At 62.7% G+C, this 55,610-nt stretch carries 54 protein-coding genes, 1 tRNA gene and 1 pseudogene (1 of these 56 running past the window's edge); 24 read left to right on the top strand and 32 right to left on the bottom strand.

Translation table 11 applies throughout. The features are described 5' to 3' along the window. The 5 genes from QZ564_RS07275 to QZ564_RS07255 all read right to left on the bottom strand — a co-directional run. Positions 1 to 927 carry the 5' portion of an FAD:protein FMN transferase gene (locus tag QZ564_RS07275; protein WP_297107043.1) on the bottom strand. The gene continues 54 nt to the left of window position 1, outside the view, so the window shows 927 of its 981 coding nt (coding positions 1–927); its start codon is at positions 925 to 927; the stop codon falls past the left edge of the window. Continuing rightward, positions 908 to 3,115: a PepSY domain-containing protein gene (locus tag QZ564_RS07270; RefSeq protein WP_297107040.1), complete on the bottom strand. Its 2,208-nt coding sequence runs from the start codon at positions 3,113 to 3,115 to the stop codon at positions 908 to 910. The genes QZ564_RS07275 and QZ564_RS07270 overlap by 20 nt, the downstream gene beginning before the upstream one ends. Before the next feature lie 10 nt (positions 3,116 to 3,125). Continuing rightward, positions 3,126 to 3,593 carry a DUF2271 domain-containing protein gene (locus tag QZ564_RS07265; protein ID WP_297107037.1) on the bottom strand — a complete coding sequence of 156 codons (468 nt, stop codon included), beginning with the start codon at positions 3,591 to 3,593 and terminating at the stop codon, positions 3,126 to 3,128. 37 nt (positions 3,594 to 3,630) lie between these two features. Then, positions 3,631 to 4,005, bottom strand: coding sequence for a hypothetical protein (locus QZ564_RS07260; protein ID WP_297107034.1), 375 nt, complete (start codon positions 4,003 to 4,005; stop codon positions 3,631 to 3,633). 272 nt (positions 4,006 to 4,277) lie between these two features. Continuing rightward, a complete protein-coding gene (locus QZ564_RS07255; RefSeq protein ID WP_297107031.1) occupies positions 4,278 to 4,592 on the bottom strand; it encodes a PepSY domain-containing protein in 315 nt (104 codons plus the stop codon). A 144-nt stretch (positions 4,593 to 4,736) separates the two neighbouring features. On the opposite strand from QZ564_RS07255, the gene QZ564_RS07250 reads away from it, so the two are divergent. Both QZ564_RS07250 and QZ564_RS07245 read left to right on the top strand, forming a co-directional pair. Next, the gene (locus QZ564_RS07250) at positions 4,737 to 5,396 is read left to right on the top strand and encodes a response regulator transcription factor (protein ID WP_297107028.1); all 660 of its coding nucleotides are present in this window, start codon (positions 4,737 to 4,739) and stop codon (positions 5,394 to 5,396) included. After that, a complete protein-coding gene (locus QZ564_RS07245; protein ID WP_297107026.1) occupies positions 5,393 to 6,733 on the top strand; it encodes an ATP-binding protein in 1,341 nt (446 codons plus the stop codon). The genes QZ564_RS07250 and QZ564_RS07245 overlap by 4 nt, the downstream gene beginning before the upstream one ends. A gap of 222 nt (positions 6,734 to 6,955) precedes the next feature. Here QZ564_RS07245 and QZ564_RS07240 read toward each other — a convergent pair whose 3' ends face one another. From QZ564_RS07240 to QZ564_RS07230, 3 genes are all read right to left on the bottom strand, one after another. Further along, a complete protein-coding gene (locus QZ564_RS07240) occupies positions 6,956 to 8,380 on the bottom strand; it encodes an amidohydrolase family protein (protein ID WP_297107022.1) in 1,425 nt (474 codons plus the stop codon). Between the two features lie 65 nt (positions 8,381 to 8,445). Next, positions 8,446 to 9,510, bottom strand: coding sequence for a LysR family transcriptional regulator (locus QZ564_RS07235; protein ID WP_297107019.1), 1,065 nt, complete (start codon positions 9,508 to 9,510; stop codon positions 8,446 to 8,448). A 235-nt stretch (positions 9,511 to 9,745) separates the two neighbouring features. Then, a complete protein-coding gene (locus QZ564_RS07230) occupies positions 9,746 to 10,696 on the bottom strand; it encodes a LysR family transcriptional regulator (RefSeq protein ID WP_297107016.1) in 951 nt (316 codons plus the stop codon). A 93-nt stretch (positions 10,697 to 10,789) separates the two neighbouring features. On the opposite strand from QZ564_RS07230, the gene QZ564_RS07225 reads away from it, so the two are divergent. Genes QZ564_RS07225 through QZ564_RS07190 form a run of 8 tightly spaced genes read left to right on the top strand, consistent with a single transcriptional unit; the run spans position 10,790 to position 19,272 of the window. After that, positions 10,790 to 11,863: a maleylacetate reductase gene (locus QZ564_RS07225; protein WP_297107014.1), complete on the top strand. Its 1,074-nt coding sequence runs from the start codon at positions 10,790 to 10,792 to the stop codon at positions 11,861 to 11,863. A gap of 42 nt (positions 11,864 to 11,905) precedes the next feature. Then, on the top strand, positions 11,906 to 13,180 hold the full coding sequence (locus tag QZ564_RS07220; RefSeq protein ID WP_297107011.1) for an ABC transporter substrate-binding protein: 1,275 nt from the start codon (positions 11,906 to 11,908) through the stop codon (positions 13,178 to 13,180). A 53-nt stretch (positions 13,181 to 13,233) separates the two neighbouring features. Next, positions 13,234 to 13,953 (top strand): ABC transporter ATP-binding protein, encoded by a 720-nt coding sequence (locus QZ564_RS07215; RefSeq protein WP_297107008.1) that lies wholly within the window; start codon positions 13,234 to 13,236, stop codon positions 13,951 to 13,953. Continuing rightward, positions 13,953 to 14,660, top strand: a complete 708-nt coding sequence (locus QZ564_RS07210; protein WP_297107005.1) for an ABC transporter ATP-binding protein — start codon at positions 13,953 to 13,955, stop codon at positions 14,658 to 14,660. The genes QZ564_RS07215 and QZ564_RS07210 overlap by 1 nt, the downstream gene beginning before the upstream one ends. Beyond that, the gene (locus tag QZ564_RS07205; protein ID WP_297107003.1) at positions 14,657 to 15,520 is read left to right on the top strand and encodes a branched-chain amino acid ABC transporter permease; all 864 of its coding nucleotides are present in this window, start codon (positions 14,657 to 14,659) and stop codon (positions 15,518 to 15,520) included. The genes QZ564_RS07210 and QZ564_RS07205 overlap by 4 nt, the downstream gene beginning before the upstream one ends. Before the next feature lie 8 nt (positions 15,521 to 15,528). Then, the gene (locus tag QZ564_RS07200) at positions 15,529 to 16,617 is read left to right on the top strand and encodes a branched-chain amino acid ABC transporter permease (RefSeq protein WP_297107001.1); all 1,089 of its coding nucleotides are present in this window, start codon (positions 15,529 to 15,531) and stop codon (positions 16,615 to 16,617) included. A 2-nt stretch (positions 16,618 to 16,619) separates the two neighbouring features. Beyond that, entirely contained in the window at positions 16,620 to 18,404 is a 1,785-nt protein-coding gene (locus tag QZ564_RS07195) for an FAD-dependent monooxygenase (RefSeq protein WP_297106999.1), read from the top strand. Positions 18,405 to 18,414: 10 nt separating this feature from the next. Continuing rightward, on the top strand, positions 18,415 to 19,272 hold the full coding sequence (locus QZ564_RS07190; RefSeq protein WP_297106996.1) for an intradiol ring-cleavage dioxygenase: 858 nt from the start codon (positions 18,415 to 18,417) through the stop codon (positions 19,270 to 19,272). A 145-nt stretch (positions 19,273 to 19,417) separates the two neighbouring features. On the opposite strand, the gene QZ564_RS07185 is transcribed toward QZ564_RS07190, so the two are convergent. Continuing rightward, a tRNA-Ile gene (locus QZ564_RS07185) sits at positions 19,418 to 19,493 on the bottom strand. A 281-nt stretch (positions 19,494 to 19,774) separates the two neighbouring features. Here QZ564_RS07185 and QZ564_RS07180 point away from each other — a divergent pair. Continuing rightward, positions 19,775 to 20,296 (top strand): DUF2087 domain-containing protein, encoded by a 522-nt coding sequence (locus QZ564_RS07180; protein ID WP_297106993.1) that lies wholly within the window; start codon positions 19,775 to 19,777, stop codon positions 20,294 to 20,296. A 63-nt stretch (positions 20,297 to 20,359) separates the two neighbouring features. Here QZ564_RS07180 and QZ564_RS07175 read toward each other — a convergent pair whose 3' ends face one another. Both QZ564_RS07175 and QZ564_RS07170 read right to left on the bottom strand, forming a co-directional pair. Then, entirely contained in the window at positions 20,360 to 20,581 is a 222-nt protein-coding gene (locus QZ564_RS07175; RefSeq protein WP_297106991.1) for a hypothetical protein, read from the bottom strand. A 77-nt stretch (positions 20,582 to 20,658) separates the two neighbouring features. Next, complete coding sequence (locus QZ564_RS07170) at positions 20,659 to 21,270, bottom strand: LysE family translocator (protein ID WP_297106988.1); 612 nt, start codon at positions 21,268 to 21,270, stop codon at positions 20,659 to 20,661. 169 nt (positions 21,271 to 21,439) lie between these two features. Between QZ564_RS07170 and QZ564_RS07165 the strand changes: the two genes are divergently transcribed. Further along, entirely contained in the window at positions 21,440 to 23,017 is a 1,578-nt protein-coding gene (locus tag QZ564_RS07165; protein ID WP_297106984.1) for an ABC-F family ATP-binding cassette domain-containing protein, read from the top strand. Positions 23,018 to 23,129: 112 nt separating this feature from the next. Here QZ564_RS07165 and QZ564_RS07160 read toward each other — a convergent pair whose 3' ends face one another. Beyond that, positions 23,130 to 24,059, bottom strand: a complete 930-nt coding sequence (locus tag QZ564_RS07160; protein WP_297106981.1) for a LysR family transcriptional regulator — start codon at positions 24,057 to 24,059, stop codon at positions 23,130 to 23,132. 84 nt (positions 24,060 to 24,143) lie between these two features. On the opposite strand from QZ564_RS07160, the gene QZ564_RS07155 reads away from it, so the two are divergent. From QZ564_RS07155 to QZ564_RS07145, 3 genes are read left to right on the top strand one after another with little or no spacing between them, the layout of a single operon-like run. Then, positions 24,144 to 24,986, top strand: a complete 843-nt coding sequence (locus QZ564_RS07155; RefSeq protein WP_297107094.1) for an MBL fold metallo-hydrolase — start codon at positions 24,144 to 24,146, stop codon at positions 24,984 to 24,986. A gap of 1 nt (position 24,987) precedes the next feature. Further along, the gene (locus tag QZ564_RS07150; protein ID WP_297106978.1) at positions 24,988 to 25,377 is read left to right on the top strand and encodes a nuclear transport factor 2 family protein; all 390 of its coding nucleotides are present in this window, start codon (positions 24,988 to 24,990) and stop codon (positions 25,375 to 25,377) included. A gap of 26 nt (positions 25,378 to 25,403) precedes the next feature. Continuing rightward, positions 25,404 to 25,898: a nuclear transport factor 2 family protein gene (locus QZ564_RS07145; RefSeq protein WP_297106975.1), complete on the top strand. Its 495-nt coding sequence runs from the start codon at positions 25,404 to 25,406 to the stop codon at positions 25,896 to 25,898. Between the two features lie 231 nt (positions 25,899 to 26,129). On the opposite strand, the gene QZ564_RS07140 is transcribed toward QZ564_RS07145, so the two are convergent. Beyond that, the gene (locus QZ564_RS07140; RefSeq protein WP_297106973.1) at positions 26,130 to 26,681 is read right to left on the bottom strand and encodes a fasciclin domain-containing protein; all 552 of its coding nucleotides are present in this window, start codon (positions 26,679 to 26,681) and stop codon (positions 26,130 to 26,132) included. A 159-nt stretch (positions 26,682 to 26,840) separates the two neighbouring features. Then, on the bottom strand, positions 26,841 to 27,782 hold the full coding sequence (locus QZ564_RS07135) for a nucleoside hydrolase (protein WP_297106970.1): 942 nt from the start codon (positions 27,780 to 27,782) through the stop codon (positions 26,841 to 26,843). Positions 27,783 to 27,920: 138 nt separating this feature from the next. Between QZ564_RS07135 and QZ564_RS07130 the strand changes: the two genes are divergently transcribed. From QZ564_RS07130 to glgX, 8 genes are all read left to right on the top strand, one after another. Further along, a complete protein-coding gene (locus QZ564_RS07130) occupies positions 27,921 to 29,171 on the top strand; it encodes an AI-2E family transporter (RefSeq protein ID WP_297106967.1) in 1,251 nt (416 codons plus the stop codon). Between the two features lie 79 nt (positions 29,172 to 29,250). Further along, complete coding sequence (locus tag QZ564_RS07125) at positions 29,251 to 31,113, top strand: monovalent cation:proton antiporter-2 (CPA2) family protein (RefSeq protein ID WP_297106964.1); 1,863 nt, start codon at positions 29,251 to 29,253, stop codon at positions 31,111 to 31,113. A 91-nt stretch (positions 31,114 to 31,204) separates the two neighbouring features. After that, the gene (locus QZ564_RS07120; RefSeq protein ID WP_297106960.1) at positions 31,205 to 33,676 is read left to right on the top strand and encodes a glycogen/starch/alpha-glucan phosphorylase; all 2,472 of its coding nucleotides are present in this window, start codon (positions 31,205 to 31,207) and stop codon (positions 33,674 to 33,676) included. A 108-nt stretch (positions 33,677 to 33,784) separates the two neighbouring features. After that, positions 33,785 to 35,974 (top strand): 1,4-alpha-glucan branching protein GlgB, encoded by a 2,190-nt coding sequence (glgB, locus tag QZ564_RS07115; protein WP_297106957.1) that lies wholly within the window; start codon positions 33,785 to 33,787, stop codon positions 35,972 to 35,974. Positions 35,975 to 36,030: 56 nt separating this feature from the next. Then, the gene (glgC, locus tag QZ564_RS07110; protein ID WP_297106955.1) at positions 36,031 to 37,302 is read left to right on the top strand and encodes a glucose-1-phosphate adenylyltransferase; all 1,272 of its coding nucleotides are present in this window, start codon (positions 36,031 to 36,033) and stop codon (positions 37,300 to 37,302) included. Next, a complete protein-coding gene (glgA, locus tag QZ564_RS07105; RefSeq protein WP_297107090.1) occupies positions 37,302 to 38,762 on the top strand; it encodes a glycogen synthase GlgA in 1,461 nt (486 codons plus the stop codon). Before glgC ends, glgA begins: the two co-directional genes overlap by 1 nt. Next, a complete protein-coding gene (locus tag QZ564_RS07100) occupies positions 38,743 to 40,377 on the top strand; it encodes an alpha-D-glucose phosphate-specific phosphoglucomutase (RefSeq protein ID WP_297106952.1) in 1,635 nt (544 codons plus the stop codon). The genes glgA and QZ564_RS07100 overlap by 20 nt, the downstream gene beginning before the upstream one ends. Positions 40,378 to 40,390: 13 nt before the next feature. Further along, the gene (gene glgX / locus QZ564_RS07095; protein ID WP_297106949.1) at positions 40,391 to 42,391 is read left to right on the top strand and encodes a glycogen debranching protein GlgX; all 2,001 of its coding nucleotides are present in this window, start codon (positions 40,391 to 40,393) and stop codon (positions 42,389 to 42,391) included. On the opposite strand, the gene QZ564_RS07090 is transcribed toward glgX, so the two are convergent. The 13 genes from QZ564_RS07090 to QZ564_RS07030 all read right to left on the bottom strand — a co-directional run bounded on the left by QZ564_RS07090 (position 42,388) and on the right by QZ564_RS07030 (position 50,532). Beyond that, entirely contained in the window at positions 42,388 to 42,852 is a 465-nt protein-coding gene (locus QZ564_RS07090) for a GNAT family N-acetyltransferase (RefSeq protein WP_297106946.1), read from the bottom strand. The genes glgX and QZ564_RS07090 overlap by 4 nt on opposite strands. 1 nt (position 42,853) lies before the next feature. Then, on the bottom strand, positions 42,854 to 43,486 hold the full coding sequence (ureG, locus tag QZ564_RS07085) for an urease accessory protein UreG (RefSeq protein WP_297106943.1): 633 nt from the start codon (positions 43,484 to 43,486) through the stop codon (positions 42,854 to 42,856). A 16-nt stretch (positions 43,487 to 43,502) separates the two neighbouring features. Then, the gene (locus tag QZ564_RS07080; RefSeq protein WP_297106940.1) at positions 43,503 to 43,934 is read right to left on the bottom strand and encodes a DUF3995 domain-containing protein; all 432 of its coding nucleotides are present in this window, start codon (positions 43,932 to 43,934) and stop codon (positions 43,503 to 43,505) included. Beyond that, positions 43,931 to 44,587: an urease accessory protein UreF gene (locus QZ564_RS07075; protein ID WP_297106937.1), complete on the bottom strand. Its 657-nt coding sequence runs from the start codon at positions 44,585 to 44,587 to the stop codon at positions 43,931 to 43,933. The genes QZ564_RS07080 and QZ564_RS07075 overlap by 4 nt, the downstream gene beginning before the upstream one ends. Beyond that, positions 44,584 to 45,054: an urease accessory protein UreE gene (locus tag QZ564_RS07070; RefSeq protein WP_297106934.1), complete on the bottom strand. Its 471-nt coding sequence runs from the start codon at positions 45,052 to 45,054 to the stop codon at positions 44,584 to 44,586. Before QZ564_RS07070 ends, QZ564_RS07075 begins: the two co-directional genes overlap by 4 nt. Positions 45,055 to 45,059: 5 nt before the next feature. Continuing rightward, on the bottom strand, positions 45,060 to 45,647 hold the full coding sequence (locus QZ564_RS07065) for a hypothetical protein (protein WP_297106931.1): 588 nt from the start codon (positions 45,645 to 45,647) through the stop codon (positions 45,060 to 45,062). Further along, the gene (locus tag QZ564_RS07060; RefSeq protein ID WP_297106928.1) at positions 45,647 to 46,066 is read right to left on the bottom strand and encodes an MliC family protein; all 420 of its coding nucleotides are present in this window, start codon (positions 46,064 to 46,066) and stop codon (positions 45,647 to 45,649) included. The genes QZ564_RS07065 and QZ564_RS07060 overlap by 1 nt, the downstream gene beginning before the upstream one ends. 84 nt (positions 46,067 to 46,150) lie before the next feature. Next, on the bottom strand, positions 46,151 to 47,860 hold the full coding sequence (gene ureC / locus QZ564_RS07055; protein ID WP_297106925.1) for an urease subunit alpha: 1,710 nt from the start codon (positions 47,858 to 47,860) through the stop codon (positions 46,151 to 46,153). A gap of 118 nt (positions 47,861 to 47,978) precedes the next feature. Beyond that, positions 47,979 to 48,380: a hypothetical protein gene (locus tag QZ564_RS07050; RefSeq protein ID WP_297106916.1), complete on the bottom strand. Its 402-nt coding sequence runs from the start codon at positions 48,378 to 48,380 to the stop codon at positions 47,979 to 47,981. A gap of 93 nt (positions 48,381 to 48,473) precedes the next feature. Next, a complete protein-coding gene (locus QZ564_RS07045) occupies positions 48,474 to 48,779 on the bottom strand; it encodes an urease subunit beta (protein ID WP_297106912.1) in 306 nt (101 codons plus the stop codon). 9 nt (positions 48,780 to 48,788) lie between these two features. Beyond that, complete coding sequence (locus QZ564_RS07040; RefSeq protein WP_297106909.1) at positions 48,789 to 49,367, bottom strand: HupE/UreJ family protein; 579 nt, start codon at positions 49,365 to 49,367, stop codon at positions 48,789 to 48,791. Between the two features lie 10 nt (positions 49,368 to 49,377). Further along, on the bottom strand, positions 49,378 to 49,680 hold the full coding sequence (locus QZ564_RS07035) for an urease subunit gamma (protein WP_183310401.1): 303 nt from the start codon (positions 49,678 to 49,680) through the stop codon (positions 49,378 to 49,380). Positions 49,681 to 49,689: 9 nt separating this feature from the next. Continuing rightward, positions 49,690 to 50,532, bottom strand: a complete 843-nt coding sequence (locus QZ564_RS07030; RefSeq protein ID WP_297106902.1) for an urease accessory protein UreD — start codon at positions 50,530 to 50,532, stop codon at positions 49,690 to 49,692. 79 nt (positions 50,533 to 50,611) lie between these two features. Here QZ564_RS07030 and QZ564_RS07025 point away from each other — a divergent pair, with 79 nt between their 5' ends. Continuing rightward, positions 50,612 to 50,947, top strand: coding sequence for a hypothetical protein (locus QZ564_RS07025; RefSeq protein WP_297106898.1), 336 nt, complete (start codon positions 50,612 to 50,614; stop codon positions 50,945 to 50,947). A 65-nt stretch (positions 50,948 to 51,012) separates the two neighbouring features. Here the strand turns inward: QZ564_RS07025 and urtE are convergent, their stop codons facing one another. The 5 genes and pseudogenes from urtE to QZ564_RS07000 form a co-directional block, all read right to left on the bottom strand. Continuing rightward, entirely contained in the window at positions 51,013 to 51,717 is a 705-nt protein-coding gene (urtE, locus tag QZ564_RS07020) for an urea ABC transporter ATP-binding subunit UrtE (protein WP_297106895.1), read from the bottom strand. Positions 51,718 to 51,719: 2 nt separating this feature from the next. After that, the gene (gene urtD, locus QZ564_RS07015; protein WP_297106893.1) at positions 51,720 to 52,469 is read right to left on the bottom strand and encodes an urea ABC transporter ATP-binding protein UrtD; all 750 of its coding nucleotides are present in this window, start codon (positions 52,467 to 52,469) and stop codon (positions 51,720 to 51,722) included. Between the two features lie 3 nt (positions 52,470 to 52,472). After that, on the bottom strand, positions 52,473 to 53,681 hold the full coding sequence (urtC, locus tag QZ564_RS07010; protein WP_297106890.1) for an urea ABC transporter permease subunit UrtC: 1,209 nt from the start codon (positions 53,679 to 53,681) through the stop codon (positions 52,473 to 52,475). 40 nt (positions 53,682 to 53,721) lie between these two features. Continuing rightward, entirely contained in the window at positions 53,722 to 55,341 is a 1,620-nt protein-coding gene (urtB, locus tag QZ564_RS07005) for an urea ABC transporter permease subunit UrtB (protein ID WP_297106887.1), read from the bottom strand. 77 nt (positions 55,342 to 55,418) lie between these two features. Next, positions 55,419 to 55,610: pseudogene (locus QZ564_RS07000) on the bottom strand (transporter substrate-binding protein); the annotation flags it as partial.

The following is a 55,610-nucleotide window of genomic DNA, read 5'->3' as shown; positions in this document are numbered from 1 at the left end:
GACACCCTCATCTCTGATATTTCCATCACTATCGCGCAGGAGAAACAGGGCGTCGAGCCTACTTTGGCGGGCCATTTCTGCGCCCCTGACGGGACCGAGCACCATGAGCGCCGTGGCCCAGGCGTCGGCCTCGGCACAGGTGCGCGCGATGACTGTGACAGAGGCCGGCGATGCGGTCAGCGGCGCGCCGCGCCTTGGGTCCATCGTGTGCGACAGACGTTGCCCCTGCACCTCCACCCAGTGGCGGTAGTCGCCCGAAGTGGCCACGGCTGCATCCTCAAGCGTGAGAATCGATTGAGGCACCCGACGCTTGGGGTCCGGCGCCTCGACCGCGATGATCCAGGCGTCGCCGTCCAGCCGGAGGCCCATGGCGCGCATTTCCCCATCAATTCCGACGAGCCCGTCAGCGATCCCATGGTCGCGCAGTGTCTCGGCCAGCCGATCAACGCCATGGCCCTTGGCGATGCCGTTGAGGTCGAGTGCCAGGGCTGCGGATTTGCGGACATGGTCGCCGTGGATCTCGAGGATTTCATGCGCCGGACGACGCACGGCGGACATCGCGGTACGGATGCGTTCGGGCGCAGCGCCCTCCGGCCCGAAGCCCCAGGCCGTCACCGCATCGCCCATACCGACGTCGAAGGCCCCGCCCGAGGCCCTGCCGATATCGAGACCGAGTTGCAAGAGCGCGGCCAGCTGCCGGGGAACTGCCAGCCATTCGCCCACTGGCGCTGCGTTGAGCCGCATCAGATCGCTGGCGGGCTTCCAAGTGGACATCTGAGCATCCACGTCGTCCACTGCTGCTTGCAGAGCCGCGCGGATCGGCTGGGAGTCGAGACCCGGTTCTGCAAAGAATAAAGCGGACCAGCGCGTACCCATCGTGGGGCCGTTGAGGGCGACCCGGACGTTCTCAGTAGACATCTTCGACATATCGTCCCTCCGCTTTCAGAGCTGCTGGCGTGAACCCGGCCGGCGCAAGAATTTCGGCAAGGGCCTCGGCCACGCCTGCGGCCATGTCCCGTCCGCCGCAAACCATGATGCGTGCCCCGTTGCGGACGAGTTCGGCGACCTGAACCGCCTCTCCTCGCAGCGCGTCCTGCACGTAGTGGGGACGCGCCCCGCGCGAGACGGCCGTGACCAGTCGGGTCAGGCGTCCCTCACCCTGCCAACCGGGCATCTCCTCCCCGTAGAAATAGTCACTGTCTGGATGGCGCATGCCGAAGAACAGGTGGAGCGGCCTGCGGCGCGCATTGCCGCGCACGAAGCCCGCGAGCGGCCCGATGCCCGTCCCTGCGCCGATCAGGATGAGTGGTGCCCGGCGCCGGCCCGGACGGAAGCTGGGGTTGCGGCGGAGGAAGGCAGACACTTTGTCGCCCGGCTCAAGCGCCGTCAGTTGCCCCGAGCAGAGACCGCCGGGATGCCTCTTGACCACGATCTCGATGAAGCCGTCACGGCGCCCGGAGGCGAGGGAGTAGAGCCGCGGGACGGCGGTGCCCTCGGGCAGGATGCCGATCAGGTCACCGGCCTGGAACCGGGCGAACCCGACCCCTCGCAGCCTTTGCCAAAGCGAAGTATGTGGAAGCGCGAAGCGCAGGATTGCGGTCGGGGCCTGCACCTCGGAGCCGTAATCGCGGCGCGAGACGAGGGTCAACCTGTCGATGGCTGGCAGGACCGGCTGGTGCGACAGGTCCAGCGCGATGCCGAGCACCTCTCCTAGCGCTCGGCCCCAGCGCGCGAAATCCTGTGGTGATTGGCGGTTGATGGTGTCGAGCGGCAGGAGTTCGGGCCAACCTTTCCTCCGCGCCGTCTGTGCGACTGTCCTGGCGAAGGCGCAATAAGCCGGAAAACTGCGGTCCCCGAATCCGAGCACGGCCAGGCCAATGTCCGGCACTGGGTCGGACGTGTTCAGCCGGTCGACAAAGCGTTTCGCCGAAGCCGGCGCCGCCCCGTCGCCATAGGTCGCGGCAAGCAGGAGGATGCGGCGGGCCTGAGTGTAGCGTTCGGGAGCGAAGCTCGACATCGGGCCGACATGGACGCTCTGTCCGGCCTCGGTGAGGGCGGCGTGAAGCGTCGCGGCGAAGCCCCAGGTGCTGCCGCCCTCACTGCCGACGAGCAGGATCGTCTCGGCGCGCCCCGCGGGCTGATTGCCCCGGATGCGCGGCCGACCCCGCCGCCCGCCCAGCCAAACCAGAAGGCCCGTCGCACCCATTGCCGGCATACCGAGCGCCGTGATCCCAAGCACGACCCCGAGCGTCGCCGCGCCCTGTCCAGTGTGCAACATGTAGATGGTCTCCGAGGCACGCTCCCATCCCGTCAGCTCGGCCCAGGCCAGCAGGGCCCCGTCGCCCTGATCGAGATATCCACTACCCTGATCGGTCTTCAGCGTGAAAACGTCCGTCGCGTCACCGGGATAGGGAAAACTCAGCTCACGCAGTTCGGTGACAGGCAGCTGTTGCAGCGTGGGCATCTGGTCGAGCGAGAACCCCGTCTCACCGCTCACGATGGTGGGGACGGCGGGTTGGGTACCTCCGTCTGGCAAAAGATCGAAAGTGGAGGCCGTCATCCACAAGGCAGTCGTGGAGGACAGAACCAGGCCGACGACGGCGATGCGGGCGATCTCGACATGCACCCGGCTCGCGAGCGGTCCGCGCAGGGGCTTGAACCATTGCCGCCAGCCGCCTGTCCGCCGCGCGACCAGCGCTGCGCCGGAGAGCGAAAGGACCAGCATCGCAGCAGCACCCATGGCCATGGCGATGCGCCCGCCATCCCCGAGGAACAGCGAACGGTGCAAGTTGGTGAGCCAGCGTTCGACCTGGTTCGGATCGGCCGAGCCGATGCCCTGACCCGTTGCAGGATCGATCACGGCGGCGCCCGGCGCCCCCTGGTCGAACCAATAGGCCGTGATCCGTCCTGAAGGCGAGCGGCGGATCTGCTCGAGGCCGGGATAGACGGCCTGGATCCGGTTAGCCAGAGCGGCGACGGTCAGTTCGGCTTCCGCCTGCGGCGTTGCGATGCGCTCAGCCGCAGGAAAAACCGACAGCGCTGCGCCGCTCAAGCTCAGGACGGTGACGAGCGCGAGGGCAAGAAGACCCGGCCAGCGATGGAGTGCGCGGATCATGGCCATTCCCTCAGTTGTAGGTGAAACTGGCAATATAGCGGCGCCCAGCGACCGGCGAGCCTGTCCCCCCGTTCGTCAGGGGCACGGCCACCTCGTTCGGGCTGTCGCGCATATCTTCGGCCGCGGCATCGATGTGGAGCGTGTAGCCTGCATCGAAGAGCGCATCGGCCAGGTCGAGCGTGATCTCGAGCGTGCGCCCCGCGCCGACACTGGCGCCGGTGATGCCGTTCACCTGGCCGGCATCTCCGCCTGTGGCGCGGTACCAGTCGCTCAGGTGCTCGTAATATTTGGACTTGCCGCCGGCCATCCAGAGACTGCCGACATAGGCGCCCGAGGCGTCGGTGACGTAAAGCGCAAGATAGGCGCCGTCGCCGCCATAGCTGTTGAGAGTGGTGGTGAGCGTCACCGGCCGCGCCATGGCGAGGCCGGGAAACGTCAGCGCTGTCGTCAGCGCGAGCGTTGCGAGGAGCGATTTCATTGGATGATCCCTTGTTGTGAGAGTGCCGCCGAGCGGGTCAGTTCACCTGAACTTGTGGAGGAGCGCCGTTCCCGAAAAGACCGTTCTGCGGCGGGGCGACAGTGCCGGCGGGTTTGGGATTGCGGGTCCCATTGCGACAATCGTCGTCATCGTCATCGTCATCATCGTCTTCAAAGTTGCCGCAGTCGTCATCGTCGTCGTGGCCGCGCGACGTCCTTTCTTGCCAGTGATTGTCGTCATCACCATCGTCGCCTGCCTGAGCGAGCGACATGGTTTGCGCGCTGTCGTCGAAGAGTGCCGCGACGGACCGGAGGACGCCGTCGGTCGGGGCATGCATCGCGCTCCAGGCAGGGACGCCGATGGCGACTGTCAGCGCCGTGGATGCGACCAGGAGGGTCAGGATCTTTTTCATGGCAGGGTCTCCTTTTGTCTGCTGGGGACAATCTGGAGAGCCGACCTGAGGACATCCTGACGCCTTGGCTGCTTCCGCTTCAGCTTGCCGTCAGGAACATTTTCGGTTGCTGCAGGACCAGTCCCGTCAGGGTGTGGAAGATGGGGACTAAGGATCGGGGCTGGAGATCGACGCAAGTGGACATTCGCGCCGGATCTTGCGCAAACATGGTGCGGGTTAGGGGCGCGCAGCGCGAAGATATGACAGACCGAATTCACCCTCGGGTGTGCGGGTCAGCCAGCAACACCGTCTTTCTGTTCCTGGAGTAGACGATCGTCGTCGTCCTCATACTCAACCTCGATGACCTGCAGCGTTGCCGGGTGGACGGTCACTTCGATCCGGCGCCCTTCGGCATCCCGGCCATCGATCTCGTAGCAGCCGTCATCGATCTTGATGCGGCGTACAGTCCAGCCGTTCTCCTCAGCCAGTCGGGCGACGGCGTCGCGCGGCTGCCAGTCGGTCATCGGCACGAAACAATCGTCGTCCGCCAGCGCTGCGCTGGCCGGGAAGACCGCAAGAAAGCCGAGAATTGTCAATGTCTTCTTCATGCGCCAAACTCCGCGCTGCGGTCATATTGATACAATTCATGCAGGGCAAAGCTGACAACAGCCTGAACGGGCCCAGCCCACCACTTCAGCTTCCTGTCAGCCGGGCGGATCATGGAGGGTTATCGGAAAAGGACGGGGACGAGGATGCGCATCCTGCTAATCGAGGACGACACGGTTCTGGGGGCTGCAGTGCGCGACCAGATCGCGGCCGATGGCCAGTCGGTGGATTGGCTGACGCGGCTCGACGCTGCCGGCAGCGCGGTGAAGTCCACGCCCTACGATCTGATCCTCCTCGACCTGATGCTGCCCGATGGGCGCGGCATTGGGTTTCTCAAGGGATTGCGTGCACGGGGCGACGTGACGCCCGTCATTATCCTCACCGCACTCGACCAAGTGTCGGATCGGATTGAGGGGCTGAACGCTGGCGCCGACGACTACCTGGTCAAGCCCTTCGATCTCGCAGAGCTGTCGGCCCGGATCGGTTCGGTGGCCCGCCGCTATAGCGGCAATCCGAACCCCATCGTGACTCATGGACCGCTGGAGATCGATCTTGCCGTGCGCAGCGTTCACTGTGACGGCAGGCCGGTGCAACTGACAGCCCGTGAGTGGGCGCTGTTGGAAGCCTTTCTCGCGCGCCCGGGGCAACTTCTGTCCAAGGCTCAACTGGAAGAAAAGCTCTATGCATTCGACGCCGAGGTGGAGAGCAACACCATCGAAGTCCATGTCAGCCGGCTGCGCAAGAAGCTCGGCGCAGCCGTCATCGACACCGAGCGCGGCTTGGGCTACCGGCTGGGCAAGGCATGAAGTGGCCGGCAAGCCTTCGTGGTCGACTGAGCCTCTCGCTTGGTTTTGCGCTGACGGTGCTGTGGCTACTGGCTGCGACGGTGACGTCCGTGATTGTCCGCGACGAGATGGACGAGGTGTTCGACAGCGCCCTGCGCGAAACAGCGGAACGGATCCTGCCGCTGGCGGTGACCGATATCGTGGGTCGGGAAGAGCAGGGGATCACACAGCGACTTGCTCCGATCCGGGGGCACGACGAGTTCTTCACCTACCTCGTCCGGGATGCCGAGGGGCGCATCCTTCTGCAGTCGCACGCGGCAGATCCTGCGCTGTTTCCGCCCTGGGACGGGCCAGGCTTTCGGCAGACGGCAACCCACCGATTCTATAGCGACGCAGCACTTCAGGAGACTATCCGCATCACCGTTGCCGAACCGCTGGCCCATCGAGCGTCGGTCGCACGGGAAATCCAGATGGGCCTTGGGTTGCCGCTTCTGATCATGCTCCCTGTCGCGCTGGCGGCCATCGTACTGGCGGTCCGTTTCAGCCTCGATCCTCTGCGCCGGTTTCGTTCGCGGCTTGAGGTGCGCAGCGCCCGTGACCTGTCGGAAGTTCCTGCGCACGATCTGCCCACGGAGATCGGCCCCTTGGCCGAAACGCTCAACAGCCTCCTGGTCAAGCTCCGCGAAGCGTTCGAGGCCGAACGCAGCTTCGCCGCCAACGCCGCTCACGAGTTGCGGACTCCCCTTGCGGGGGCCATCGCTCAGGCGCAACGACTTCGATCTGAAACCGAAGACAAGGCTGCCATACAGCGTGCGGTCGACATCGAGGAGACGTTGAAACGCCTGACGCGGCGGACGGAGCGCCTGATGCAACTGGCTCGTGCCGAGGGCGGACGTCTCCAGTCCGACACGCCATACGATTTAAGGACGGCCGTACGGCTGGTCATTGACGACATGACTCGTAGCCCGCAGTCGCCGCCGATTGCGCTCGACCTGCCCCGGACCCCGGTCTTTTCGACAATCGACCCCGACGCATTGGGAATCGTCTGCCGGAACCTAGTGGAGAACGCGCTCCGTCACGGCTCTGGCAATGACGAGGTTCAGCTAACCATCACGCCAGGCGGCGATCTGGTCGTCGCAAATTCTGGGCCAGTCTTGGCCCCGGATGTCCTTGCGCACCTGACTGATCGCTTTCACCGTGACGTGCGCAAGGCGGACGGCAGCGGTCTTGGGCTGACCATTGTCGCCGCAATCGCGACGCGCACTGGGGGCCGGCTTACGCTGGCATCGCCGCGGGCAGGCGCGCAGGATGGATTCGAAGCGCGTTTCCGCCTCCCTACGACGACATCTTCAATCTGATCGGCAATGCTCGGTCGGTCTGGTCTCAAGCTCTGCCGCAGAAGGGTGCTGCAACCACGCGTCCCCAACCTGATCCTTCTCTAGTTGCCTTGCGCAACCAAGCCAGGCGACGTGCCGCCGTCGGTCTGGTCAAGAAAGTATGCGGTTGTCTGGCCTTTCTGGCAAAGGCAATGGGCCGGACCGACTGTAGAGATGCCGGTCCGGCGCTTAGCTCATCCTGGGTCAGAGCGACGTGTCGAGTGGTGGCAGGCCCGCACGTTTGCGGATCGCGGCCTGGCTCTCTGCTGCCTCGGCGAGGATTTCTCGAACCTCTACTCCGACCAGCGCGCCAGCCTGCTTTCGAATGTGGCCGTCGACGATCACCGTATCGACATTGGATGGCAGCCCGTGCTGGACCAGTTGAAACGTCATGTTGGTGTTGGCCGCCGGGATCATGTTGAGAGCGTCAGTGCGCACGGCGATGATGTCTGCCCGCTTGCCGGGTGTCAGCGAGCCGACCTGATCACCAAGCCCGAGAACGTTGGCGCCGCCGCGGGTGCCGATTGCGAGCGCGTCGCGGTAGCTCAGAAGCCATTGTGGAGCGGCCTGCACGATACTCATCAGGTTGGGATTGTTGGCCTGCTGGATGCGTCCAGCGTTAACAATGGTGCGAAGCATGGCGAACGGATCGGCTGGCGTCTGCGCGGTGACATCGACCGTCATGCTGATCTGGTCCAGCGGTACGCCTCCGGCGAGCAGGGCATGAATTGGCGGCAGCCCCGCTCCGATCATGGGATCGGTACCGGGACAGAGGGCGACGCCCAGATGCTTGTCGAGGATCAAGGCGATCTGCTCGGGTGTTACTGCCGTGCCGTGGGTAAAGAGGAATTCGGGGCCCAGCAGGTCCGGTTGCGCCAGCGAGCCACCGTGATCGGTAATCGGCCGTAAATCGAGATTGCGTGCGAGCTCCACACGCTCGGAAAGCGCCTCGCCGGCTCCATCGAGAATCATGCCAAGGCCGATCCTGCCGCCGCCGTTCGACGCGATCCAGTCCAGCATGGCCTGTACTTGATCACGCGTGGTCGGCTGACCGCCCAGAAATCCTGCCAGCCCCATCTTGGCGCGAATGCCGGTATCCGCCAACGCGCGAAGCTCCGCCTCGGCATCTTCGATGGTATCTGCGCCGTGTGCCCAGTTATGGCAGGTTGTAAAACCGGCACTGAGCGCCTCGAGTGCAGCGTAACGCACTGCGATGTAGTGGTCTTGGGGTGTATAGTGCGCCGCCAGGCCGTGCAGGGCGAAATAGGAACTGGCGTCGTTGGCCATGCCGCGCCAGATGCTGTTCCACATATGCCAGTGCGTATCGACGAAGCCTGGCATGACAACCGTGTTGCGGGCGTCGATCTCCAGAGCGCCGGGAGCCGCGATCTCAGGCGCGACCTCGACGATGCTGCCGTCACGGACGTGCACGTCGCCAGTCTCCAGGTCGCCAAGGGCTGGGTCCATGCTCAGCACGTAGCCACCGCGCAGCACGATTTCCGCGGCCTCGCTGGCATTGGACTGGGTCGCCTGGGCGAACGCCTTGCCCGCCAGGCCCAGCGCCATGGCTCCGCCGAGGGCGCCCAATGCCCCACGGCGTGACAGGGCCAATCTGTTCTCTACATTCATGTCGATATCCTCCCGGCCCGTTTTTCCGGGCTCGGCGATACCATCGTCGCAGAGCGTGTCGGGGTTCAAATCGATTGATTTACGACCCGGTATAAGCGCCGTTTATGGGAACGGTTCTGAGTAATGCTCGCCCGCAACTCACGGCGCAGCCACTGGAGACCCGCATCGGCATTGGCACGGCTGTGCCATTGCATGGCGAGGCGAACCGGCGGGATCGGGAAGGGTGGCCGGAAATATCGGAGCTGGGCGGAGTGGGAAAATATCTCCGCAGTCATCCCGGGAAATGTGGCCAATCGCCTGCTACCGCTCACGAAAGATGGAACCAGCGCGAACTGGTCGAGCCGTACTGCAATGTGCCTGTCGAACTCGGGAACGCCCAGGACTGAGGGGAGGTATGGCAGCCCTCCGATAAAGACCTCGACATGGTCGGCGGTGCGAAACTCCTCCAGCGAAAGCGTGTCGCTGGTCCAACACTGCGCGCAGGCGATGACCGTATGCTCCTCCTCGAACAAGAGTTCCGCGGGATGGGATGGACTGGCTACCCGCTCAGGCACGATCAGCAGATCAAGCTGCCCGCTCTCCAGCTTGTCCAGGCTCACTCCGGTCGGCGTGAGCAGCGAGTAACGCAGCTTGGGTGCGAGTGGATCAATGCGCTGTAGCGCGGCGGCGAGAAGCCCCTGGATCACCGTATCTGCGGCTAGGATTCGAAATTCGCGATCAGAGGTCTCGGGATCAAAGGAGCCGGAGGACACCAGATGGTCGCTGATATAGGCCAAGGCCTGTGCAGCGGGTAAGCGAAGGCTTTCGCCCAATGGGGAAAGTGTCGCGAGTCCTGTCCCGGTGATCAGCAGTTGGTCGTCAAAATAGTCGCGCAGCCGCGCCAGGGCCGCGCTCATCGCAGGCTGGCTGATGCATGTCAGTTCGGCGGCACGAGATACACTGCGCGTCGTCAACAGCGCGTCCAGTGCTACGATGAGATTTAGGTCCAATCCTTTGAAGCGCACTCCACCCTCCCCGGGCAAGACCTTAGCAGGAGCAGGCGACATGGTCTTTTCCAATACAGCCATCTTCCGGCAGGTTGTATCCTTCAATTGATGGCGCGATATGTCGTCGAAGTCGACCCTACGCACCAGATGCCTCCCAGGCCTTCCGTCGCCCAGGGATCGGCGCCCATCATATAACCTCGCATGTCCCGTGGTTGCCGAACCTCTATCCGGCGCGCCATGATCGATCTGACCGCAGGATCGCATCCGTGGTCTTGCTGCTTTGCGCATGATCTCTGGCTCTTTCGGGAGAATGCCAACGCAAATGTGAATTGCGAGGGAAAGCGCCTTCACTGCGAGGCAGACGAGGACGTCCAGTGCATCAATCTCTCCAGAGCGTGTTCTGCTCATGCTGCTGGATGAAGCGCGAAAGGTTGCGGAACTCGGTATCGATGAACCGACGGAAGCGGCGCACGGTGGGATTGGCCGCCTCGGCGTCCTTTGTGAGGATGCCCAGCATGCGCTCGGGGTGGCCAATGCGGATGGACAATGCAGCGAGCACCCTCTGGCGCCGCGCCATGAAAACCACCGAATGGGGCAGAATGGTCAGCGCGTCTGAATTGGAAAGAATGGCCGTCATCGACGCCAACGTCCCGCCGGAAAACGAAATGCGGGTGTCTGTCACGCCGATATCTCGCAAAATGTGGCGCATGTCCTCGTAAAGGGGGCTCGACGCAGGCGGCGCAATCCAGGGGTAAGGGGCAATGTCTGTCAGCCGCAGCGAACCCTTGCGCAGCAGCGGGTGATGGCTGCTGCAGGCAATGACATTGCGGCCCGGCAGCACCGGTACGAACTGGAAACCCGGTGCCACTGCCGCGGGATTCATTGGGCAAATGGCCACGTCCAGCGTTCCCGCATCGAGCTGATCCATCAGTTCGCGTGCATAGCCGTATGACTGCTCGATCCTGACCTGCGGATTGTTCTGCTGAAATTCCGCAATCAGCGTGGAAATGACCCCGTCCATGAACACCGGGGTGCCTCCTATCCGCACCATGCCTCTATGGCCTGAGCGAAACGTGGTGACGATGGCCGAGGCCGTATTGCCTGCGGCGAGAATTCTTCGCCCTTCACCCGCCAGGGCCAGGCACAGCTCGGTGGGCACAAGGGGACGCTTGTGCTTTTCAAACAGTGGCGCGCCAATTCGTGCCTCCAGCATCGCTATCGTCCGCGAGACGCTTGGCTGTGCGCGGCCAATGGCCTGTGCGCCCTCCGTGAGGCCTCCGCCATCAACGATGGCTGCAAGAACTTCGAGATGTCGTGGGTCGATCTTCATAACATCAAGTTATGTTATGCTGCGTAAATCCGATCAAGCCGGTATGTTATTCGTGCAAGTCTAGCCTCGCCGCTGAAGGGCAGGGAGGCCTTGGTGTCGCATTTTACGTCCAGCTTTGCTGCTCAATTTGCCTCGGTCCGCGTGCGCTTCGGCGCCGGTATTCGCAGCCAGGTGAGTGAGGAAATCGCCAGGCTCGGCTGCAAGCGCGCGCTCGTTTTGTCGACGCCTCCACAGGCCGATAGTGCCATGGAGATGGCCCAGGAGATCGGCGATCTGGTTGTTGGCGTCTTTACCCGCGCAACCATGCACACGCCCACGGCTGTGACAGACGAGGCCGTTGCCCACGCCAACTTAGTGCGCGCAGACTGCCTGGTCGCCATTGGCGGCGGCTCGACCACCGGGCTCGGCAAGGCGATAGCCCTGCGTACCGACCTTCCGCAAATCGTGGTCCCAACCACCTATGCCGGGTCCGAGGCCACCAACATTCTTGGTCAGACCGAGAATGGCGTGAAAACCACTCTCACCGACGCCAAGGTGCAGCCTGAAGTCATTCTCTACGACGCGGAACTCGTAAAAACGCTGCCGGTCGGCATGACCGTTACGAGCGCGCTCAATGCCATGGCGCATGCGGCCGAAGGCCTTTATGCCAAGGATCGCAATCCCGTATCGACGCTGCTGGCCATTGAAGGGCTGGAGGCCTTTGCCGAAGCCCTCGACAATGTCGTGGCCAATCCTGCCGACCTCGAGGCGCGCGGGCGAACGCTCTATGGCGCCTGGCTCTGCGGTACCGTGCTGGGGCAGGTGGGCATGGCCCTGCATCACAAGCTCTGCCACACGCTGGGCGGTTCCTTTGATCTGCCTCATGCTGAAACCCATGCGGTGATCCTGCCCCATGCCCTGGCATTCAACGCGCGCGCAGCAGGCAGGGAGCTTGAGCCTGTAAGCCGCATCTTCGGCAACGCCAATCCCGGCCGGGCGCTCTACGACTTCGCCACCCGGCTTGGTGCGCCGCTGGCGCTAATGGAGATCGGCATGCGCGAGGAAGACCTCGTCAAAGCCGCCGAACTGGCAACGTCCAAACCCTACTGGAACCCGCAACCGGTGACGAAGGAGGACATCGTCACCCTGCTGGAGGCCGCCTTCCGGGGCGATCCGCCGGCATTTTGAACCAAGCCGAAAGGCTCATGATTTTTGGGAGGAGAACCCATCATGATCACCCGTCGCAATCTGCTTAAAGGCACAGCCGCCACCGGCCTCATCGCCGCCACCGGCGCCTTCCCCATGCCCGCCATCGCCCAGGGCGCCAAGATCCGGGTAGGCTATGTCAGCCCGCAATCGGGGCCGCTTGCAGCCTTTGCCGAGGCGGACAACTTCATCCTCTCCAACTTTGCCAAGAGCGAGGCTGCGGCCAATTTCGAGATCATCGTCAAGGACAGCCAGTCCAATCCCAACCGCGCAGCCGAAGTCGCGCAGGAGCTGATCATTGACGATGAAGTCGATCTGATGATGGTCGCTTCCACGCCCGAAACCACCAACCCTGTGACCACGACCGCGGAAGCCGAAGGCGTGCCGCTGATTTCCACCGTGGCGCCCTGGCAGCCCTGGTTTATTGGACAGCAGGGCAACCCCGCCGACCCCGAAAGCTGGCGTCCATTCGAATATGCCTATCACTTCTTCTGGGGCCTTGAAGACGTCATCTCCGTCTTCACCAACATGTGGGGACAGCTGGACACCAACAAGATCGTCGGCGGCCTGTTCCCGAATGATGCCGACGGCAATGCCTGGGGCGATCCGAACACCGGCTTCCCGCCCGCGCTGGCCGAACAAGGCTTCCAGATGTTTGATCCGGGCCGCTACCAGAACCTCACCGACGATTTTTCAGCACAGATCAACGCTTTCCGCCAGGCCAATGCCGACATCATTACCGGCGTGCCGATCCCGCCCGATTTCACCACCTTCTGGACCCAGGCCCGTCAGCAGGGCTTTACGCCCAAGGCGGCGTCGATCGGCAAGGCCATCCTGTTCCCACAGGCCGTAGAGGCCCTTGGCGACACCGGTCACAATCTATCCTCGGAGGTCTGGTGGTCGCCGAGCCATCCGTTCAGTTCATCGCTAAACGGGATGAGCTCCAAGGAGCTGGCTGATGCCTATGCCGCCGAGACGGGCAAGCAGTGGACGCAGCCGATCGGCTTCGTGCATGCGCTGTTCGAGATGGCAGCGGATGTGATGAGCCGCGTCAGCGACACGGGCAATGCTGACGCGGTGGTCGAGGCCATTGCCGCGACGGATCTTCAGACCATTGTCGGCCCCATCAAGTTCGACGGCGCCGGCCTGCCACCCTTTGCTGCCAGGAATGTCTGCAAGACCCCGTTGGTTGGCGGCCAGTGGCGCAAGCGCGATGGCGGCGGTTACGACCTCGTCATTGTGGACAATAGCGGCCACGACAACATTCCCACCGGCGGAACGATGGAAGCCATTTCCTGATCCAGACCAATCCGGCCGGGCGCCCTCGGACGCCCGGCATTCAGGGGCCGTACATGTCCATCATATCGCTCGATAGCGTCTGCAAGAGCTTTGGCGCGCTCAAGGTCGCCGACGCAATCACTTTCGAGGTGCGCGAAGGTGAGGCCCTGGGCATTATCGGCCCGAACGGCGCCGGCAAGTCGACGCTCTTCAATCTCATCACCGGAAACATCGCCGCAGACAGCGGCACAGTTCATTTCCTCGGCGAGGACGTGACCCGGCAGAGCGCCATGCAACGCTGCCTCAACGGCATTGGCCGCTCGTTCCAGATTCCGCAGCCCTTCGGCAAGATGACCGTATTCGAGAACCTGCTGGTTGCCGGCTCTTTCGGGCAGGGCAAGAGCGAGCGCGCCGTTGAACAGGCTGCCGCCGATATTCTGGATCGCACCGGTCTCATAGGTCGCGCCAACACGGTCGCGGATAGCCTCTCCCTCCTGGAGCGCAAGCGGCTGGAACTGGCGCGCGCGCTGGCCACGGCCCCCAGGCTGCTCCTGCTTGACGAGATCGCGGGCGGTCTCACTGAGGGCGAGTGCAGCCAACTCGTGGGGACTATCAAGGACATCCATGCCACCGGGACGACGATCATCTGGATCGAGCACGTTCTGCATGCGCTCACCTCCGTGGTTGAGCGGTTGCTTGTGCTCGATTTCGGCAAGGTCATCGCAGTGGGCGAGCCCGCGGGCATCATGGCGCGGCCGCAAGTACGTGAAATCTATCTGGGGATCGAAGTCTGATGGCGATGCTCTCCACCCACGGGCTGACCGCCCACTACGGTCAGTTTCAGGCGCTGTTCGGCGTCGATATCACGCTTGATGCGGGCGAATGCGTGGCCATTATCGGCGCCAATGGCGCCGGCAAGACAACGCTGCTGCGCTCGCTGTCGGGCGTGTTGCGCAACGAGCCGCAATCGATCCGTTACCGGGGCGAACCCATCGGTGCATTGCCGGCCGACGCAGTCATGAAGCGTGGCGTTGCCATGGTCCCTGAAGGGCGGAAGCTGTTTCCCTCCCTCACGGTTGAGGAAAACCTGCTGATCGGCGCTCATGCGCGCAGGGGTTCGGGCTCCTGGACGCTCGATGCCATCTACAATCTGTTCCCCATCCTCAAGGAGCGCCGCGACAATGCGGGCACCGCACTCTCCGGTGGGCAACAGCAGATGGTGGCCATCGGTCGCGCGCTGATGAGCAATCCTGATGTGCTTCTTTGCGACGAGATTTCGCTCGGCCTGGCTCCGGTGGTTATCCGTGACATCTACAAAGCCATGCCCCGCATCCGCGAAGGCGGCGCGGCGGTGATCATCGTCGAGCAGGATATCGGCCAGGCTCTGGAGGTGGCGGACCGGGTCTACTGCATGATGGAGGGCAGGGTGACCCTGTCGGGCACGCCGACAGACCTCACGCGCGAGGCCATCCACGCCGCCTATTTCGGAGCGGCAGCATGAACTGGATCGACACAATCGTGCAGGGCATCCTGCTCGGCGGACTCTACGCGCTGTTCGCCGCCGGTCTCAGCCTCGTTTTTGGTATCATGCGGCTGGTCAACCTCGCGCATGGCGACCTTATCGTGCTCGCCGCCTACCTGATCCTCCTGATCGTGTCGCTGCTCGGCCTCTCGCCCTTCGTTGCGGCGCTGATCGCCCTCCCGCTGATGTTCGGCCTTGGCTATGTGCTGCAGAAGGTGGTGCTGAACCGCGTCCTTGGCGAGGACATCCTTCCCCCGCTACTGGTGACTTTCGGCATTTCGGTCGTCATCCAGAATGCGCTGCTTCAAGGGGCATCAGCCGATACGAGGCGCCTGCCTACGGGTGATGTTGGTGTGGCCTCCATCAGTCTTGGCGGCATCAATGTCGGCATTCTGCCGCTTCTGACCTTCGGATCGGCCGTCGCCGTCATCCTCATCCTCAATCACGTTTTTTATCGCACCGCGCTGGGCCGATCTTTCCGCGCCACTTCGGATGACCCGACAACGGCGAGCCTGATGGGGATCCGGCCAAACGCGGTTTTCGCCCAGGCGACAGGCATCGCGATGATGATTGTCACGATCGCCGCGCTCTATCTTGGCATGCGGGCCAATTTTGACCCGGCGGTGGGCCCGGCGCGGCTTATCTATGCCTTCGAGGCCGTGATCATCGGGGGACTGGGCTCGCTCTGGGGCACTCTGGCGGGCGGCGTGATTATTGGTCTTGCGCAGACGATCGGCGCAGCGATCAACCCGGAGTGGCAGATCCTTTCCGGCCACATCGCCTTCCTCCTTGTTCTGCTGTTCAAGCCGCGCGGCCTTTTCCCGCGCGCATTTGATTGAGGCCGGCCATGACGATCTCCGCGCCAGACACGATCTACCGTGTCGAAACCAGAACGAGAACTTCGACGATTGCTGGGCTCGTTGGCATCGTGCTCATTCTCGTGCTCTTCGCGGCGCCCGCCTTTGCCTCGCGAGGCCTTATCCAGGATTTGTTCTTTATCCTGACCATGCTGACACTGGCCCAGTTCTGGAACCTGCTGGCCGGCTATGGCGGGCTGGTTTCGGTCGGCCAGCAGGCATTCGTGGGCATCGGCGCCTACGCGCTCTTCGCGGCAGTTATTCTTTGGGGTCTCGATCCGGTGCCTGCCATTCTGCTCGGCGGTGTTGCCGCGCTGGTTTTGGCAGTGCCCTTCGGGTTTTTTGCATTCCGCCTGCAGGGAGCCTATTTCGCCATCGGCACATGGGTCCTGGCGGAAGTTGTTCGCCTGATCGTGGCGCAATGGCGCGCCGTGGGTGGTGGCACCGGCACCTCGCTGCCGCGCACCGCCACGGAAAACATCATCTTCACCGACCAGATTGCTGCCCTGTTCGACGTGCGGGCCTCGGCGGCGCGCGACATTCTCGCCTATTGGCTCGCGCTCGTTCTCGCCATTCTGACCATTGGCGGCATTTACTGGCTTCTGCGCTCCAAGCGCGGTCTGGGCCTGGCGGCCGTGCGTGACAATCCACAAGCGGCGCGTTCAGTCGGCGTCGATGCGCAGCGCGTCAAATGGTTTGTCTTCCTGACGGCCGCGCTCGGTACCGGGCTGACCGGTGCGCTGATCTACATGCAGAAGGCGCGCATTTCGCCGGACGCAGCCTTCTCGCTCAATGACTGGACAGCCTATGTCATCTTCATCGTCGTGATCGGTGGCATCGGCACGATCGAGGGCCCAATCGTCGGTGTTCTGATCTTTTTCCTGCTCCAGACGCTGCTGGCCCAGTACGGTGCCTGGTACCTGATGATCCTCGGCCTCATCGGCATCGGCGTCATGCTGCTCGCCCCGCGCGGGCTGTGGGGCAGCTTCTCCGACCGCACCGGCATTCAGCTTTTCCCAATTCGGCGGCGCCTCATGGGCGGACCGCTCACCATCAAAACGCCCTCAAGGGAGGAATAATCATGGCGGAAATCACAACCGACGTTCTGGTCATCGGCACGGGTCCTGCCGGCTCGGCGACGGCCGCACTGCTGTCCAGCTATGGCGTGGATAACGTGGTCATCAACCGGTATCGGTGGCTGGCCAATACGCCGCGCGCGCACATCACAAACCAGCGCACCATGGAAGTGTTGCGCGACATGGGCCGGGACGTCGAAGAGGAGGCATACCTCTTTGCAACGCACCAGGACTTGATGGGCGAGAATATCTTCTGCGAGAGCCTCGCCGGAGAGGAAATCGGCCGCATGAAGAGCTGGGGCAACCACCCGCTCTCGAGGGCCGAGCATGATCTGTCCTCACCCAGCAAGATGAACGACCTGCCGCAGACCTTCATGGAACCGCTGCTGTTCAAGACTGCGTGCTCGCGTGGATCACAGGCCCGCATGTCGACTGAATACCTGCGCCATGAGCAGGATGCAGAAGGTGTCACCACGACTTGCCTCGACCGCCTGACCGGCAAGGAAATCACCATCCGCTCCAAATTTCTCGTCGGGGCCGATGGCGGCAACTCCAAGGTCGCCGAACATGCCGGCCTGCCCTTTGAGGGCCAGATGGGCGTTGGCGGTTCCATGAACATCCACTTCCGCGCCGATCTCTCGCGCTACGTCGCACACAGGCCGTCCGTGCTCTATTGGGTGCTGCAGCCGGGCGCCGACGTGGGTGGCATCGGCATGGGCCTGGTGCGCATGGTCCGCCCCTGGAACGAGTGGCTGATCGTTTGGGGCTACGACATCAACCAACCGGCCCCGGTTGTGGATGCAGAGTTTGCGACCGGCGTCGCCCGTCAGTTGGTCGGTGATCCCGACCTCAATATCGAACTCCTGTCCGCCAATACCTGGACTGTCAACAACATGTACGCGACCCATATGCAGAAAGGCCGCGTCTTCATCATGGGCGACGCCGCGCACCGGCATCCGCCCTCCAATGGCCTTGGTTCCAATACGTCCATTCAGGACGGATTTAACCTGGCCTGGAAGCTTGCCGCGGTGATCCGGGGCGAGGCCGGAATGGGACTGCTCGACTCCTACTCGGTGGAACGAGCCCCGGTTGCCAAGCAGATCGTCACGCGCGCCAACCAGTCCATTGGTGAAACCGGTGCGATATTCGAAGCACTAGGCATGACCGGCGGCACCGACATTGAGAAGATCAAGGCGTCGATGAAGGCCCGTTGCGATGCGACGCCGGCTGCCGAACGCCAGCGCGAGGCCTTGCGCCAGGCCATCGCGTTCAAAAAATACGAGTTCGACGCGCATGGCGTCGAGATGAACCAGCGCTACAAGTCTGAGGCCGTGGTTGCCGACGGCCAGATGGAGCCGAGCTTCGAACTCGACGCTGAACTGCATTACCAGCCGACCACCTGGCCCGGTGCGCGTCTGCCACATGCCTGGCTTTTTGATGCCCATGGCGGCAAGCACTCAACCCTGGACGTGACCGGCAAGGGGCGTTTCACCATCCTCACCGGCATTGCTGGCGAGACTTGGGCAAAGGCGGCCGAAAAGGTGGCCAAGGCCATGGGTGTTTCGCTGGTGACCCATGTCATCGGCCCACGTCGCGCCTTGTCGGACCTCGAAGGCTCCTGGGCGAGGGCAAGAGAAGTGACTGACAGCGGCTGCGTGCTGGTGCGGCCCGACCATCATGTTGCCTGGCGCGCCGAAGAAATGGTGGCCGACCCTGCCGGCGAACTGAGCCGCGTCCTGTCCTCCATCCTTGACCGTGACAATCTCGCCCAGCGCAGCGCTGCAGAATAGGAGGCTGAAAATGGCCGACACTATCGATTATTTCACCGAGGCGCGCAGCGTCGAGGCCGTCAACGCCCGCATGCGCGAGGGGATAAATCCACGGCTGGCAACGGTCATGGCTTCTTTGGTCAAACACCTTCATGCCTTTGCCAAGGACATTGAACTGACCCAGGAGGAATGGGGTGTCGCCATCGACTTTCTCACCCGCACCGGCCAGATCAGCAACGCCAACCGGCAGGAGTTCATTCTCCTCAGCGACGTCCTCGGCTTTTCGATGCTGGTCGACGCCATCAATAATCGCCGTCCGACCGGGGCGACGGAGAACACCGTTTTCGGTCCTTTCCACGTAGACGGGGCGCCCGAATACCCAATGGGCACCAACATATCGCTTGATGGGAAGGGTGAGAGTTGCCTCTTTGTCGGTCATGTCCGTGACATCGACGGGAAGCCTGTTGAAGGGGCGCGTATCGATGTGTGGTGCGACAACGCCGAGGGCTTTTACGATGTGCAACAGCCCGACATTCAGCCCAAATGGAACAATCGCGGCATTTTCGTTACCGGACCCGACGGGGCCTATAGCTTTCGGGGCATCCGCCCGGTTTCCTATCCCATCCCCGACGACGGGCCAGTCGGCCAGATGCTTGCCGCCCTTGGCCGTCACCCCAACCGACCGGCGCATATGCATTTCCTGGTGACCGCTCCGGGCTACCAGACCATCGTCACACACACCTTCGTCGAGGGCGACCAGTGGCTCACCTCGGACGCTGTGTTTGGCGTGAAAGCATCGTTGATCGCTTCAATGGAGCCCGGCACTGATACAGTGTGGAAATCAAGCTTCGACTTCATTCTGACCGGGGCCGGTTCGCGCACGGCCTGAAATCGCACAATGGATAAGTCGGCTCTGATCCTGTCGCCGCAATGCGGCTGCTATCTCGCCTTCGAACACGAGCCCATTACCGGGCCATAATCCGGGCCCCAACGAAAAGGGGTCAGCAGATACACTGCTAACCCCTCGAATTTGTTGGTGGGCCCACCAGGACTCGAACCTGGAACCAGACCGTTATGAGCGGTCGGCTCTAACCATTGAGCTATAGGCCCCTGTGCGGGTCATATCAGGGTCGCGGCGGGTGTCAAAGCCTCAATGCGCGTGGGCCGTCAATATCATCTGGTGACAAACCAGCCGGCTTGATTTCGGGTCTGGGGCGGGATATTTCAACGCAACGGTCTGCAGTTCACCGAGGCGTCGCCGTCCCATCCGGGAAGCTAAACCTGCTCTTCTTCGACCCATTCGACACGCACTTTCTCTGGTGCCCGTCGCAAGCCGGCGACCGACGACACCGTCTCTTGCGGACGGGTATGGGCACGCTTGAGGATGAGCTATGTCGAGACAGGTCCTTTCCCTGACCATTGCCGATGTGTCGGCCTTCGCCAAAAGCCTGCGCGAGCAGGTCGTCAAGGCTGATGACAAACCCAGCCATGTTGAAATGCTCAACATGCTGGCCCGTTCGGCCGGGTTTCGGAATTTTCAGCATTTCAGGAGCATTGCCCAGGACTTGCCAAAGCCCGAAGCGGTGGATCTGACACTGGTGGAGAAGGTCAGCCGGCACTTTGACGCCCAAGGTGTGTTGCTGCGCTGGCCATCCAGGAACAGCCTGCAGCCGTTGTGCCTATGGGCGCTGTGGGCGCGCATGGAGCCGAACCGCGCCTATAGCGACAAGGAGAACACCGAGCTGCTCAATGCCTGGGCAAGCTTCGGCGATCACGCCTTGCTGCGAAGGGCGCTGGTGGATTTGGGCTATGTGACCCGTACCCCCGATGGGAGAACCTATCGGCGCATCGAGCAGAAGCCGCCGGCCGAGCTCTCTGCTCTGCTCAAGCGCATCTCACCACAGCCCGCCTGAGGGCCGGGCCTTCATGGTGAGTCTGCTCATTTTTGGCAGTTCGGCGTTCATGAACGGCTTGGCTTAAGCGATCTTGGAGATGCGCTGCATGGCGATCTGGGAGAAGAGGTTGCCCATTTCCACGGCGTTGTTCGCCTGGATCGACGCGAAGCTGTTGGCCAAGCCGGCGTTTTTCTGGGCGATTTCGGCGGCCATGGCGCGGCGCTCGCGCTGATACTGTATCCGCTCATAGGGGGAGAGCTGATGCATGTTGTAGCGGTTGATCTTGACGCTGCCATAAGCCATGTCCGTGAGGCTGGCTGATTATGGTTAACCAAAGGTAAAGTGGTTAGCAGACTGCTAACATTTGCGACCGCGTAAGCTTAGTGCTGCGTCACAACAAGGCCGGCTGCGCCCGCCATCATGGCGCCAGCGGTCTTGTTGAGCCGCCCGAGGGCCTTTTCGCTGCGAAACATGTCGCGCGCGGCCGAGGCCAGCCAGGCATAGCCGCAGCCGATCAGCAGCAACACGACCACCACTATTCCTGTGAGTTCGACAAAGGCGACCGGGTTCATTTCGCCCAAAGGCACGACGGTGGGCAAGATGGCGAGGTAGAAGACGATGGTCTTGGGATTACCCATGGTCAGCGAGAAGCCGGCGAGGAAAGTCTTCCAGGGGTCTTCGTTCTTGGGCTTCATCTGCTCCGAGCCGGGACGGGCCGTCCAGAAGCGGTAGGCGATATAGAGCAGATAGGCTGCGCCGGCCCAACGGACGATGGTGAAGACCGGGCCGAACCAGGTGGCAATGGCGGCAAGGCCGAAAACGGCAAAGAAGAAATAGACCAGATCGCCCGCCAGAATGCCCAGCACCATGGGGAAGGCCCCCTTGAAGCCGCCACCAAGAGCGCGAGCAACCACAGCGGCCACGCCGGGGCCGGGCACCAGCACGGCGATGGCATAGGCGATGGTGAAGGCCGAGAGGGTGAACAGATCCATGGCGGGCATCCGGGAATAAGCGCCCGGACATTACGCCTCGGCAGGGCGATTTGCCAGAGGCGGCGCGAGCGATTATGTAGGACGGATCGCAACCCGACCGGACGGTTCCCAATGGATCGCATCCTCACAGCAAAGCCGACTTTCTTTGCCCTTGAGGATTTGCCCAACCATGCCTTCCGTAACGCTATCGCGACTGACCTACACCGGCCCTGACGGCCAGACCCTTTTCTCCCATCTCGACCTCAGTTTCGGCACCGGACGCACCGGTCTTGTCGGCCGCAATGGCGTGGGCAAGACGACGCTGCTGCGGCTCATCACCGGCGAGCTGCCCCCCGCATCCGGCACGGTCAGCGTTGCCGGGCGGATCGGCGTGTTGCGGCAGCAGGTGCAGCCGGGGCCATATGAGACCATTGCCGATCTGTTCCGGGTTCGGGCCGGCCTTGCCCTCATCGATCGCGCCATGGCGGGAGAGGCCAGCGCCGAGGAACTGGCCGAGGCCGACTGGACGCTGGAGGCGCGGCTCGACGCAGCGCTGGCGGCGCTGGCTCTGGATGTTCGGCCGGACACCTTGCTCTCGACCCTCTCGGGTGGGCAGCGGACACGGGCGGCTTTGGCGGCCCTGCAGTTCGATGCGCCGGACCTGATCCTGCTCGACGAGCCGACCAATAATCTGGATGCCGAGGGCAGGGCGGCGGTGGCCGTGATGCTGGCAGGCTGGCGCGACGCGGCCATTGTCATCAGTCATGATCGTGGCCTGCTCGACACCATGGATGCCATTGTCGAACTGACCAGCCTTGGCGCCACCACCTATGGCGGCAACTACACGCACTACCGGGAGCGCAAGGCGCTGGAACTGGCCTCGGCCCAGCGCGACCTCTCGGTGGCGGAGCGGCAGGTGGGCGAGACGGCCAAGGCGGCGCAGGAGGCGCGCGAGCGACAGGCCCGGCGCGATGCCGGGGGTCGCAGGAAGGCGGCCAAGGGGGACATGCCAAAAATCCTCCTCGGCGGCATGAAGCGGCGGGCCGAGGCGACGGCGGGCGGGCTCGACCTTCTGGGGGAAAAGCAGGCCGATGCGGCGCAGATGCAGGCGGAGGAGGCGCGGGCGAGGATCGAGGTGCTGACGCCCTTTGCCGTCAAGCTCAAGCCGAGCGGATTGCCCTCGGGAAAGGTGGTGCTGCGGGCCAGTGGTGTCAGCGGCGGATACGATCCCGAGCGACCGGTGATCGAAGATTTTTCCCTCGACATGATCGGGCCGGAGCGGGTCGCGATCACCGGGCCCAATGGCGTGGGCAAGACGACCTTGCTGAAACTGCTGACCGGGGAGCTGGCGCCGAGCGCGGGCACGGTGCAGATCGGCGGGCCGATGGTGCTGCTCGACCAGCAGGTCGGGCTGTTGGACCGGAGGGAGAGCATCCTGGAGAATTTCCGGCGGCTCAATCCGGAAAGCTCTGTCAACGATTGCCGGGCGGTGCTGGCGGCGTTCAAGTTCCGCAATGATGCTGCGCTGCAGAGCGTTGGCACTTTGAGCGGCGGGGAAATGCTGCGTGCCGGGCTGGCCTGCGTGCTCGGCGGTGCGACCCCGCCCATGTTGGTGGTACTGGACGAGCCCACCAATCATCTCGACATCGAGGCCGTAGAGGTTGTGGAGGCGGGGCTGCGGGCATTCGACGGCGCGCTGCTGGTGATCAGCCACGATCCTGCGTTCCTGGAGGCGATCGGGGTAGAGCGGGAGGTGGTTCTGGGGTGAGGGGAGGAATTGCTCGAGGCGAGGAGGGGGGGGGAAGCGGTCAGTCCGTTGTCGATGTGCGAATGACGGCTCCGCGCAAAGAACGGCCCTGCGCCCCATGCAAACCAAGATCTCACCTGACCCTGCTTTGGGTGCGATGGCCTTCGACAGTATCCCCCAGGCGCTGTTCCGACAGCATGGCTACAAACGCGGTTACCCTGGGCGGGCGAAAACGAGCGGGGGGAAGGACGACATGGACTCCGCCCTCGGGCAGCTCCCAGTCAGGGAGCAGCCGCACGAGCTGGCCAGACCGAATGTACTCATCAACCAGAAAGTCGGGCAATACGGACATGCCGCCGCCAGCCAGAGTGGCCGCCAGAGCAGCGGGCGTGGAATTGGTTAGAATATGCTGACCCAACCGCACGGTGGTCTCATCGCCACCGGCCCTGGTGAAGTGCCATAGCAGCGGATCTTTCAACGACGCATTTGCGATAAACGGCAGGGCCCCCAGGTCCGCAGGCCCTGCAACGCGCCCCGCCGCGTTAGCGCTCGAAGCCGCTACAACGAACTGTCGAAACGTACCAATCCGGCGCGCCAGATTGCTGGAATCCTGAAGCCAGCCGACGCGGATGGCAAGATCGATGTGGGCTTCGACCAGATCGATCTTGGTATCCGAGAGCAGCAGTTCCACCCTGCATTCCGGATATTGCTGGGTGAACTTTGCGACAGCCGGCGCCACGATCGAGGCCCCGAAGTCATTGGGTGCGGTGACCTTGAGCACCCCGCGCGGTTCCGCATTGAACTGCGCCACCTCGCCAATGGCGTCCTCCGCATTGCTGAAGATCGTCACGCATCGATTATGCAGCAACCGCCCCGCTTCGGTGAGATCGACGCGGCGGGTGGTGCGAATGAGCAGGCTTGTCCGCAGGTCGGCCTCCAGGCGCCGCACCTGCTCGCTGACCACCGCCTTGGTGATCCCGAGGCGCTCGGCTGCGCGGGTGAACGAGCCGGTTTCGGCGACCGCAACGAAGTAGGCTAGACGGTTGAGATTGATCGCCTCCATGGCCGATCTCCATTGTATGGTTTTGGCTTACAGTTAATCAGCCAAGAGGTGATTTATCAATCAATAGCGGCGGCCTATCTCTGCATCACTTCAACTTCAGACGCGGAGAGCGCGATGACTACGCTTGAATGGAAACACTTCCCAGCGGGCCCCAACGGCTTCTTTCGGGCGCCCGTCCTGCTAACGGGTCCGACAGAGGCCCTGCTTGTCGATGGTGGTTTCACCTATGCCGACGGACGTGCCCTGGCAGAGGCGATAAAGGCCACCGGCAAGTCGCTCAAGACCATCTATGTCAGTCAGTCCGATCCGGACTTTTATTTTGGTCTCGGGCCGGTGCGTGCCGCCTTTCCTGATGCCAAGGTTCTGGCGGCGTCGGCCACCATCGAGGCGATCAGGGGCAACGTTGCCAAGAAGCTTGCGACGTGGGGACCCCAACTGGGCGAAAACGGTCCGCAGGCGCTCGCCGACATCGTGATGCCGGAGGCCTTCGATGGACCGTCCTTGTCGGTCGACGGCGAAACGGTCGAAATCGTGCCGGCCAGCGGTCTCGCCAATCGGCGCTCCCTGTTCGTGCCCTCGCTGAATGCGGTTTTCGGCGGCGTCATGATCTTCTCGGGCGTTCATGTTTGGACGGCAGACACGGCCACCAAAGAGCTGCGCGCCGCATGGATTGCCAATCTGGACCGGATCGCTGCCCAGAACCCTGCCGTGGTCGTCCCCGGTCACATGGATCCCGAAGCGCCGCTGGGCCTTGCGGCCATAGAACATACCAAGTCCTACCTCCTTGCCTTCGAGGCGGAGCTGGCACAGGCCAAGGACGCCGCCGGCCTCAAGGCTGCAATGGAAGCACGCTTCCCGGGCCTAGGCATGGGCGTGGCACTCGACCTCGGCGCCAAGGTTGCGACCGGCGAGATGAAGTGGGGCTGAAATGAGCGGCAATCTGGACCTGGTCCGGGCCACTTATGAAGGCTCCTCCGAAGAGAACGGCCGCAACCTGCTTGCGGTCCTCTCCCCCGATGTCCAATGGACGGAAGCCGAGGGCTTTCCTTATGCCGGCACCTATGTGGGCATTGATGCTTTGATGCAGGGCGTGTTTCACCGCCTTGCGACGGAGTGGATCGGCTATCGGGCCGACGTTCACACCTACCTCGCCGATGGTGACCGGGTGGCCGCCTTCGGCGTCTATTCGGGCACCTACAAAGCCACGGGCAAGGCGATGACCGCGCCCTTCGCGCATCTTTACCACATCGCCGGCGGCAAGATCGTTCGCATGACCCAGTATGTGGACACGGTTCTGGTGTCGCGGGCGCTCAGCTGATCATCACACTGGAAAGGACTTCTACCATGAATTCGTCAAGGCTTTTCGCGGCAGCAGCGCTGACCGCAGTCTTCGCGGCCGCCGATCTGTCGTCGGTGGCAGCGCAGGAAATTACACCCGATCAGAAGGTCCAGCAGTATGACCTGACCGAGCAGAACAAGCAGCTGGTGACGACAGCCTACCAGGCTCTGTTCGGAGACCACGACCTTGCGGCACTCGACCGCTATTGGGCTGAAGACTACGTCCAGCACAATCCCTACATGGGTGACGGTCGGGAGGCCGTGAAGCAGGCGCTGGAACAATGGGGTATTCTCAATGCGCCCACGCAGAAGATCGAGTTTCTGCGCGTAATTGCCGAAGGCGATTTGGTCATGACCCAGATTGCCCAGCCCAGCCAGAACAATGGCCCCGTCACTGTCATTGTCGATATTTTCCGGGTTGCGGACGGCAAGATCGTCGAACACTGGGACGTGATGCAGCAGGTTCCGGAAGACGCAACCAACAAGCGGTTGATGTACTAACGGCGCAAGAGCGGTCGTCCGAAATCGTGCGGCCGCTCCAACGATGTCCTGAAAGGTCTGCCGTCAGCCCGGTTTCTGATTGACCGCTTGAGGCGAGAAGCGATTGTTGCGGAAGCGAAACGCCAATGTCCGCGATTGAGTCGAAGCCGGCCACGCCCCCCGTTCGCCATCTCCACACGACAAGGCCCTGCACTTTCGTGCAGGGCCTGTGCCGCGCCGGAGAGGAAGGGGTTATCGCGGCAGCAGCACGTCGTTGACGACGTGGATGACGCCGTTGGACTGGTTGACATCGGCGATGGTCACCAGGGCGGCGCCGCCGGCTTCGTCGTAGATATAGACGTGGTTTCCGCGGACCTCGGCGGTGAGGGCGTCGCCGCTCACGGTCTGCATATTGTAGCGGCCGCCATTGGCGCGAGCGCGGCTGATAAGGTCGCCGGCCGAAAGCTTGCCGGCCACGACATGGGCGGTAAGCACCTTGACCAGCTGGTCCTTGTTCTCCTCCATCAGGAGCGTATCAACGGTGCCCGCGGGCAGTTTGCCGAAGGCGTCATTGGTGGGTGCGAAAACGGTGAAGGGGCCGGGGCCCTGCAGTGTCTCGACAAGGTCTGCAGCCGTGACGGCGGCGACCAGCGTGGTGTGGTCAGCCGAGTTGACGGCGTTCTCGACGATGTTCTTGTCTGCAAACATGGCGGCACCGCCGACCATGGGGTTGTCCTGCGCGATAGCCATGCCGGAGGCAAGGGCGAAGGCTGCAATGGCGACTGCGGACCGGGCGATATTCATGATGCGTCTCCCTGTTGGTGCGGCTGGCGGCTCCTCCCGCCGGGCCGATCACAGAGAGCTACGGGGCGTTTTTGCGCCCAGTTTCGGCGACGGCATCACGCTTGCGTGAGGCTGGGACGATCTGGCGAGAGGATCACGCATCCACTTTTTGGGCGCGGCCTATGGCAGTCGGGCCAGCCGCTCCAGCAGCAGTGCGTAGAAGCCCTCGGCGTCGCCCGAGCGGAGATAGTTGGCATTATAGCTGCGGCCTGAGACGTGCCAGTAGTCGACTACGGTCATGCCCATGGTCAGCTCGCTCGCCGTCTCGATGGTGACATTGCAGTGCCGCCCCTCGAAAAGGCCCGGCTGCAAGAGATAGGCGATCACGGTGGGGTCGTGCAGCGGCGCGCCGTCCCAGCCATATTTCTGCAGGTCGAAGGTCTCCGAGAAGGTCAGCATGGCGTGGACCGCATCGCCGGTCCGGCTGTTCAGTGCCTTGATGGCGGCGAGCCGATCGGGCGTCGACTGGATCATGTGGGTCACGTCGAGCGGCAGGATGGTGATCGGGGCGCCGCAGCGCATGACCACATCGGCCGCCTCGGGATCGACATAGATGTTGAACTCGGCCGCCGGGGTGATGTTGCCCACCTCGAAATAGGCGCCGCCCATCATGACGATTTCCTGGATGCGCTCGGCAATGGCGGGCTGCTTGACCAGCGCCATGGCGATATTGGTCAGTGGCCCGAGGGTGCACAGGGTAATGGTCTTGGGCTCGGCATTCATCAGCGTGTCGATGATGAAATCGACGCCGTGCTGCGGCTGGAGGGGAATGATTGGCTCGGGCAGATCCGGGCCATTGAGGCCGGTTTCACCGTGCACGTGTTCGGCAGTGACCAGATGGCGCCGCATGGGCCGGGAGCAGCCAGCATAGACCGGCACTTCGGTGCGACCGGATAGTTCCACCACCTTGCGGGCGTTGTTGGCGTTGTGATGCAGGCCCACATTGCCGGCCACGGCCACCACGCCCAGCACTTCCAGCTCCTCGGGGGAGGCCAGCGCCATCAGGATGGCGACGGCATCGTCCTGGCCGGGGTCGGTATCGATGATGATCTTGCGAGGCATGGTTGTTCCAGAGACTCAGTTTGAATTTGGCCGGAGCTTATCCAAGGGCCATGACATGGTCGATGACCCGGCCGCGACTGCGGAACGAAAGCCTCAGGGCAAGCGTTCTCGGATATTCCCAACGCGTGGACATATTTGATGCGTCACCTTCCGTCCGCTTCCTCTGCTGCCCTGGATGAAAGCCAGTTCGAGCGCATTCTCAACAATGCCGCGCGGCTAGCCATGGTCGGTATCGGCTTCGCCGTCTTGCTAACGGTCTTGCAGGCGGGGCAGCTGTTTCTGGCGCCGGTCACCCTCGCCATAGTCGTGGGGCTGATGTTTGGCCCTGTCGCTGATCGATTGGAGGGTTGGGGTGTTCCGCCTGCGCTGTCGGCAGGTGTGGTGGTTCTATTGCTCCTGGGGGTAATTGCCGCCTTCGGCGTGCTGTTCGCGGTGCCACTCAGCGAGTGGGTGGCGCGGGCGCCGCTGATTTGGGAAAAATTGCAGGCTCAGTTGGCCAATCTGCGAGAGCCGCTGGAATCGATTGGTGCTTTCCAGGAGCAGCTCAGTTCGGCCCTCGGGTCGGACAGCGCCATGTCCGTTCAGGTCGAGGATTCGAGCACAGTCGCGGGCATGGCCATGCTGGCGCCGGCGGTGCTGGCGCGGGTAGCGATCTTCCTGGCCAGCCTCTATTTTTTCGTGGCCACGCGCGACCATATCCGCATGTCAGTGCTCTCGATGTGCGTGACCCGCCGCATGCGCTGGCGGACAGCCCACGTATTCCGCGATGTCGAACAGAAGGTCAGCCGGTTCCTGTTGTCGGTGACGCTGATCAATATGTGCGTGGGCACCGCGGTGACCATTGCCATGTGGCTGATCGGCATGCCGTCCCCGCTATTGTGGGGTGCCATGGCGGCAGTACTCAACTACATACCCTATGTCGGGCAGGCGATCATGATCACGGTGCTGCTCGCGGTCGGTCTGGGTACGCAGACCGAGTTGGTGCAAATCCTGTTGCCGGTAGCCTGCTATGCCAGCATCAACTTTGTCGAAGGTCAGATCTTCACGCCGCATTTCATCGGCCGGACGCTGACTCTGAACCCGTTCATCATCTTCCTGTCGATTACTTTCTGGATCTGGGCTTGGGGGCCGGTGGGAGGGCTGGTTGCCGTGCCGACCTTGCTGATCGCGCAATCGGTTATTTCGCATGCCCTGCCCAGCAAGCCAGTCAGGCCCCGCCGCCCGGTGCGAAGGACGCGGAACATGACCGACCGCGACGAATTGCTGGCCAATGCGGCCCAGGCCATCCGTGAGCAGCGGCAGGATGCCGAGGGGGAGGAGCGCCGGCAGGACCGTGAGGCGCCACCTCAGGGAACCGGGCCGACCGGGGTGGAGCCGAGCACCACCTGATACTGCATAATCATTGAATCGCTTGACGGCGGCGTGTGGCCAAACCAGTCTTTGCCTCCAATTATGCAGGGGCTGGTGAATGGCTGGAGACGTTGTCACGCATGCGGCCGAGGCCGCGCATCACGGCCTCGACCTGGTGCCGGTGGTCGCCTTGCTGGCGGCCGGTGCCATAGGGGTCCCGCTGTTCAAACGCATAGGCCTGGGGGCGGTCCTGGGCTATCTGGCGGCGGGTTTGCTGCTGGGACCTTCGGGCGTAGGCCTAATCTCCGATCCGGCATCGGTGCTGCATGCGGCAGAGCTCGGCGTGGTGCTGTTCCTCTTCATCATCGGTCTCGAAATGGAACCGAGCCGGCTTTGGGCGCTGCGCAAGCAGATCTTCGGACTGGGCGTGCTGCAGGTGGCGGTGTGCGGCGCGCTGCTCACCGGGGTAGGCGTGTTGCTGGGCTTTGCGCCGCTGGTGGCGTTCGTCTTCGGCATGGGCTTTGTGCTGACCTCCACCGCCATCGTCATGCAGATATTGGGCGAGCGCGGCGAGTTGGCGACGCCGGGCGGGCAGAAAATGGTGTCGGTGCTATTGCTTGAAGACCTGGCGATCGTGCCGCTGCTGGCGGTGGTCGCGTTGCTGGCGCCGTCGACCGGCGATGTGAGCATGCTGGCGCGGCTGATTTCGCTCGGTGTGGCGGTCGGCGCCATCCTGCTGCTGATCTTTCTGGGGCGGCGGATCATGAATCCGTTCTTCGCGCTTCTGGCCCAGTCCAAGGTGCGCGAGGTGATGACGGCGGCCGCGCTGCTGGTGGTGCTGGGCGCCGCCTTGCTGTTTCAGGTGAGCGGATTGTCGATGGCCATGGGGGCATTCCTGGCCGGTGTTCTGCTCTCCACTTCCACCTTCAAGCATCAGCTTGAGGCCGATGTGGAGCCGTTCCGGGGTCTCTTGCTGGGCCTGTTCTTCCTGGCCGTGGGCATGTCGCTGGATCTGCGCGTGGTGGCCGAGAACTGGGGCATCATCGCACTCAGTGTCATCGCTTATATGCTGGTCAAGGCCGTTGCGATCTACGTGATTGCGCGCCTCTTGAAATCCGACCATGGTGAGGCGCTGGAGCGGGCGGTGCTGATGGGGCAGGGCGGCGAATTCGCCTTTGTGCTCTATACGACCGCGGCCTCGAACGGCCTGATCGACGGGCCGACAAATGCCATTTTCACCGCGACAGTCATCATCTCGATGGTGATAACCCCCTTCGCCATCATCGGCATGCGCTACCTGATGCCCAAAGTGGCCCAATCCATGGAGGGCGTGGAGGAGGCTGATGGCCTGAGCGGCAAGGTGCTGATCATCGGCTTCGGACGTTTCGGCCAGATCGTCAGTCAGCCACTGCTGGCATTGCGCCACAGCGTTTCGATCATCGACAATGATACGGACATGATCAGGGCGGCGGCGCAGATCGGGTTCAAGGTCTATTATGGCGACGGCACAAGGCTCGATATCCTGCGCGCCGCCGGCGCGGCCACGGCCGACCTCATCCTGATCTGCACCGACCAGAAGGCGCAGACCACCCGCATTGCCGAATTGCTGCGGGACGAGTTTCCGCTGGCGCGGGTGATGGCGCGGGCCTTTGACCGGTCGCATGGGATCGAATTGGTGCGGGCGGGCGTTGAGTACCAGCTTCGCGAGACTTTTGAGTCGGCGTTGACGTTCGGTGGCACCGCGATTCGGATCTTGGGGGCCACGGACGACGAAGCGGAAGAGGTGCTGGATGGGGTGCGAAGCCGCGACCGCCAGCGCTTCGAATTGCAGCTGGGAGGCGAGGACTGGCGTAACCTCAGCCAGCTCCTGATCAGCAATGCGCGGGACCAGGCCCGCGAAGGCGGCGTCTCGGTGGCTGAGGAAGAGGCGGAAGCCGCTGCCAGCCAGTCGGCGCGGCAGGCGCAGGAGGGCCAGGTCTAGGGGATTTTCACGGGGGCTTTCCCCTGCACAAATTAAGTGCAACACTATCCCCATTCTGAGGGGAACATCGTCATGAACACTGGATTGCGAGATGCCGCAAAAGCCGATCGTTTACGATGCGCCCACGCCAGAACCCCGCGCGATCACCGTTGAGGCCATTCAGGCCGAGATCCTAGAAAAGCTGATCTATTCGGTCGGCAAGGACCCGATCGTTGCCCGGCCGCATGATTGGCTGCGCGCAACCATATTGGCGGTGCGTGATCGCATCATGGACCGCTGGATGGAGAGTTCGCGCGAGACCTGGCGCACCTCGAACAAGCGCGTCTATTACCTCAGCCTCGAATTCCTCATCGGCCGGCTGATGCGCGACGCGATGAGCAATGTGGGGCTGATGGAGCCGGTCGCCGAGGCGTTGAAAAACCTCGATGTCGATCTCGGCGACCTGATCAATCTCGAGCCCGATGCGGCGCTGGGCAATGGCGGTCTCGGCCGCCTGGCCGCATGTTTCCTTGAATCCATGTCTTCGGTGAAAATTCCGGCCTATGGCTATGGCATCCGCTATGTGCATGGCCTGTTCCGCCAGGAGATGAGCGAGGGCTGGCAGGTCGAACTGCCCGAGGAATGGCTGGCGCATGGCAATCCCTGGGAGTTCGAGCGGCGCGAGAGTGCCTATGAGGTTGGTTTCGGCGGTCATGTAGAACCGGTGACCGATCCAGATGGTGAAGTGCGCCAGGAATGGCATCCGAACGAGCACTTGCTGGCTGTGGCCTATGACACCCCGATCGTGGGCTGGCGCGGGGCCCGCGTGAATACGTTGCGGCTCTGGAGCGCTCAGCCGATCGACCCGATCCTGCTCGACAAGTTTAATTCGGGCGACCATATCGGCGCGCTCGAGGAGAGCGCCAAGGCGGAAGCTATCACCCGCGTGCTCTATCCCGCCGATTCAACCGCGGCAGGGCAGGAACTGCGGCTGCGGCAGGAGTTTTTCTTCTCTTCGGCCTCCCTGCAGGACATCGTGCGCCGGCACTTGCAGCAATATGGAGACCTCGGATCACTGGCCGACAAGGTCGCCATCCAGCTCAATGACACGCATCCGGCCATCTCTGTGGCCGAGCTGATGCGCATTCTGGTCGACGACAACGGGATCAAATGGGCCAAGGCCTGGCAGATCACCAAGGGTACATTTGGCTATACCAATCACACCCTGTTGCCCGAGGCGCTGGAGAGCTGGCCGGTGGCGCTGCTCGAACGCCTGCTGCCGCGTCACATGCAGATCGTCTATCAGATCAATGCCGATGTGCTGGCCGAGGCGCGCACCAAGGCGAAGTTTTCTGACCAGCAGATCGCCAATGTGTCGCTGATCGACGAGCATGGCGGGCGCCGCGTGCGCATGGGCCAGTTGGCTTTTGTTGGGTCACACTCGATCAATGGCGTGTCGGCGCTGCATACCGAGTTGATGAAGCAGACCGTGTTTGCCGACCTGCACAAGCTCTATCCCGAGCGCATCAACAACAAGACCAACGGCATTACGCCGCGCCGCTGGCTGATGCAGTGTAACCCTTTGCTGACGCGGCTGATCTCGGACCGCATCGGTCCCGATTTCCTGGACGATATCGACAAGCTGCACCAGCTTGTGCCGCATGCCGAGGACCCCAGCTTCCAGAAGCAGTTTGCCGAGGTGAAGCTCCAAAACAAGAAGAAGCTGGCCAAGCTTATCAAGGACCGGCTCAACATCACCGTTTCGCCCGACGCCATGTTCGATGTGCAGATCAAGCGCATCCATGAATACAAGCGCCAGCTGCTCAATATCATCCATGCAGTGGCGCTCTACGATGAGATCCGCGCCCATCCCGAGAGGGAGTGGGTGCCGCGGGTGAAGATCTTCGCGGGCAAGGCGGCGCCGAGCTATTGGAACGCCAAGCTGATCATCAAGCTGATCAACGACGTCGCGCGGGTCATCAACAACGACCCCGCAGTGCGCGGGCTGCTCAAGGTTGTGTTCCTGCCCAATTACAATGTGAGCCTGGCCGAAGTCATCGTGCCGGCCGCCGACCTGTCAGAGCAGATTTCGACCGCCGGCATGGAAGCCTCGGGCACCGGCAACATGAAGTTCATGGCCAATGGCGCGATCACCATCGGCACGATGGATGGCGCCAATGTCGAAATGCATAAGGAAGTGGGCGACAAGAACATCGTCATCTTCGGCCTGACCACTGACCAGGTGGAGGACAAGCGTGCACGCTCGGAGGTGCCGCGGGCGGCGATAGATGCGTCGCCGCGCCTGCGTGAAGCGCTCGATTCCATCGCTTCGGGAGTTTTCTCCCCGGACGACCCGCATCGCTATCGCGACCTGATTGGCGGGCTGTATGACCATGACTGGTTCATGGTGGCGCGGGACTTCGATGCCTATGCCGCCGCGCAGGGCAAGGTGGATGGTATCTGGCGTGACAAGAAGAAGTGGACCGCTATGGCGATCCGGAACACGGCCAGCGTCGGTTTCTTCTCGTCGGACAGGACGATCCGGCAATATGCAGAAGATATATGGGACGTTCCAACGTCCTAGTGCAGAGGTGCGCGGTTCCATGCCTGACACACAAGATCAGGACTGTGCGCCAATTGTTGTCGGGTCCGCGATGCGTGCAAGGGCCAGTGGGGGAATGTGGGAGTGAGCGTGAGCAAGGAAAGCTGGCAGGCAGACGGGTGGGAAGTGGAAGCTATCGTGGCGGGTCGCCACAGCAATGCCTTCGCCTTTCTGGGCCTGCACCAGGTCGAAGGACACTGGGTGCTGCGGGCCTTCGTTCCTCACGCGGAAACACTCAATGCCTTTGCGCTCGACGGCACACCGTTGGGCCACATGATCCCCCGCCACGCCGACGGGTTCTTCGAGGCGAAGGTCGATATCGATGAACGCCAGCCCGTCCGCTACGAGGCGAAGAACGCCGGTGGCAGCTGGACTGTGTTCGACCCTTATTCCTTTGGGCCGGTGCTCGGGCCTATGGACGACTACTATATCGGCGAAGGCAGCCACCTGAGGCTCTTCGACAAGATGGGCGCCCACGAGATGGAGTTCGAGGGCATCCATGGCACGCATTTCGCCGTGTGGGCGCCAAATGCGCAGCGCGTCTCGGTGGTGGGTCCCTGGAATGACTGGGACGGCCGGCGCCACCCCATGCGCAATCGCAACGGCATCTGGGAAGTGTTCATCCCGGTGCTGGGGACGGGCACGATCTATAAGTACGAGATCGTCGGCCCCAACAGGCAGGTGCTGCCATTGAAGGCTGACCCGTTTGCGCGGCAGGCGGAAATGCGGCCGCGCACCGCCTCTGTCGTGCCCGACCCGACGCCCTTCACCTGGACCGACCAGACATACATGGAAGAGCGCGCCTCCAAGGATTGGCGGCGCACACCCATGTCGATCTACGAAGTGCATCTGGGATCATGGCGGCGGCGGCCGGACGGCAGCTTCATGAGCTATGACCAGCTGGCCGAGCAACTGGTGCCCTATGCTGCGGACATGGGATATACCCATCTCGAGTTCCTGCCGGTTTCCGAACATCCCTTCGACCCCAGCTGGGGGTACCAACCGACCGGGCTCTACGCGCCTACCGCGCGTTTTGGTGACCCGGCGGGGTTTGCCCGGCTGGTCAATGCCGCGCATGAAGCGGGGTTGGGAGTGATCCTGGACTGGGTACCGGCGCATTTCCCGACCGATGAGCACGGCCTATCGCATTTCGACGGCACGGCGCTCTATGAGCATGAGGACCCTCGCCAGGGGTTCCACCCGGACTGGAACACGGCGATCTACAATTTCGGGCGCAAGGAGGTTTCGGCCTACCTCACCAATAATGCGCTGTTCTGGTTCGACCAGTTCCACATCGACGGGCTGCGCGTGGATGCCGTGGCCTCGATGCTCTATCTCGATTATTCGCGCCAGGCGGGACAGTGGGTGCCGAACCAGCATGGTGGCAACCAGAATCTTGAAGCCGTGGCCTTCCTGCAGCGGGTCAATGCCGAAGTCTATCGGCAGTTTCCAGGCGCCTTCATGATCGCCGAGGAGTCCACGGCGTGGCCGGGGGTCAGTGCGCCGACATATGCCGGCGGGCTGGGTTTCGGGTTCAAGTGGAATATGGGCTTCATGAACGACACCCTGCGGTTCATGAGCCGTGAGCCGGTGCATCGGCGCTTCCACCACAATGACATGACCTTTGGCCTGGTCTATGCCTTCAGCGAAAACTTCGTGCTGCCGCTCAGCCATGACGAGGTGGTGCATGGCAAGGGCGCGCTGCTGAGCAAGATGCCGGGTGACGACTGGCAGCAATTTGCCAATCTCAGGGCCTATCTGGCCTTCATGTGGGGGCACCCGGGCAAGAAGCTCTTGTTCATGGGACAGGAGTTCGCGCAACGCGAAGAGTGGAGCGAGAGCAAGTCGCTGGACTGGTGGTTGCTGGATTCTCCGCCACATGAGGGGATGCGGCGTTTGGTGGCCGACCTCAATGCGGCTTATCGCAGCCTGCCGGCCCTGCACGAGCGGGATTGCGAGCCAGAGGGCTTCGAGTGGCTGATCGGCAATGACCAGGCCAATTCGGTGCTGGCCTGGATTCGCCAGGCACCCGACGCGGACCCTGTGCTGGTGATCTCCAATTTCACGCCAGTGCCGCGGAGCCACTACAAGGTGCCTTTGCCCAAGGCGGGGCGCTGGGTCGAGCGGATCAATACCGATGCCGGTTGGTACTCGGGCGGGAACACCGGCAACCAGGGCGCTGTTATTGCCAAGGCCGTCGAAGGGCAGCACTGGCCGGCGGAGGCGGAGGTCTACCTGCCGCCACTGGCGACATTGTTCTTGAAATATGAGCCGTCATAGGACGGTTGAGGGAACCAAGACCCGGCAGAAGCCGGGCATATGCGGAGGGAAATAATATGGCTGATTACCGAGTACCATCGCCACTGGCGCGTGAGGCCATGGCCTATGTGCTGGCGGGCGGGCGCGGCACGCGCCTGATGGAATTGACTGACAGGCGCGCCAAGCCTGCAGTCTATTTCGGCGGCAAGGCGCGCATCATCGACTTTGCGCTTTCCAATGCGATCAACTCCGGCATCCGCCGCATTTCGGTGGCCACACAATATCAGGCGCACAGCCTAATCCGGCACCTGTCACGCGGCTGGAACTTCCTGCGCCAAGAACGCAACGAAAGTTTCGACGTGCTGCCCGCTTCGCAGCGCGTTGCCGAGGACATGTGGTATGCCGGCACCGCCGATGCGGTGTACCAGAACATGGACATCATCGAGGATTATGGCGCGCGCTATATCGTCATTCTGGCGGGCGACCACATCTACAAGATGGACTATGAAATCATGCTACGCCAGCATGTGGACACCGGCGCGGACGTGACCATTGGGTGCCTCGAAGTGCCGCGCATGGAGGCCACTGGCTTCGGCGTCATGCATGTGGACGGGCGTGACCGCGTCGTCGATTTCGTCGAAAAGCCCAAGGACCCGCCGGGCATTCCCGACAAGCCGGACATGGCCCTGGCCTCGATGGGTATTTATGTTTTCGAAACGCGGTTCCTGATGGAGCAGCTCAAGCGCGATGCGGCCACGGAAGGCTCGAACCGCGATTTTGGCAAGGACATCATCCCCTATATCGTCAAGAACGGTACCGCCTGGGCGCACCGGTTCAACCGTTCCTGCGTGCGCTCAAGCAATGAGAAGGTCAGCTACTGGCGGGACGTGGGTACGGTGGACGCCTATTGGAAGGCCAATATCGACCTCACCGACATAACCCCGCAGCTCGATCTCTATGACCGCGACTGGCCGATTTGGACCTATGCCGAGATTACGCCGCCGGCCAAGTTCGTGCATGATTTCGACGGTCGGCGGGGCACGGCGGTCAATTCGCTGGTCTCGGGCGACTGCATCATTTCGGGTGGCTATCTGCAGCGAACACTGCTTTCCACCGGCTCCAGGGTCCATTCCTATTCCATGCTGGAAGACGCAGTGGTGCTGCCCTATTGCGATATTGGGCGCAACGCGCGGCTCAAGAAGGTGGTGATTGACCGTGGGGTGAATATCCCCGAAGGCCTGGTGGTTGGCGAGGATCCCGAATTCGACGCCAAGTGGTTCCGGCGCACAGATGAGGGCGTCACGCTCATCACCCAGCCCATGATCAACAAATATCTGGCGGATCGATGATCGAAGTCCTTTCGGTCGCCTCGGAGGTCTATCCGTTGATCAAGACGGGTGGCCTGGCCGATGTGGCCGGCGCTCTGCCGGGGGCGCTGGCTGAATTCGGGGTGACCATGCGCACTCTGGTGCCGGGTTATCCGGCAGTCATTGGCAAGATGAGCGGGGGGCGCGAGGTGGCGCGCTTCAACGACCTGTTCGGGGTCGACGCGCGCCTGCTGGCGGGGCGGGCCGAGGGGCTCGACCTCATCGTGCTGGACGCCCCGGCGCTCTATGACCGGCCCGGTAACCCCTATATGGGGCCGGAGGGCTGGGACTGGCCGGACAATTGGAAGCGGTACGCGGCGCTGAGCTGGGTGGCGTCTGAACTCGGGCTGGGCCTGGTGGAGGGCTACCGCCCGCAGGTGATCCACGCGCATGACTGGCAGGCCGGGCTGGTGCCGGCCTATGTCAAGTTTGGCCCCTCGGCGACGCTCAAGACAGTCATGACCGTTCACAACATGGCGTTCCAGGGTACGTTCGGCGCCCAGGTCTTCCCGCAGCTTCGGCTGCCGCCACATGCCTTCTCAATGGATGGCGTCGAATATTATGGGGGCGTCGGCTACCTCAAGGCCGGGGTGGAATGCGCGGATGTGGTGACGACCGTTTCGCCCACCTATGCCGCCGAAATCCGCACTCCGGCCTTCGGCATGGGGCTGGAAGGACTGCTCAACAGCCGCTCGGCCACCGTGCATGGGGTGCTCAATGGCATCGACATGGATGCGTGGAACCCGGCGACCGATCCGGCGCTGGCTCAGACCTATACGGCGAGCAGCATGCAGGGGCGCCTCGTCAACAAGCGCGCCGTGCAGGAGGCGTTTGGTCTCGATGCGCTTGATGGACCATTATTCGCCGTGGTCAGCCGCCTCACCTGGCAGAAGGGCATCGACCTGCTCGCGGCCAATATCGACATGCTGGTAGCTTCCGGCGCGCAGCTGGCGGTTCTGGGGTCGGGCGATGCCGAGCTGGAGAACGCAGTGCGCAGCGCCGCGATGCAATATCCGGGCAAGGTTGGTCTCGTCACCGGCTACAACGAAAAGCTCAGCCACCTGATTCAGGGTGGCGCCGATGTCATGATGGTGCCCTCCCGCTTCGAGCCCTGCGGACTGACCCAGCTTTATGCGCTGCGCTATGGCTGCGTACCGCTGGTCTGCCGCGTCGGCGGGCTCAATGACACGGTAATCGACGCCAATGTGGCAGCTATCCAGGCGGAAGTGGCGACTGGTGTGCAATTTGCGCCGCCGAGCGAAGCGGCGCTTGCCGACGCCATCAGGCGGGTGCTGGCGCTCTATGCCGATGAGAAATCGTGGAAGAAAATGCAGAGGCGCGGAATGAAGTCGGATGTGAGCTGGCAAGCCAGCGCCGCCCGCTACGCCGAGCTCTATGCCTCCTTGATCGGATATACGACAGATGACAGCCAAGACGATTGAGACCACGCCCTACGCGGACCAAAAGCCAGGCACTTCGGGCCTGCGCAAGCGGGTGCCTGTGTTCCAGCAACCCAATTACGTCGAGAACTTCATCCAGTCGGTCTTCGACAGTCTTGAGGGATTTGGCGGCAAGACGCTGGTGATCGGTGGCGACGGGCGATTTTACAACGATGTCGCCATCCAGAAGGCCATCCGCATTGCGGCGGCCAACGGCTTCGGCAAGGTCATGGTGGGCAAGGGCGGCATTCTTTCGACGCCTGCGGCGAGCAATATCATTCGCCACTACAGGGCTTTTGGCGGCTTGGTGCTGTCGGCCAGCCACAATCCGGGCGGGCCCGAGGGCGATTTCGGCATCAAGTACAATGTGAGCAATGGCGGCCCGGCACCGGAAAAGATCACCGACGCCGTATTTGCCCGGACCAAGGTCATCGACAGCTACAAGACGCTCGATGCTCCCGACATCGATCTCAATACTCTGGGCACCCAGCAGGTGGGCGGCATGGCGGTCGAGGTCATTGATCCAGTGGCCGACTATGCGTCGCTGATGCAGACGCTGTTCGATTTCGACGCGATCCGGGCGCTGTTCACCAGCGGCTTCCGCATGACGTTCGATGCCATGCATGCGGTCACCGGACCCTATGCCCATGCCATTCTCGAGGGCATGCTGGGGGCGCCCAAGGGCACGGTCATGAATGGCACCCCATCGCCTTCGTTCGGGAACGGGCATCCGGACCCCAATCTGGTTTATTGCAAGGACATGTATGACCTGCTGATGACCCCGGACGGCCCTGATTTCGGCGCCGCCTCGGATGGTGATGGCGATCGCAACCTGATCATCGGCAAGAACCGCTTCGTCACGCCTTCGGACTCACTGGCCCTGCTGGCGGCCAACGCCCACCTGGCGCCGGGCTACAAGCAGGGGATCGCCGGCATTGCCCGCTCCATGCCGACCAGTGCCGCGGCCGACCGTGTGGCCGAAAAGCTTGGCATCGAGATGCACGAAACGCCCACGGGCTGGAAGTTCTTCGGCAATCTGCTCGACGCGGGCCGCGTGACCATTTGCGGCGAGGAGAGCGCGGGTACCGGCTCGAACCATGTGCGTGAAAAGGACGGGCTGTGGGCGGTGCTGCTCTGGCTCAACATTCTCGCCGTGCGCAAGCAGGGCGTCGATGAGATCGTGCGCGAGCATTGGAAGACCTATGGCCGCAACTACTATACGCGGCACGACTATGAAGAGGTCGATGCGGGAGTTGCCAACAAGCTGGTCGAGGACTTGCGCGCGCAGCTGCCTTCCTTGCCGGGCAAAGTGTTCGAAGACGACCTGCAAATCGCCTATGCCGACGACTTTACCTATCACGATCCGGTCGATGGCTCGACGAGTGCCAAGCAGGGTATTCGCATCGGCTTTACCGACGGCTCGCGCATTGTGCTCAGGCTTTCCGGAACCGGCACCGTAGGCGCCACGTTGCGGCTCTACCTTGAACGCTATGAGGCTGCCGATGGACGCCACGATCTCGATACCCAGCTTGCCCTCGAGCCCCTTATCGGGATCGCCGACACACTGGCCCAAATCAAATCCAGGACCGGGCGAGACGCGCCCAGCGTCATCACCTAGGCTCGCCTTGTCCATGAAACCCGAACTGGTGCCCCATGCCGGGCGCACGGACCAACTCGGCGCCGTCGCGAGTGCCGAGGGCGTCAATTTTGCTGTCTATTCCGAGAGCGCCAGCGCCATCTGGGTCTGCCTGTTCGACGAGCAGGACAAGGAGATCGATCGGTTCGAGCTGGACGTGCACAAGGACAATGTTCACGCCGGGCTGATCGCCAATGTCGGCCCTGGAGCGCGCTATGGCCTGCGCGCCGACGGCCGATATGACCCCGATCAAGGCTATTTCTTCGATCCCAATAAGCTATTGGTCGATCCCTATGCCCGGCATCTGGACCGGGTGTTTGTACGTTCGCCACGGTTGCGGCTGCCGCGCGAGGATGCGGTGGATACTGCTGAACTGGTTCCCAAGGCCATCGTGCCGGGAGGCGGCAACGAGCCTGCGCATCCCCGCAAGAAGGCGCCGAGCCTCTATTACGAGGTCAATGTGCGTGGCTTCACTATGCGGCATCCCAGCGTGCAGGGACCGTTGCGCGGGACCGTGGCGGCGCTGACGACGCGCCGGGTGATCGACCATTTCAAATATCTTGGTGTCGACACGGTGCAATTGATGCCCACGGCGGCATGGATCGATGAAGGGCACCTGCCAGCCCTGGGGCTGACCAATGCCTGGGGCTACAATCCGGTGGCCTATTTTGCTGTTGACCCACGGCTGGCGCCGCGCGGCCCGCAGGAGATGCGGGTGATGACCGACGCCTATCGCAAAGCCGGCATCTCGGTGATCCTGGACGTGGTCTATAACCACACCGGGGAAGGGGACAGCCAGGGGCCGATCCTTTCCATGATGGGGCTGGACCCGCAGACCTATTATCGCTTTGTCGAGGTGGACGGCAAAAAGCACCTCGTGAACGACACCGGCACGGGCAATACGCTGCGCTGCGACCACCCGGCGGTGCAGCGGCTGGTGATCGAGAGCCTGCGCTACTACGTGGAAGAGCTTGGCGTTTCCGGTTTTCGCTTTGACCTCGCCACGGTGCTGGGACGCAATCCCGGTTTCGACCCCGAAGCCGAGATGCTGAAAAAGATCAAGGCGGACCCGGTTTTGAGCAAGGCTATCCTGGTGGCCGAACCCTGGGATCCAGGTCCGGGCGGTTATGGCCTGGGCAAGTTCGGCAAGGAATTTGCCGAGCACAACGACACCTATCGCGACGAAATCCGGGGCTTCTGGAAGGGCGAGAGCGGCAAGATCGGGGCGCTTGCCGGCAAGGTATCGGGGTCGGCCGAAATCTTCGATGTCTCCGGGCGCAAGCCGAGCAATGGCGTCAATATGCTGGCGGTGCATGATGGCTTCACCCTGCGCGATCTCGTCAGCTACCACGACAAGCATAACGAGGCGAACGGCGAGAATAACCGCGATGGCCACAATCACAATTCCTCCTGGAATTGCGGCGTGGAGGGTGAGACCGAGGACGAAGCGATCAACGCTGCGCGCCGGCGCGATGTAAGGGCATTGCTGGCCACCCTGTTCCTGTCACGCGGCACGCCACTGATCCAGCAGGGCGACGAGATGTATCGGACCCAGCAGGGCAACAATAATGCCTATGCCCAGGACAATGAGATTACCTGGGTGGATTGGGAAAGCGCCGACGGCGCATTGGTCGATTTCGTGGCGGCAATCAACGCCTTCCGCAAGGCGCATCCGGCGGTCAGCCATGATCATTGGTTGACCGGCCAGGGCCGCAACGAGGTGCGCGACGTGGTCTGGCTGCATCCCGATGGCCGGGAAATGACCGAAGGCGACTGGAACGAGAGCGGCGCCTCGGTGCTGGGCATGCATCTTCGCCACAAGGAAGACGACGTGCTCGTCTGGTTCAACCGGCGGATCGAACCGGTGGTGGCGCGCCTGCCGGAAGGTGAGTGGATGCTGGGCATCCAATCCGATCCCGGCTCCGACGTGCCGCTTACTGAGGGCACCGCAACCCTGCCGCCACGGTCTGTCGTGGCGCTGGTGCGGCCCGGTTAACCCTCTGCCTCGACCATGCCGTGGCGTGCATAGAACCGCCTTGCTGCCTGGTTGGCCACCTGCACCTTGAGGTCCACATGCAGATGTCCGCGCTCGCGCAAGCGCACAAAGGCTCGGGTTAGCAGAGCGGAACCAAGGCCGCGGCCGCGTGCGCGGGGGTGGACGACGATGTCCTTGATGAAGCTGCTGGTCCAGCACTGGACCAGCCCCAGCGGGTCGTCCTCTTCGTCTGCCAGAATGATGACCAAGTGGGGGGCGAATTCGGCGTCATCGACCAAGGGCCACCACCATTGGTCGAAGCTGCCGACTTCTCCGCCGCCATCGGCATACGCCGCTTTGAGAATGCGGTGCAGGTTTACGGGCTTGGCGCGCCAGAGCGGCAACAATCCGACACCGGGCGGCAGATCGGGAACCGCGACGGGCTCGATGAGCGAGCGTCGCAGGCGCAGATAACCGCTCAACCTATTCCGCCGCCTCGGCCGCAAACCCACCGTGCTTCTCGATGAAGCCGATGATCTGGTCGAGGCTTTCGCGGCGCAAGAGGTCGGTGAAGACATAGGGGCGGCCTTCACGGACCTTTTGCGTATCGCTTTCCATGACCTCGAGGCTGGCACCGACATAGGGGGCCAGATCGGTGTGGGTGATGACCAGCAGGTCCGAGCGGGAAATGGCCGGGCCGCCCTTGCGCGGCACCTTTTCGCCCTGGGCGACCGAGATCACATAGATGGTGAGGTCCGCCAGGTCCGGCGAGAAGGTGGCCGCCAAATTGTCGCCGCCGCTTTCGATCAGCACGATATCGAGGTCGGGGAATTTCTGGTTGAGGGCGTCGATGGCGGCCAGGTTCAGCGAAGCGTCCTCGCGAATGGCGGTGTGTGGGCAGCCGCCAGTTTCCACGCCGACAATGCGGTCCTCCGAAATCGCCTGAACGCGCGAGAGGATCAGCGCATCTTCCTGGGTGTAGATGTCATTGGTGACCACGGCCATGGAATAGCGGTCGCGCATGGCCTTGAGCAGCATCTCGCACAGCGTCGTCTTGCCCGAGCCGACAGGCCCGCCAATGCCGATGCGCAGGGGTCCATTGAGGCTCTTTGGCATGACAATGCTCCTTTTGTCAGGTCAGGCGGAGAAAGATGAGGGCCAGGAAGCCGATGCCAAGGAAAAGGCAGAGCGGGGAATAGACCCGGCGGTCATTGAGGCGGAAATTGGGTTCGGGCGTCACCCCGGCCCACCAGGGGGTGTAGCCGACGATGCCTCGGGCCAGGAACACGGCGGCAAGTGCGAAGCCGATCAGGTTGAGTTGCCAGCCGCCGCTGTCGTGGTCGGCCAGGGCCAGGGCGAAGCATCCGGCGGTGAAGGTCGCGATGGCCACGGCAAGCGAAGCCAGGCGTGGCGGCATGCGCTCGATATCCTTGAAGCCGACTACGGTCTGGGCCAGCAGCTTCTCGTTGCGGATCGGCCAGGTGCGGCCCAGGGCCCACATGAAATGGGCGATGGAAACGGCGAAAAGGCCAATGAACATCAGAGAAGCGAAAAGCATGTTCATGACCGGAAAATCCTCGTTGCCAGGGTCTCGTGCTGCATCTGCGCAATATCTGCGCCATAGGCAAGGCTGCCAATATCGTCCAGTGCGGCATGAAGGCACAGATCGGCCATACGGGCGATATCTGGTTCAAGGGCGGCCATGATCGCAAGGCCATCATTCTGGCCGATGGGCACCAGCCGCACGGCGACGGATACCTGAGAATGTACGCTGGTAGTCAGAAAGGCGACCAGCGTGTCGCGCCGGTCGATACCATGCGCGCCGGCGAGCGCACCCACCGCGACGGGATAGGGGCACGGCTTGGGAAGCTGGACGGGCGTGCTGGTTGGCCAGGCAGCGCTGGCGAGCATGAAGGCATTGCCCGTCAGGGTCGTTTCGGTGTGCCGCTCCTGGGCCGGGGTGAGGGCGAGGCAGAGATCGGCGATCTCGGCGAGTCGTGCCCCATCGGCATGCCCGGCATGGGCATTGGCGAGCAGCACGGCGTCTGTCTTGAGGGCGCCGTGATGGAGAACCCCCATAATCCAGTCCTGGGTGGAGGGGCGATCGGTGACCTTGCCCTGGACAATGGCCGTTTCAAGCCCCGCCGACCAGGCAAAGGCGCCCACCGGAAAGGCGGGGGACATCCAGGTCAGCAATTTCTGCAGATCGGCACTCACTTGCGGTTCAAGAGGGCGTGGCCGCCATCCCCATGTGCGTGGCTGTGATAGGCACCATGCTCGGCAAAGAAAGGCTCAGTGACGTTGGTGACGGTCGCGCCAAGTCCCTCCAGCATGGTCTTGAGCACATGGTCGCACTTGATCAGGATGCGCCCCGGTTCAAGCTGGGCAGGCGTATGGCGGTTGCCAATATGCCAGGCCAGGCGCAGCAGGTGGCCGCCATCGTGGGCCCGGATCTCATAGAGCGGCTCCTGAGCGGCGATCACGCTCACCAGTTCCCCATTATCCAGCTCGAGTGCGCCATTGTGGTCCAGTGTGACGGTCGCGGGAAAATCCACCATGACCTCGGTGCCCTGGGTGCCAACAAGCAGCTTGCGGCGCAGGCGGCGTTCGTCGTGGGCCAGGGTGATCGTATCAATCGGGGTTCTGCCATGACCGGGTGGCAGGTGGGCAAGGGCGCGACGCATGGGCACTAACTGACTGTGTTGAAGAAGCGGATGATAAGAAAGACCTGGAAGGCAATGTGGAGACCTACAACGGTCAGGTGAATGTTGCGGCTGGCACTGCGCCAGGCGATGACGCACAGCATCAGGCCCAGCGGAACCTGGCTGAAATAGCTCCAGTCGAACCGCGACCAGTGGTTCTGGCCCTTGACCAGGGTGTCTATGGTATCGAGCAGGAAGGTTGCAGCCAGCAGGCCGAAGAACCAGTGGCGGCGCTTGAGGAAAAAATCCTCATAGCCGGTGTAATCCGAGACGCTGTCGGGAGACAGCAGGGCCGCCATCAGGAATAGCGTGGTGGCATAGGTCATGATGAACAGGACCAGGCCGAAGCTCCAGAATTCGATCTGGTGCAAGGCGAATTCCCACCACCAGAACAGAATCAGCTCGAGCAACATCGAACCCATCCAGAGCAGGTGCAGCAAGGAGCGCTTGCCCCGCTGCGGATGCTGGATAATGCCCGCGACGGTCATCAGCAGCCGCGTGATGGCCAGGCCAATGACTGTGCCCATGACGATGCGCACATGCGGAAACAGCTCGGGAAGGGGCGATGGGTCCATCAGGGGGTGTTGCTGGCTTCTGTACAGGTGGCGAGGGGTTCAGCGTCCTCGTCCTGCATGAGATCGCGCAGGGTGGCCTCGCCCTGATGGCTCCACCACTCATAGGGACCCGACACATAACGAGCGCCGGATGCAGAGATGGTTGTCGCAAAGACCAGGTTCTGGCCGTCCACGGGAACGATGGCGAGAAAGTTGGGCGCAGCGTTGAGGTATTGGACTGAGAGCGCCTGCTCGTCGTCGCAAAGATAGGTCACCACGCGGCGCTCGATATTGCCCTGGCTCTCCAGGGTGAGCGACAGCGACGCCGACGTCTGCGGCAGCGTCGGCACGGTCGCGATGGTGGTGATGTCATCCTGGGCCATCCCCGGAGTGATCAGGGCAGCGGTCAGAATAGCGGCGAGTGGCAGTCGCGCAGTCATGGCTTGGTCTCCAGCGGGATAGTTCGGTTCGCTCTGCCCACACCATCCCAGCTTCATGTCGATTGCGCGACTGCGCAAGAGCGCTCAGAACATGAAATAGCGTTGCGCCATGGGCAATACCGTAGCTGGTTCGCAGGTCAGCAATTCGCCATCGGCGCGGACCTCGTAGGTTTCCGGGTGCACGTCGATTTTCGGCGTGGCGGTATTGAGCTTCATGGCGGCCTTGCCGATGCCGGAGCGGGTATTGCTGACCGGCAGCAATTGCTTGTCGACGCCGAGGCGCCCGCGCAGACCCGCGTCGTGGGCTGCTTGGGAAATGAAGACCACCGAGGAGCGGCTGACCAGCTTGCCATAGGCGCCGAACATGGGCCGGTAATGCATGGGCTGTGGGGTCGGGATGGAGGCGTTCGGGTCACCCATCGGCGCGGCGGCGATGGAGCCGCCAAGCAGCACCATTTCCGGCTTCACGCCGAAAAAGGCCGGGTTCCAGAGCACGAGATCGGCGCGCTTGCCCACTTCGACCGAACCGATATGCTGGCTCATGCCATGGGCGATAGCGGGGTTGATCGTATATTTGGCGACATAGCGGCGGACGCGGAAATTGTCGTTGTCGCCGGTTTCCTCCGGGAGGCGCCCGCGCTGGCGCTTCATCTTGTCGGCCGTCTGCCAGGTGCGGATCAGCACTTCGCCGACGCGGCCCATGGCCTGGCTGTCGGACGAAATGACCGACAGCGCGCCCATGTCGTGGAGAATGTCCTCGGCCGCGATGGTCTCCTTGCGGATGCGCGATTCTGCGAAGGCCACGTCTTCTGGAATGGATTGGTCGAGATGGTGACAGACCATGAGCATGTCGAGATGCTCGGCAATGGTGTTGACCGTGTAGGGCCGGGTCGGGTTGGTCGAGGAGGGAATGACATTGGGCAGGCCCGCGACCTTCAGGATATCCGGGGCGTGCCCACCGCCGGCGCCTTCTGTGTGGAAGGCGTGGATGGTCCGACCTTTGAAGGCGCCCACCGTGTCCTCGACAAAGCCGCTCTCATTGAGCGTGTCTGTGTGGATCATCACCTGCACGTCGAAGGCGTCGGCAACCGAGAGGCAGTTGTCGATGGCGGCCGGCGTGGTGCCCCAATCCTCGTGGAGCTTGAGGCAGGAGGCGCCGGAAAGGATCATCTCTTCGAGCGGCGCGGCAACGGCGGCATTGCCCTTGCCGGCCAGGGCCAGGTTCATCGGGAACGCGTCGAAGCTTTCGATCATGCGCTCGATATGCCAGGCACCCGTGCAGGTGGTGGCGAGCGTGCCATGAGCGGGGCCGGTGCCGCCGCCGAGCATGGTGGTGACGCCGCTCATCAGCGCTTCCTCGATCTGCTGGGGGCAGATGAAGTGGATATGCGCGTCCATGCCGCCGGCAGTGATGATCTTGCCTTCGCCCGCAATAGCCTCGGTCGAGGGGCCGATGATGATGTCGATATTGGGCTGGGTATCGGGGTTGCCGGCCTTGCCGATGCCGGCGATGAGGCCGTTTTTAAGCCCGATGTCGGCCTTGTAGATGCCGGTATGGTCGACGATCAGTGCATTGGTAATGACGGTATCAACGGCGCCTTCGGCACGGCTGCGCTGGGATTGGCCCATGCCGTCGCGGATGACCTTGCCGCCACCAAATTTGACCTCCTCGCCATAGGTGGTGAAGTCCCTCTCCACCTCGATGAAGAGCTCGGTATCGGCGAGGCGGACGCGGTCACCGGTGGTGGGGCCGTACATATCGGCGTAGGTGGCGCGAGAGATCCGTGCTGGCATGTCGTGTCCCGTTCAATTGCCCCGGAACAAAGGCTTCCCGGGTGTGACTTTGGCGTGTCGCAACCGGGCTTTCAAGGGCTCGGAGCGCGGTGGCTGACCAGGCGCGCTCCGGGCGGTATCAGTGCCTTGAGCGGTTCTGGCGATAGATCGTTGCGGCGCGCTCGATCAACTGATCGGTCAATTGCTCGCCCGCCGCAATGTCGGCGTCGTTCCGCTGGGTCGCAGCGACCAGCGAAACACTCAGAAGCTGGATGGCGTAGGCATGCTTGGTGCGGCCATCCTTGTGGTATTCATTGCCGCGCTTGCGGAAGCTCTCCAGCATTTCGTTGTAGATTTCGGGCGTCAGGTTCTGCTTCACCCCCACCCAGCTGTTCTGCTTGAGCGCATCGGCCAGTTCGGATGCGAGACTGCCCACCAGCGCCATGGCCTCGGGGTCGTTGATCCCGTTCTGCTGCAAATCCGCAACGACGGAAATGAAGCGCTGCTTGAACTGGGCTTCCTTGCTGGGTTCGCTGGTCATGGCACGGTCCTTGGTCTTGAGACGTGCCCTTTAACCAGCTTTCCCCAGCGAGCGCCATGCTCGGAGGTGACAAATTGCGTCCCGCCCGCGCGGTCAAAGGTCTCCCATTATCTGTTGCCTGAACCCGAATACCCGGCGATCGCCAGAGATCGGGACGAGGCGGACTTCGCGCGATTGGCCTGGTTCGAAGCGCACCGCGGTTCCTGCCGCGATGTCCAGCCGCATGCCGCGCGCCTTGTCGCGATCAAAGCGGAGGCCGGCATTGGTTTCATAGAAGTGGTAATGCGAACCAACCTGGATAGGGCGGTCGCCGGCATTAGCAACTTCGATGACGATCTGTTCGGCACCGGCATTGAGCTCGATGTCGCCCGATGCAGGGATGATTTCTCCGGGGATCATGCTGGCCTCCTAGCCGCCGATGGCCAGATAGATGCCGCCCAGCGCAGTCGCTGCGCCGGCGATACGCGTCAGCAGTTTGCCGCTGAATCGGGCCAGTAACAGGCCTGCAGCAATGCCCACGGCATGCAGGACGGCGGTTGCGAGGATAAAGCCCGCTGCGAATTCCCAGGCGCCGGCACCGCCCAGCTCAACGCCATGGGCATGGCCGTGGAAGAAGGCAAAGAAGCCGACCATAGCGGCGATCGCAGGCGTGGGAACGGGCAGGGCCAGGGCGATGGCAATGCCGATGAAGATCACCGATGCCAGGATGACCGGTTCGACAAAGGGCAGGGGCATGCCGGCGATGGCCGAGGCAAAGCCCAGCGCCATGGTGCCGACAAAGGCGGCGGGAACCAGCCAAAGGGCTCGGCCACTCTGTTGAGCCGCCCAGAGCCCAACCGCCACCATGGCCAGGATGTGGTCAAGGCCGAACAGCGGATGGCTGAAGCCGGCAGCAAGGGAGCCATGTTCTGCCGGATCGAGATGGGCAAAGGCGGGCAGGGTGGCTGCCAGGGAAATCGCCAGTGTGAGCAGGCTTCGCTTGAGCATGTTTGGCCTCTTATCGGATCGGCTGGTGAACAGTGACGAGCTTGGTGCCGTCTGGGAAGGTAGCTTCGACCTGGACGTCGTGGATCATCTCGGCAACGCCTTCCATGACCTGGTCTCGGCTGATGACATGGGCGCCGGCTTCCATCAGTTCGGACACGGCGCGGCCATCGCGCGCACCTTCCACGACGAAGTCAGTAATCAGGGCGATGGCTTCTGGGTGGTTGAGCTTGACGCCGCGCTCCAGGCGACGGCGCGCCACCATGGCGGCCATGGAGATCAGCAGCTTGTCTTTTTCGCGGGGGGTGAGGTTCATTGAGCCATCCTAGAGGTGCCAGAGGCGGGGCAGGCTGCCCGCGGCAGTGAGTTCGAGCAAGACTGGTACGATCATGCGGCGCAGGGCAAGCCCGGTCGGGGCCATGGCACGTATGACCAGGCGGGATTGGCTGACGCTGGCGGCAATATTTCCTTCGCCCCGCAGGCACGAGCGGATGCGCGTGCCCATGGCCGCCGCCCGGTCCGGCGTTGCGGCTACGTGCAGAACCGTGGCAAAGGCGCGGTTGCCCGCGAGCAGCGAGGCGCTGTGGCGCTCCGCGGCGGTTGCCTGCAGTTGGGTGGCCTCGGCATGGATCAGCCTGCCATTCCGGCGGATGCGCCAATTATCGCGCAACAAAGCATCGGCGGCGTCTTCGCCCATGGCGTCGCGGCCCAGGAGCACCGCTTCGATCGCGGTGAGCGTTGCCCCCTCATCCAGCTCGACCTCCAGCCGCCGGTCGAGCTTGCTGGCTGCAAAGAGGATGGTTTCCTGAGGCAGCCAGTCGAGATGCGCATCCGCGCCGACGCGCAGCGCTGTTTCCACCCGGCCAAAATCCCCTGTGGAGCGATAGCTGCGTTCGCAGGCCTGGGTGGTCAGGACCATGTGCCCGCCCGGCGCCAGCTCGGCGCTCCACTGCAGATGATCGCCGCCGGTGATTCCACCGGCCGTGTTGATGAGAACGGCCTCCAGGCTGTGTGAATGCGTGTTCGGCAGGCGGATCTTGCCACAGCCTTCTTGAAACAGCGTCTCCAGCCGCGTGCGGTCGCCATCCTGCTTGGCCGCGATGCGGCCGATGCCGCGCGCGCGCTGCAAGATCGGTCCGTTCACGATTTCTGGTTTTGGCGAATTCACTGCAACGATCCTGCTTTGGGTCCGTTGTGGGGCTGAGCAAGTGCTCTTTCAGAGATAATTTTCAAGAGGTTATATCAAGATGACCATTAAATCTGCTCTTTCCGTTGTCGCCCTTGCCGCCGGTATGGTTGCGGCCCCCGCATTCGCTCAGGGCATGATGATTGGCACCCAGACTGTTGCCGAGAATGATGTGGCCGCTGTGGAAGCCCGCTGCGCCGACCTGCAGCTGGCGGCCGAAACCGAGTCTCTTTCGGACGTCCAGCCGGAACCCGAGGATGATGGCAGCGAACCCTCCGTTGCTGGCGACGCGACCATTGATGACGTTCCGGCAACCCAGTCCGAAACTGCCACTTCGGTCGATCTGGACATTGTCACCCTCCAGGATTGCCAGGCCGACGGCTGGCTCGACGACTAATTTGGACCTCACGTCCAACTAAGAGGCGCTCGGCTTTGGCCGGGCGCTTCTTTTTGTGTGCAGGCCTAGACCATCAGGTGCCGCCTAACCTCGGGCAGGTCGAGATCGGCGGCTGGACCGGTGTGCATGATCTCGCCTCGGTCCATCACATAAATGTCGTCGGCAATCTCGCGGCAGAAATCGAGGAACTGTTCGACCAAGAGGATGGTCATGCCCTTCTCGTCACGCAGGAATTGCAGGGCGCGGCCGATATCCTTGATGATCGAGGGCTGGATGCCTTCGGTGGGTTCGTCCAGCACGAGGACCTTGGGCCGGGTGACGAGGGCCCGGCCGATCGCCAATTGCTGCTGCTGTCCGCCAGAGAGGTCGCCGCCCCGGCGGCCCAGCATGGACTTCAAAACTGGAAACAGCTCGAAAATGTATTCGGGGACGTTGCGCTCGGATCGGGGCAGGCCGGCATAGCCGGTTTCGAGATTTTCCTTGACCGTAAGCAGTGGAAAAATCTCGCGACCCTGCGGCACATAGCCGATGCCCATGCGCGCCCGCCTGTAGGGGGGCGAGCGTTTGAGCACATCGTCGCCAAAGGTTATCTCGCCCGCCGAGATGTGGTTGATGCCGGTGATGGCGCGGAGGGTGGATGACTTGCCCACGCCATTGCGGCCCAGCACAGCGGTGATCTTGCCCGGCTGGCAGGTGATGGAAATGCCCTTGAGCGCCTGGGCAGCGCCGTAATGCAGGTCGATGGCATTGATTGAGAGTGCAGCTGTCATCCTCACCTCCCCAGATAGCGTTCGATGACGACGGGATTGGCGCTGACCTGATCGAGCGAGCCTTCGGCGAGCACCGATCCTTCGGCAAGGCAGACGACGCGAGAGCCCAGGTCGCGCACAAAACTCATGTCGTGTTCCACCACGACCACCGAGCGGGTCTGCGAAATCTCGCGCAGCAATTTCGCTGTCTCTTCGGTTTCACTGTCAGTCATGCCGGCGACCGGCTCGTCGACCAGCAGCAGCTTGGGGTCCTGGGCCAGCAGCATGCCGATTTCGAGCCACTGCTTCTGGCCGTGGCTGAGATTTGCGGCCAGTTCATCCTTGCGGGCGATGAGCCGAACCGTCTCGAGGATTTCGGTGATCCGGGCGATGTCATCTTCGCTCGCTGTGTAGAACAAGGTGCTGAAGATGCCGCGTGGCTTTTTCAGCGCCATTTCGAGATTGTCCCAGACCGTATGGCTCTCGAACACCGTCGGCTTCTGGAACTTGCGGCCGATGCCGAGATTGGCGATCGCCGCCTCGTCCAGCTTGGTGAGATCGGTTCGGCCATCGAACAGAACCTGACCGGCGTCGGGACTGGTCTTGCCGGTTATGATGTCCATCATCGTGGTCTTGCCCGCCCCGTTGGGCCCGATGATCGCCAGCATTTCGGCGGGTTTGACGATGATGGACAGATTGTTGATGGCCTTGAAGCCGTCAAAGGCTACCGAGACGCCGTCGAGATAGAGCATGGTGTCGGTATGGGCGCTCATGGCTTACTCCGCGGGCTTCGGTTGGGCTTCGTGGCCGAAACTGGACGGGTCTTCCCCCCGCTCGATATCGGCGGATTGTTCAGGCGTCGGGGCCTCAGGCTGATCGCCCGCAGCGACCGTTTTCCGGGCGCCGAAGATCTGGTTCCACAGCCCGACAATGCCCTTGGGCAGGAACAGGGTGGTGAAGATGAAGAGGGCACCCAGTGCAAACAGCCACAGCTCGGGCAGGGTTGTGGTGAACCAGGATTTGCCCAGATTGACCACAATGGCGCCGATGATCGGCCCGATCAGCGTGCCGCGCCCGCCAACGGCGGTCCAGATGACCACCTCGATGGAATTGGCCGGGTCAAACTCGGACGGATTGATGATACCGACCTGCGGCACATAGAGGGCGCCGGCGATGCCCGCCATGATGGCCGATACGGTGAAGGCGAAGAGCTTCACATATTCGACGCGATAGCCGAGGAACCGGGTGCGACTTTCGGCGTCTCGCACAGCAACCATCACCTTGCCCAGCTTGGAATTGACGATCAGCGAGCAGACCAGCACCGAGAGCGCCAGGGTAATGGCGGTGGCGGCAAACAGTGTGGCACGGGTCGTTTGCGCCTGCACGGGAACGCCGAGAATGTCCTTGAAATCGGTGAGCCCGTTATTGCCGCCAAAGCCCATGTCGTTGCGGAAGAAGGCGAGCAGCAGGGCGAAGGTCATCGCTTGGGTGATGATGGAGAGATAGACGCCGGTGACGCGGCTTCTGAAGGCGAAGAAACCGAACACGAACGCCAGCAGGCCCGGCACGAACACGACCATGAGCATGGCGAACCAGAAATTGTCGAAGCCGAGCCAGAACCAGGGCAGTTCGGAATAGTTCAGGAACACCATGAAGTCAGGCAGCACCGGGTTGCCATAAACGCCGCGGCTGCCGATCTGGCGCATGAGGTACATGCCCATGGCATAGCCCCCGAGGGCGAAGAAGGCGCCATGCCCGAGCGAGAGAATGCCGCAATAGCCCCAGACCAGATCGAGCGCCAAGGCGAGTATCGCATAGGCCAGATATTTGCCCATCAGCGAGACCAGGTAGGTCGGCACATGGCCGAACTGGCCCGGCGGGATCAGCAGATTGGCCATGGGCACGAGGATCGCAACGGCCAGGAAGATGCCGATGACCCAGACGGCTTTCTTGTCCAGGGCGCGGAACAGGGCTTGGGTCAGCATGAGCAGCCTCCGATTGTCAGCGGGCAAATGGACAAGGCGATCATTGTTCCACCGCCCGGCCCTTGAGGGCGAACAGGCCCCGCGGACGCCGCTGGATGAAGAGGATGATGAGGACGAGGATCAGGATCTTGCCGAGCACTGCGCCGGCATAGGGTTCGAGGAACTTGTTGGCGACGCCCAGCGTCAGCGCGCCCACAAGCGTGCCCCAGAGATTACCCACCCCGCCAAACACGACGACCATGAAGCTGTCGATGATGTAGTTCTGCCCCAGGTTCGGGGAGATGTTGTCGATCTGGGTCAGGGCTACGCCGGCGAGACCGGCAATGCCGGAACCGAGGCCAAAAGTCATGGCGTCGACAAAGGGGGTACGGATGCCCATGGCCGAAGCCATGCGGCGGTTCTGCGTCACCGCCCGCATCTGCAGGCCCAGCGGTGTGCGGTTGAGGATCAGCAGCAGCATGAAGAAGACGATCAGCGCGAAAATCACGATCCAGAAGCGGCCATAGGTGATGGAAAGACCGAAGAATTCAGTCGAGCCGGCCATCCATGTTGGGGCGATCACCATCTGGTTGGTTGGCCCGAAGATCGAGCGCACCGTTTGTTGCAGGATCAGCGACAGGCCCCAGGTGGCGAGCAGGGTTTCCAGCGGCCGGCCATAGAGCCAGCGGATGATGCCGCGTTCGATGCCGACACCGATCGCCCCGGTGACGAGGAAGGCGCAGGGCAGGGCGATGAGCAGGGAATAGTCGAGCAGGCCCGGAAAATTCTGGCGGATGACAAGCTGCACGATGAATGTGGTGTAGGCGCCCAGCATCACCATTTCGCCGTGCGCCATGTTGATGACGCCCATGACCCCGAAGGTGATGGCCAGGCCAATGGCGGCCAGCAACAGCACGGAGCCTAGTGACAGGCCAAACCAGACATTCTGCAGGGCGCCCCAGATGGCGCGTTCCTGTTCAAGGCCCGCGATGGCCGAGTGAATTGTAGGCACCAGCTCTTCTGGCGCGCCATTGAGCGCAGAGTTGAGAATGGTCAAGGCGTTGCGACCGGCGCCCGAGGCGACGAGCGGCACGGCGGCCTGCCGGTCTTCAACGCTCTGCTCGCCGTCGCCCAGGATGGTCACAGCGCGCGCCGCCTGCATGGCCTTGAGCACATTGGCGTCGGTTTCGGCGGCAATGGCTTCGTCGAGCAGCGGGATGTTGGCCGGGTCTGGATTGGCCAGAAAGCCCTGCGCAGCCGTGAGGCGACGCGATGGATTGTCGCTCATCAATGTCATGCCGGCGAGGGCGGCGGCGATATCGCGCCTCAGGCCGTTATTGACGCGGATTTTTGAAAGGTCGGCATCGGCGCCCAGTTCCACGGGTTCGCCGGAAATCGGGTCGAGATAGGTCGAGCCGCGTTCGATCAGCACGGTGCCGGAAGTTTCGTCGAGGTAGAGATTGCCGGCGCCCAGGGCGGTCAGGGCGGGAACGACGCTATCGCTGCCGGTGGCGGCGAGGTCGGCGACGATCTGCTGCAGTTCCTTGAGACTTGCTTCGCCCATGGCCTGGATCGCGGCCGGAATGTCGGTTGCTGCCTCCTGCGCGCGGATGGCGCTGTTCGGCAGCAGCAGGAACGGCAGGGCCAGTAGCACCAGGCGGAGAGCGCGGAGGATCAGCATCGCAGGGCAAGTCCTTGTCGTTCAGGAAAGTCGAGATGGCAGGGGCGTTTCGCCCCTGCCAGGTCAGGCAAACTGCCTTACATTGCCGAGCCGCAGGTCTCGGTCTCGGTGTTGTAGTTGCCGCAGTTGATCGGAGCGGTCCAATCGGCTTCGAGCATCTTGCTCTCGGGCAGGTAGTCGGACCAGGCGTCGCCCGGGACGAGGTCTTCGGTTTCCCAGACCACGAAGAACTGGCCGTCGTCCTGGATTTCACCGATCAGCACCGGCTT

Origin of the sequence: uncultured Devosia sp. (assembly GCF_913055165.1) — a bacterium.
Classification (GTDB): Bacteria; Pseudomonadota; Alphaproteobacteria; order Rhizobiales; family Devosiaceae; genus Devosia.
This window is presented reverse-complemented; position numbering and strand designations above follow the sequence as displayed.

Excerpts from the sequence above, each read along its gene's own strand:
- QZ564_RS07270 (WP_297107040.1), bottom strand. The coding sequence starts at position 3,115 with ATGATCCGCGCACTCCATCGCTGGCCGGGTCTTCTTGCCCTCGCGCTC.
- QZ564_RS07265 (WP_297107037.1), bottom strand. The coding sequence starts at position 3,593 with ATGAAATCGCTCCTCGCAACGCTCGCGCTGACGACAGCGCTGACGTTT.
- QZ564_RS07260 (WP_297107034.1), bottom strand. The coding sequence starts at position 4,005 with ATGAAAAAGATCCTGACCCTCCTGGTCGCATCCACGGCGCTGACAGTC.
- QZ564_RS07255 (WP_297107031.1), bottom strand. The coding sequence starts at position 4,592 with ATGAAGAAGACATTGACAATTCTCGGCTTTCTTGCGGTCTTCCCGGCC.
- QZ564_RS07250 (WP_297107028.1), top strand. The coding sequence starts at position 4,737 with ATGCGCATCCTGCTAATCGAGGACGACACGGTTCTGGGGGCTGCAGTG.
- QZ564_RS07245 (WP_297107026.1), top strand. The coding sequence starts at position 5,393 with ATGAAGTGGCCGGCAAGCCTTCGTGGTCGACTGAGCCTCTCGCTTGGT.
- QZ564_RS07240 (WP_297107022.1), bottom strand. The coding sequence starts at position 8,380 with ATGAATGTAGAGAACAGATTGGCCCTGTCACGCCGTGGGGCATTGGGC.
- QZ564_RS07230 (WP_297107016.1), bottom strand. The coding sequence starts at position 10,696 with ATGAAGATCGACCCACGACATCTCGAAGTTCTTGCAGCCATCGTTGAT.
- QZ564_RS07220 (WP_297107011.1), top strand. The coding sequence starts at position 11,906 with ATGATCACCCGTCGCAATCTGCTTAAAGGCACAGCCGCCACCGGCCTC.
- QZ564_RS07215 (WP_297107008.1), top strand. The coding sequence starts at position 13,234 with ATGTCCATCATATCGCTCGATAGCGTCTGCAAGAGCTTTGGCGCGCTC.
- QZ564_RS07210 (WP_297107005.1), top strand. The coding sequence starts at position 13,953 with ATGGCGATGCTCTCCACCCACGGGCTGACCGCCCACTACGGTCAGTTT.
- QZ564_RS07205 (WP_297107003.1), top strand. The coding sequence starts at position 14,657 with ATGAACTGGATCGACACAATCGTGCAGGGCATCCTGCTCGGCGGACTC.
- QZ564_RS07200 (WP_297107001.1), top strand. The coding sequence starts at position 15,529 with ATGACGATCTCCGCGCCAGACACGATCTACCGTGTCGAAACCAGAACG.
- QZ564_RS07195 (WP_297106999.1), top strand. The coding sequence starts at position 16,620 with ATGGCGGAAATCACAACCGACGTTCTGGTCATCGGCACGGGTCCTGCC.
- QZ564_RS07190 (WP_297106996.1), top strand. The coding sequence starts at position 18,415 with ATGGCCGACACTATCGATTATTTCACCGAGGCGCGCAGCGTCGAGGCC.
- QZ564_RS07180 (WP_297106993.1), top strand. The coding sequence starts at position 19,775 with ATGTCGAGACAGGTCCTTTCCCTGACCATTGCCGATGTGTCGGCCTTC.
- QZ564_RS07175 (WP_297106991.1), bottom strand. The coding sequence starts at position 20,581 with ATGGCTTATGGCAGCGTCAAGATCAACCGCTACAACATGCATCAGCTC.
- QZ564_RS07170 (WP_297106988.1), bottom strand. The coding sequence starts at position 21,270 with ATGGATCTGTTCACCCTCTCGGCCTTCACCATCGCCTATGCCATCGCC.
- QZ564_RS07165 (WP_297106984.1), top strand. The coding sequence starts at position 21,440 with ATGCCTTCCGTAACGCTATCGCGACTGACCTACACCGGCCCTGACGGC.
- QZ564_RS07160 (WP_297106981.1), bottom strand. The coding sequence starts at position 24,059 with ATGGAGGCGATCAATCTCAACCGTCTAGCCTACTTCGTTGCGGTCGCC.
- QZ564_RS07150 (WP_297106978.1), top strand. The coding sequence starts at position 24,988 with ATGAGCGGCAATCTGGACCTGGTCCGGGCCACTTATGAAGGCTCCTCC.
- QZ564_RS07145 (WP_297106975.1), top strand. The coding sequence starts at position 25,404 with ATGAATTCGTCAAGGCTTTTCGCGGCAGCAGCGCTGACCGCAGTCTTC.
- QZ564_RS07140 (WP_297106973.1), bottom strand. The coding sequence starts at position 26,681 with ATGAATATCGCCCGGTCCGCAGTCGCCATTGCAGCCTTCGCCCTTGCC.
- QZ564_RS07135 (WP_297106970.1), bottom strand. The coding sequence starts at position 27,782 with ATGCCTCGCAAGATCATCATCGATACCGACCCCGGCCAGGACGATGCC.
- QZ564_RS07130 (WP_297106967.1), top strand. The coding sequence starts at position 27,921 with ATGCGTCACCTTCCGTCCGCTTCCTCTGCTGCCCTGGATGAAAGCCAG.
- QZ564_RS07125 (WP_297106964.1), top strand. The coding sequence starts at position 29,251 with ATGGCTGGAGACGTTGTCACGCATGCGGCCGAGGCCGCGCATCACGGC.
- QZ564_RS07120 (WP_297106960.1), top strand. The coding sequence starts at position 31,205 with ATGCCGCAAAAGCCGATCGTTTACGATGCGCCCACGCCAGAACCCCGC.
- glgC (WP_297106955.1), top strand. The coding sequence starts at position 36,031 with ATGGCTGATTACCGAGTACCATCGCCACTGGCGCGTGAGGCCATGGCC.
- QZ564_RS07100 (WP_297106952.1), top strand. The coding sequence starts at position 38,743 with ATGACAGCCAAGACGATTGAGACCACGCCCTACGCGGACCAAAAGCCA.
- glgX (WP_297106949.1), top strand. The coding sequence starts at position 40,391 with ATGAAACCCGAACTGGTGCCCCATGCCGGGCGCACGGACCAACTCGGC.
- ureG (WP_297106943.1), bottom strand. The coding sequence starts at position 43,486 with ATGCCAAAGAGCCTCAATGGACCCCTGCGCATCGGCATTGGCGGGCCT.
- QZ564_RS07080 (WP_297106940.1), bottom strand. The coding sequence starts at position 43,934 with ATGAACATGCTTTTCGCTTCTCTGATGTTCATTGGCCTTTTCGCCGTT.
- QZ564_RS07070 (WP_297106934.1), bottom strand. The coding sequence starts at position 45,054 with ATGCGTCGCGCCCTTGCCCACCTGCCACCCGGTCATGGCAGAACCCCG.
- QZ564_RS07065 (WP_297106931.1), bottom strand. The coding sequence starts at position 45,647 with ATGGACCCATCGCCCCTTCCCGAGCTGTTTCCGCATGTGCGCATCGTC.
- QZ564_RS07060 (WP_297106928.1), bottom strand. The coding sequence starts at position 46,066 with ATGACTGCGCGACTGCCACTCGCCGCTATTCTGACCGCTGCCCTGATC.
- ureC (WP_297106925.1), bottom strand. The coding sequence starts at position 47,860 with ATGCCAGCACGGATCTCTCGCGCCACCTACGCCGATATGTACGGCCCC.
- QZ564_RS07050 (WP_297106916.1), bottom strand. The coding sequence starts at position 48,380 with ATGACCAGCGAACCCAGCAAGGAAGCCCAGTTCAAGCAGCGCTTCATT.
- QZ564_RS07045 (WP_297106912.1), bottom strand. The coding sequence starts at position 48,779 with ATGATCCCCGGAGAAATCATCCCTGCATCGGGCGACATCGAGCTCAAT.
- QZ564_RS07040 (WP_297106909.1), bottom strand. The coding sequence starts at position 49,367 with ATGCTCAAGCGAAGCCTGCTCACACTGGCGATTTCCCTGGCAGCCACC.
- QZ564_RS07035 (WP_183310401.1), bottom strand. The coding sequence starts at position 49,680 with ATGAACCTCACCCCCCGCGAAAAAGACAAGCTGCTGATCTCCATGGCC.
- QZ564_RS07025 (WP_297106898.1), top strand. The coding sequence starts at position 50,612 with ATGACCATTAAATCTGCTCTTTCCGTTGTCGCCCTTGCCGCCGGTATG.
- urtE (WP_297106895.1), bottom strand. The coding sequence starts at position 51,717 with ATGACAGCTGCACTCTCAATCAATGCCATCGACCTGCATTACGGCGCT.
- urtD (WP_297106893.1), bottom strand. The coding sequence starts at position 52,469 with ATGAGCGCCCATACCGACACCATGCTCTATCTCGACGGCGTCTCGGTA.
- urtC (WP_297106890.1), bottom strand. The coding sequence starts at position 53,681 with ATGCTGACCCAAGCCCTGTTCCGCGCCCTGGACAAGAAAGCCGTCTGG.
- urtB (WP_297106887.1), bottom strand. The coding sequence starts at position 55,341 with ATGCTGATCCTCCGCGCTCTCCGCCTGGTGCTACTGGCCCTGCCGTTC.